Annotated in this window: 50 protein-coding genes and 1 pseudogene (1 of these 51 cut by a window edge); 17 read left to right on the top strand and 34 right to left on the bottom strand. The window is 61.2% G+C overall.

Going from position 1 to position 57,336, the window contains the following annotated elements; translation table 11 throughout:
• From IRZ77_RS13375 to IRZ77_RS13335, 9 genes are all read right to left on the bottom strand, one after another.
• Positions 1–334, bottom strand: the 5' end (the start) of a protein-coding gene (locus IRZ77_RS13375) for a site-specific integrase (protein ID WP_015270152.1). The gene continues 581 nt to the left of window position 1, outside the view; only the first 334 of its 915 coding nucleotides appear in the window; the start codon lies at positions 332–334; its stop codon lies beyond the left edge, outside the window.
• A gap of 260 nt (positions 335–594) precedes the next feature.
• A complete protein-coding gene (locus IRZ77_RS13370; protein WP_196173652.1) occupies positions 595–2,856 on the bottom strand; it encodes an ATP-dependent DNA helicase in 2,262 nt (753 codons plus the stop codon).
• Positions 2,853–4,502: a VRR-NUC domain-containing protein gene (locus tag IRZ77_RS13365; RefSeq protein WP_135001278.1), complete on the bottom strand. Its 1,650-nt coding sequence runs from the start codon at positions 4,500–4,502 to the stop codon at positions 2,853–2,855. Before IRZ77_RS13365 ends, IRZ77_RS13370 begins: the two co-directional genes overlap by 4 nt.
• Positions 4,503–4,729: 227 nt before the next feature.
• Entirely contained in the window at positions 4,730–6,037 is a 1,308-nt protein-coding gene (locus tag IRZ77_RS13360) for an MFS transporter (protein ID WP_052970538.1), read from the bottom strand.
• A gap of 98 nt (positions 6,038–6,135) precedes the next feature.
• Complete coding sequence (locus tag IRZ77_RS13355; RefSeq protein ID WP_046616893.1) at positions 6,136–7,350, bottom strand: fumarylacetoacetate hydrolase family protein; 1,215 nt, start codon at positions 7,348–7,350, stop codon at positions 6,136–6,138.
• Between the two features lie 20 nt (positions 7,351–7,370).
• On the bottom strand, positions 7,371–8,429 hold the full coding sequence (locus tag IRZ77_RS13350) for an Ldh family oxidoreductase (protein ID WP_108480010.1): 1,059 nt from the start codon (positions 8,427–8,429) through the stop codon (positions 7,371–7,373).
• Positions 8,430–8,463: 34 nt separating this feature from the next.
• A complete protein-coding gene (locus IRZ77_RS13345; RefSeq protein ID WP_108480009.1) occupies positions 8,464–10,005 on the bottom strand; it encodes a UxaA family hydrolase in 1,542 nt (513 codons plus the stop codon).
• Positions 10,006–10,188: 183 nt separating this feature from the next.
• Entirely contained in the window at positions 10,189–11,142 is a 954-nt protein-coding gene (locus IRZ77_RS13340) for a LysR family transcriptional regulator (protein ID WP_046616896.1), read from the bottom strand.
• Positions 11,143–11,175: 33 nt separating this feature from the next.
• Positions 11,176–12,123, bottom strand: coding sequence for a LysR family transcriptional regulator (locus IRZ77_RS13335; protein WP_108480008.1), 948 nt, complete (start codon positions 12,121–12,123; stop codon positions 11,176–11,178).
• 101 nt (positions 12,124–12,224) lie between these two features.
• Between IRZ77_RS13335 and IRZ77_RS13330 the strand changes: the two genes are divergently transcribed.
• Positions 12,225–13,538 (top strand): L-fuconate dehydratase, encoded by a 1,314-nt coding sequence (locus tag IRZ77_RS13330; protein ID WP_196173650.1) that lies wholly within the window; start codon positions 12,225–12,227, stop codon positions 13,536–13,538.
• Positions 13,539–13,603: 65 nt separating this feature from the next.
• Entirely contained in the window at positions 13,604–14,914 is a 1,311-nt protein-coding gene (locus IRZ77_RS13325; RefSeq protein WP_108480007.1) for an MFS transporter, read from the top strand.
• Between the two features lie 69 nt (positions 14,915–14,983).
• Here the strand turns inward: IRZ77_RS13325 and IRZ77_RS13320 are convergent, their stop codons facing one another.
• From IRZ77_RS13320 to IRZ77_RS13310, 3 genes are all read right to left on the bottom strand, one after another.
• A complete protein-coding gene (locus IRZ77_RS13320) occupies positions 14,984–16,339 on the bottom strand; it encodes a GntR family transcriptional regulator (RefSeq protein ID WP_196173648.1) in 1,356 nt (451 codons plus the stop codon).
• Positions 16,339–17,724 carry a hypothetical protein gene (locus tag IRZ77_RS13315; RefSeq protein WP_108480005.1) on the bottom strand — a complete coding sequence of 462 codons (1,386 nt, stop codon included), beginning with the start codon at positions 17,722–17,724 and terminating at the stop codon, positions 16,339–16,341. The genes IRZ77_RS13320 and IRZ77_RS13315 overlap by 1 nt, the downstream gene beginning before the upstream one ends.
• A gap of 513 nt (positions 17,725–18,237) precedes the next feature.
• Complete coding sequence (locus IRZ77_RS13310) at positions 18,238–19,260, bottom strand: zinc-dependent alcohol dehydrogenase family protein (protein WP_046613736.1); 1,023 nt, start codon at positions 19,258–19,260, stop codon at positions 18,238–18,240.
• 206 nt (positions 19,261–19,466) lie between these two features.
• On the opposite strand from IRZ77_RS13310, the gene IRZ77_RS13305 reads away from it, so the two are divergent.
• Positions 19,467–20,381, top strand: a complete 915-nt coding sequence (locus tag IRZ77_RS13305) for a LysR family transcriptional regulator (protein WP_153671073.1) — start codon at positions 19,467–19,469, stop codon at positions 20,379–20,381.
• Between the two features lie 172 nt (positions 20,382–20,553).
• Positions 20,554–20,876: pseudogene (locus IRZ77_RS13300) on the top strand (type II toxin-antitoxin system PrlF family antitoxin).
• Here the strand turns inward: IRZ77_RS13300 and IRZ77_RS13295 are convergent.
• Complete coding sequence (locus tag IRZ77_RS13295) at positions 20,844–21,803, bottom strand: LysR family transcriptional regulator (protein ID WP_085598516.1); 960 nt, start codon at positions 21,801–21,803, stop codon at positions 20,844–20,846. The pseudogene IRZ77_RS13300 and the gene IRZ77_RS13295 sit on opposite strands and share 33 nt — an antisense overlap.
• Positions 21,804–21,903: 100 nt before the next feature.
• Here IRZ77_RS13295 and IRZ77_RS13290 point away from each other — a divergent pair, with 100 nt between their 5' ends.
• Together IRZ77_RS13290 and IRZ77_RS13285 are read left to right on the top strand one after the other, a co-directional pair.
• Entirely contained in the window at positions 21,904–22,656 is a 753-nt protein-coding gene (locus IRZ77_RS13290; protein ID WP_085598514.1) for an SDR family NAD(P)-dependent oxidoreductase, read from the top strand.
• 196 nt (positions 22,657–22,852) lie between these two features.
• Positions 22,853–24,154: an Nramp family divalent metal transporter gene (locus IRZ77_RS13285; protein ID WP_108480002.1), complete on the top strand. Its 1,302-nt coding sequence runs from the start codon at positions 22,853–22,855 to the stop codon at positions 24,152–24,154.
• Positions 24,155–24,579: 425 nt separating this feature from the next.
• On the opposite strand, the gene IRZ77_RS13280 is transcribed toward IRZ77_RS13285, so the two are convergent.
• From IRZ77_RS13280 to IRZ77_RS13270, 3 genes are read right to left on the bottom strand one after another with little or no spacing between them, the layout of a single operon-like run.
• Positions 24,580–24,882, bottom strand: coding sequence for a universal stress protein (locus tag IRZ77_RS13280; protein ID WP_108480000.1), 303 nt, complete (start codon positions 24,880–24,882; stop codon positions 24,580–24,582).
• Entirely contained in the window at positions 24,879–26,087 is a 1,209-nt protein-coding gene (locus IRZ77_RS13275) for an MFS transporter (protein WP_230386527.1), read from the bottom strand. The genes IRZ77_RS13280 and IRZ77_RS13275 overlap by 4 nt, the downstream gene beginning before the upstream one ends.
• Positions 26,088–26,099: 12 nt before the next feature.
• Complete coding sequence (locus IRZ77_RS13270) at positions 26,100–26,726, bottom strand: isochorismatase family cysteine hydrolase (RefSeq protein ID WP_196173646.1); 627 nt, start codon at positions 26,724–26,726, stop codon at positions 26,100–26,102.
• 210 nt (positions 26,727–26,936) lie between these two features.
• On the opposite strand from IRZ77_RS13270, the gene IRZ77_RS13265 reads away from it, so the two are divergent.
• Positions 26,937–27,434 (top strand): winged helix-turn-helix transcriptional regulator, encoded by a 498-nt coding sequence (locus IRZ77_RS13265; RefSeq protein WP_108479998.1) that lies wholly within the window; start codon positions 26,937–26,939, stop codon positions 27,432–27,434.
• Between the two features lie 206 nt (positions 27,435–27,640).
• Here the strand turns inward: IRZ77_RS13265 and IRZ77_RS13260 are convergent, their stop codons facing one another.
• Both IRZ77_RS13260 and gcvA read right to left on the bottom strand, forming a co-directional pair.
• Positions 27,641–30,139: a CoA transferase gene (locus tag IRZ77_RS13260; protein WP_108479997.1), complete on the bottom strand. Its 2,499-nt coding sequence runs from the start codon at positions 30,137–30,139 to the stop codon at positions 27,641–27,643.
• Positions 30,140–30,352: 213 nt separating this feature from the next.
• A complete protein-coding gene (gcvA, locus tag IRZ77_RS13255) occupies positions 30,353–31,276 on the bottom strand; it encodes a transcriptional regulator GcvA (protein ID WP_108479996.1) in 924 nt (307 codons plus the stop codon).
• A gap of 81 nt (positions 31,277–31,357) precedes the next feature.
• Between gcvA and acuR the strand changes: the two genes are divergently transcribed.
• The 4 genes from acuR to IRZ77_RS13235 all read left to right on the top strand — a co-directional run bounded on the left by acuR (position 31,358) and on the right by IRZ77_RS13235 (position 35,224).
• Positions 31,358–31,990, top strand: a complete 633-nt coding sequence (gene acuR, locus IRZ77_RS13250) for an acrylate utilization transcriptional regulator AcuR (RefSeq protein ID WP_200899997.1) — start codon at positions 31,358–31,360, stop codon at positions 31,988–31,990.
• 47 nt (positions 31,991–32,037) lie between these two features.
• Entirely contained in the window at positions 32,038–33,021 is a 984-nt protein-coding gene (gene acuI / locus IRZ77_RS13245) for an acrylyl-CoA reductase (NADPH) (RefSeq protein ID WP_196173644.1), read from the top strand.
• A gap of 462 nt (positions 33,022–33,483) precedes the next feature.
• Entirely contained in the window at positions 33,484–34,809 is a 1,326-nt protein-coding gene (locus IRZ77_RS13240) for an SDR family oxidoreductase (RefSeq protein ID WP_108481422.1), read from the top strand.
• Positions 34,810–35,005: 196 nt separating this feature from the next.
• A complete protein-coding gene (locus tag IRZ77_RS13235) occupies positions 35,006–35,224 on the top strand; it encodes a con-10 family general stress protein (protein WP_003256807.1) in 219 nt (72 codons plus the stop codon).
• A 92-nt stretch (positions 35,225–35,316) separates the two neighbouring features.
• Here the strand turns inward: IRZ77_RS13235 and IRZ77_RS13230 are convergent, their stop codons facing one another.
• The 3 genes from IRZ77_RS13230 to IRZ77_RS13220 are packed head-to-tail and all read right to left on the bottom strand — an operon-like array spanning position 35,317 to position 37,112.
• On the bottom strand, positions 35,317–36,669 hold the full coding sequence (locus IRZ77_RS13230) for a cation:proton antiporter (RefSeq protein ID WP_108481421.1): 1,353 nt from the start codon (positions 36,667–36,669) through the stop codon (positions 35,317–35,319).
• Positions 36,670–36,712: 43 nt separating this feature from the next.
• Positions 36,713–36,937, bottom strand: coding sequence for a DUF2188 domain-containing protein (locus IRZ77_RS13225; RefSeq protein ID WP_108481420.1), 225 nt, complete (start codon positions 36,935–36,937; stop codon positions 36,713–36,715).
• Positions 36,938–36,947: 10 nt separating this feature from the next.
• The gene (locus tag IRZ77_RS13220) at positions 36,948–37,112 is read right to left on the bottom strand and encodes a hypothetical protein (protein ID WP_181381649.1); all 165 of its coding nucleotides are present in this window, start codon (positions 37,110–37,112) and stop codon (positions 36,948–36,950) included.
• Positions 37,113–37,262: 150 nt separating this feature from the next.
• Between IRZ77_RS13220 and IRZ77_RS13215 the strand changes: the two genes are divergently transcribed.
• Entirely contained in the window at positions 37,263–37,403 is a 141-nt protein-coding gene (locus tag IRZ77_RS13215) for a hypothetical protein (RefSeq protein WP_181381648.1), read from the top strand.
• A gap of 87 nt (positions 37,404–37,490) precedes the next feature.
• Here the strand turns inward: IRZ77_RS13215 and hutH are convergent, their stop codons facing one another.
• From hutH to IRZ77_RS13195, 4 genes are all read right to left on the bottom strand, one after another.
• A complete protein-coding gene (gene hutH / locus IRZ77_RS13210) occupies positions 37,491–39,014 on the bottom strand; it encodes a histidine ammonia-lyase (RefSeq protein ID WP_108481419.1) in 1,524 nt (507 codons plus the stop codon).
• Between the two features lie 12 nt (positions 39,015–39,026).
• Positions 39,027–39,860 carry a quaternary amine ABC transporter ATP-binding protein gene (locus tag IRZ77_RS13205; RefSeq protein WP_108481418.1) on the bottom strand — a complete coding sequence of 278 codons (834 nt, stop codon included), beginning with the start codon at positions 39,858–39,860 and terminating at the stop codon, positions 39,027–39,029.
• A complete protein-coding gene (locus IRZ77_RS13200) occupies positions 39,857–40,708 on the bottom strand; it encodes an ABC transporter permease (RefSeq protein WP_015270115.1) in 852 nt (283 codons plus the stop codon). Before IRZ77_RS13200 ends, IRZ77_RS13205 begins: the two co-directional genes overlap by 4 nt.
• Before the next feature lie 75 nt (positions 40,709–40,783).
• Positions 40,784–41,752 (bottom strand): ABC transporter substrate-binding protein, encoded by a 969-nt coding sequence (locus tag IRZ77_RS13195; protein WP_196173642.1) that lies wholly within the window; start codon positions 41,750–41,752, stop codon positions 40,784–40,786.
• Positions 41,753–41,951: 199 nt separating this feature from the next.
• On the opposite strand from IRZ77_RS13195, the gene IRZ77_RS13190 reads away from it, so the two are divergent.
• Complete coding sequence (locus IRZ77_RS13190) at positions 41,952–42,866, top strand: LysR family transcriptional regulator (RefSeq protein ID WP_046613770.1); 915 nt, start codon at positions 41,952–41,954, stop codon at positions 42,864–42,866.
• Between the two features lie 21 nt (positions 42,867–42,887).
• On the opposite strand, the gene IRZ77_RS13185 is transcribed toward IRZ77_RS13190, so the two are convergent.
• From IRZ77_RS13185 to IRZ77_RS13175, 3 genes are all read right to left on the bottom strand, one after another.
• The gene (locus IRZ77_RS13185; protein WP_196173640.1) at positions 42,888–45,440 is read right to left on the bottom strand and encodes a bifunctional diguanylate cyclase/phosphodiesterase; all 2,553 of its coding nucleotides are present in this window, start codon (positions 45,438–45,440) and stop codon (positions 42,888–42,890) included.
• Positions 45,441–45,860: 420 nt separating this feature from the next.
• Positions 45,861–46,241 (bottom strand): helix-turn-helix domain-containing protein, encoded by a 381-nt coding sequence (locus tag IRZ77_RS13180; protein WP_084296596.1) that lies wholly within the window; start codon positions 46,239–46,241, stop codon positions 45,861–45,863.
• A gap of 167 nt (positions 46,242–46,408) precedes the next feature.
• Entirely contained in the window at positions 46,409–47,095 is a 687-nt protein-coding gene (locus tag IRZ77_RS13175) for a hydrolase (RefSeq protein WP_084296595.1), read from the bottom strand.
• Between the two features lie 208 nt (positions 47,096–47,303).
• Between IRZ77_RS13175 and IRZ77_RS13170 the strand changes: the two genes are divergently transcribed.
• Positions 47,304–47,765: a RidA family protein gene (locus tag IRZ77_RS13170; RefSeq protein WP_084296594.1), complete on the top strand. Its 462-nt coding sequence runs from the start codon at positions 47,304–47,306 to the stop codon at positions 47,763–47,765.
• A 19-nt stretch (positions 47,766–47,784) separates the two neighbouring features.
• Here the strand turns inward: IRZ77_RS13170 and IRZ77_RS13165 are convergent, their stop codons facing one another.
• Positions 47,785–48,771 carry a LysR family transcriptional regulator gene (locus IRZ77_RS13165; RefSeq protein WP_230385682.1) on the bottom strand — a complete coding sequence of 329 codons (987 nt, stop codon included), beginning with the start codon at positions 48,769–48,771 and terminating at the stop codon, positions 47,785–47,787.
• Positions 48,772–49,074: 303 nt separating this feature from the next.
• Here IRZ77_RS13165 and IRZ77_RS13160 point away from each other — a divergent pair, with 303 nt between their 5' ends.
• Positions 49,075–49,548, top strand: a complete 474-nt coding sequence (locus IRZ77_RS13160; RefSeq protein ID WP_085598482.1) for an OsmC family protein — start codon at positions 49,075–49,077, stop codon at positions 49,546–49,548.
• Positions 49,549–50,016: 468 nt separating this feature from the next.
• Here IRZ77_RS13160 and IRZ77_RS13155 read toward each other — a convergent pair whose 3' ends face one another.
• The 3 genes from IRZ77_RS13155 to IRZ77_RS13145 all read right to left on the bottom strand — a co-directional run bounded on the left by IRZ77_RS13155 (position 50,017) and on the right by IRZ77_RS13145 (position 51,756).
• On the bottom strand, positions 50,017–50,466 hold the full coding sequence (locus IRZ77_RS13155) for a carboxymuconolactone decarboxylase family protein (RefSeq protein WP_012314951.1): 450 nt from the start codon (positions 50,464–50,466) through the stop codon (positions 50,017–50,019).
• 111 nt (positions 50,467–50,577) lie between these two features.
• On the bottom strand, positions 50,578–51,243 hold the full coding sequence (locus IRZ77_RS13150; protein WP_085598480.1) for an FMN-dependent NADH-azoreductase: 666 nt from the start codon (positions 51,241–51,243) through the stop codon (positions 50,578–50,580).
• A 30-nt stretch (positions 51,244–51,273) separates the two neighbouring features.
• Positions 51,274–51,756, bottom strand: coding sequence for a GNAT family N-acetyltransferase (locus IRZ77_RS13145; RefSeq protein WP_084296589.1), 483 nt, complete (start codon positions 51,754–51,756; stop codon positions 51,274–51,276).
• Positions 51,757–51,846: 90 nt separating this feature from the next.
• Between IRZ77_RS13145 and pdxR the strand changes: the two genes are divergently transcribed.
• A complete protein-coding gene (gene pdxR, locus IRZ77_RS13140; RefSeq protein WP_084296588.1) occupies positions 51,847–53,283 on the top strand; it encodes a MocR-like pyridoxine biosynthesis transcription factor PdxR in 1,437 nt (478 codons plus the stop codon).
• Here the strand turns inward: pdxR and IRZ77_RS13135 are convergent.
• Entirely contained in the window at positions 53,276–53,755 is a 480-nt protein-coding gene (locus IRZ77_RS13135) for a carboxymuconolactone decarboxylase family protein (protein WP_012314955.1), read from the bottom strand. The genes pdxR and IRZ77_RS13135 overlap by 8 nt on opposite strands.
• Before the next feature lie 406 nt (positions 53,756–54,161).
• Positions 54,162–55,562 carry an amino acid permease gene (locus IRZ77_RS13130; RefSeq protein ID WP_046613774.1) on the bottom strand — a complete coding sequence of 467 codons (1,401 nt, stop codon included), beginning with the start codon at positions 55,560–55,562 and terminating at the stop codon, positions 54,162–54,164.
• A gap of 345 nt (positions 55,563–55,907) precedes the next feature.
• On the opposite strand from IRZ77_RS13130, the gene IRZ77_RS13125 reads away from it, so the two are divergent.
• Positions 55,908–57,329 carry an aminotransferase-like domain-containing protein gene (locus IRZ77_RS13125; RefSeq protein WP_108481415.1) on the top strand — a complete coding sequence of 474 codons (1,422 nt, stop codon included), beginning with the start codon at positions 55,908–55,910 and terminating at the stop codon, positions 57,327–57,329.
• Positions 57,330–57,336: the final 7 nt, after the last annotated feature.

The following is a 57,336-nucleotide window of genomic DNA, read 5'->3' as shown; positions in this document are numbered from 1 at the left end:
GCAGGCGGCTGCCGGTGGCCGGCTTGACCTCGCGAATGCGCAGCAACTGCTCGTGATCGATCAGGCCCTGGCGCCATGCTTCGTTCATCACACCGCGGATGGCGTTGACGTACAGAGAGGAGCTGTTGGGTGCGTAACCGTCGGCACGCAGCGCCGCCACCAGAGCGATCACATGGCCGGGCTCGAGCCGATGCCAGGGCACATCGACGATATTGCAGTCGACAAAACCCAGCCGGTCGGCAGCGTCCTGAAGGATGTAGCGCATGGTTTGCTGGCTGGATGGGGCCAGGCGGGCCATGTACTGCAGCAGCGGGTTTTTCGAGAGATCGGACAAAACGTGAATCCTGTAGCGAAGCGTTGGCCAGCAGCGAACCGGGCCAACCATGAAGCAAGTCAATACGACATACCAGCAGGTCCAAATAACAGCAGAAAACGCATGTCATTCGGACCCGGAGAGGTGCCATCACCTTGATATACAAGGGGTTCGGAGCTGGCACGGATCGTGATCTTACCCCAATTGAGCCTACTGAACGAACGAAGGCTAGCCTTGATGCCTGGATTGGGGCCGCTTTGCGGCCCATCGCCGGGGCCGCGTTAACCTCCCGGCACCGGCCACCACCCCGGGAACATCTGCTGCACCCGGGGCTCGGCGAAGCGCTCGTCGATCAAGACCAGAACGCCACGGTCCTGGTCGCCCCGGATGACCCGCCCTGCTGCCTGAATGACCTTGCGCACGCCCGGGTAGAGATAGGCGTAATCGAACCCCGCACCAAACTGCCGCCCCAGACGCTGCTTGAACTGCTCATTGACCGGGTTGACCTGGGGTAGCCCGAGGGTGGCGACAAACGCGCCGATCAGCCGCGTGCCCGGCAAGTCCACCCCCTCCCCGAATGCACCACCCAGCACCGCAAAGCCCACCCCGCGGCCATCCGCCACAAAACGGTCGAGAAAGCCCTGGCGAGCTGCTTCGTCCATGGCCGGTTGCTGGGACCACATGGGAATCTGCGGATGCCGTTCGGCCAGCAGCCCGGCCACCTGTTGCAGGTACTCGAAACTGCTGAAGAACGCCAGGTAGTTGCCCGGCATACGCTCATACTGCCTGGCAATCAGCTCGACGATCGGCGCCAGCGAAGCCTGGCGTTGCTGGTAACGGGTGGATACCTGGCTGGCGATGCGCACTTCCAGCTGTTCGGCGCGAAACGGCGCGGCCACTTCCAGCCAGGCGGTATCGGCCGGCATGCCCAGCAGGTCGCTGTAGAAATGCCGTGGGCTCAGGGTGGCGGAAAACAGCGTCACGCTGCGCGCGGCCTGCATGCGTGGGCCCAACAGGCGCGCCGGGGTGATATTGCGCAGGCACAGGGTGGCCAGCCGCCGCTTGCGTGGCCCCTGGCGCTGGCTGATGTCGAACAGGAAGTGCTCGTCGAACAGCTCGGCAACCCGGCTGAACTGCAACGCCTGGTAGAAGAACTGCAGCACCTGCGGGTCCATTTGCGCAGGCGCCTGGTTCATCTGTTCCTGGATCAGCCCGATGCATTGCTGCAGGGCACGCAGCAAAGCCTCTGGGAGCGACTCGCTGGCCTGGTACGGCGCACGCTGCTCCTTGTAGAGAGCGTTCCACTGCCGGTTCAAACGGTCCAGCGCACTGACCAGCCCGTGCGGTTTGCTCTGGCGCAGGGCCAGCAACTGGCCCTGGTCCAGGCTGGCGCTGTACATGCCGCGCCCGCGTTCGACCAGGTTGTGTGCCTCGTCCACCAGCACCGCGACCCGCCACTGGTTGGCCTGGGTCAGGCCGTACAACAAGGCGTGGGCATCGAAGTAGTAGTTGTAGTCCGCCACCAGCACGTCTACCCAACGCGCCATCTCCTGGCCCAGGTAATACGGGCACACCTGGTGCGCCACGGCCACTTCGCGCAGCTGGGCGCGGTCGAGCATGGGCAACGCTGCCGCCGCCGCGCGTGCGGCCGGCAGGCGGTCGTAGAAGCCCGCAGCCAACGGGCAGGATTCACCATGGCAGGCCTTGTCGGGGTGCTCGCAGGCTTTGTCGCGGGCGATAAGCTCCAGCGTGCGCAAGGCCGGCTGCGGCGTGGCGTCGGTGATCTGGCGCATGGCATCCAGGGCCAGGGCCCGGCCCGGAGTCTTGGCGGTGAGAAAGAACAGCTTGTCCAGCTGCTGCGGCACCATGGCCTTGAGCAGGGGGAACAAGGTACCGAGGGTCTTGCCAATTCCGGTGCTGGCCTGGGCCATCAGGCAACGGCCGGTGCTCACCGCCTTGTACAGGGTTTCTGCCAGTTGTCGCTGGCCCTGGCGGAACACCGGATAGGGGAAGCCCAGTGCTTGCAGGCCCTGGTTACGCTCGGCCAGGCGCTGCTCCTGCGCTTGTGCCCAAGCCAGAAAGCGTTGGCACTGGGTTTCGAAGAACACCTGCAGTTCGGCAGCCGTGCAATGTTCACTGATCAGCGTCTGGCCATCGCTGTCCACGTCCAGGTAAACCAGCGCCACCTCGATGGCCGGCAGTTGCCGTGCCTGGCACATCAACCAGCCGTAGACCTTGGCCTGCGCCCAGTGCAACTGGCGGTGGTTGGCCGGCTGGCGCGACAGGTCGCCACGGTGGGTCTTGATTTCTTCCAGGCGGTTGCAGGCGGGGTCGTAACCGTCGGCGCGGCCACGCACTTTCAGCGTTTCGAACTGGCCTTCGAGGGCAATTTCCGACTCGTAGCCCGCAGCACGTCGCGCCACCACTCGCCGATGCCCCTCGATCCCCTCCTGGGCGGTAGGTGATGGCGTGAAGCGCAGGTCCAGGTCGCCGACCTTGGCGCTGAATTCGCACAAGGCGCGTACCGCCACGCTGTAGCTCAAGGCGTTTCGCTCCAGCGCACATGACACACTGCGACAGGCAGGCCGTGGACCCGGCAGAACTCCAGCCAGCGCAGCTGGTTGTCTTGCAGGCGGTCACCGGGCCCCTTGACCTCGACCATGCGGTAGCGACCCTGTTCGGGCCAGAACTGGATCAGGTCGGGCATGCCGGCGCGGTTGTTGCGGATGTCCTGCAGCAGGCGCAGGAAGCACTGTTTCAAATGGGCCGCCGGCAGGCAGGCCAGGGCTTGCTCAAGCAATGCTTCACTGAGCACAGACCAGAACACGAATGGCGACTGCAGGCCTTGCTTGGCGGTGTAGCAGTCGAGAATCGCCCGGTGATGGCTGCCATCGTCGAGCCGCCCCAGGCACCGTTCGAACAGAGCACTGCGGCGTTGCTGGAAGTCGCCGTCGTGCAGGTCCTGCGGGGCGGCCTGGAACGGGTTGAAGAACGCGCCAGGCACCGGGGCGAAGATCGCCTCCCAGCACAGCAGGCCGAACAGGCTGTTGAACAGGGTGTTCTCCACGTAATGCACCGGCCCGTCGGCTTCGGCCAAGTGCTGGCGTACCGCCTCCTCCACACCCAGCGCTGCCCGTTCCCGAGGCAGTTCCAGCTCGATCAGCTCCAGGGGAGCGACACGCTGACGCCGCTGTGGCGGGCCACCGAGCTTGCGTGCCAGGCGTGGCAACATGCGTTCCAGCGCCTGCACTTCCAGGGCGTTGGCCGGTGCCGCAGCCAGTTGCAGCGCCAGCGCATGGGCCTGGGGCCACTGCTCGCTGCGCTCCAGCACCCGCACCTGGCGGATGCGCGCCTGGGCATGACTGCATTGCGTGTACACAGCCATGGCCTGCGCCCAGTCGCCCAGGCGCTCGCATTGCTGGCCCAGGGCGAATTGCAGGCGCGCATGGCGCCGGGCCAACCATGGGTTGTCGCTGTGCAGGCCCTGCATGGCTGCCAGGATCGACAGCGGGTCGTCGCCCTGCTCCAGGCGCTCGGCGCACTGGTGCAAGGCCATGGCCAGGTCGACTTCGGCGCGTTGTTGCAGGGCACGCGAATCGGTGCTGAACGGCACCTGTTCGTAGCGCAACAAGCCGAGGTCGGCGAGGACGAAGTCCGACCAGTCCTGGTACAGGTTGCCGAAGAACAGCAGGCGCATGCGGTCGCACAAGGGTTGCAGGCACCACTGGAGGATGCGCACGCCGCTGTCCGGAAACCACTCGGCCAATGACCGGGCTTGCAGGCCCAAGGGTTGCAGCTGTGCAAGCAGGTCATGCTTGGCGGCGCGGGGGCGGCTCAGCTGTGGGGCAAAACAACGGGCGAATTCGTCCTTGCGCAGCAGGGCGAACAGCTGCTCCAGTTCCAGTTGCGCGGGCTCCCGTACCCAGCCGAGGGCCAGCAACGGTTGCAGGGCCTGCCCGGTATCGCCGATTTCGGCATAGTCGAGGCGGTCGCTGCGAAACAGCTCGCCTTTGCGCATGACCATGCGCACCATCAGGGCCTGCGCCGGGGCGTCCAGTTGGCCGAAGGTGCGGATGAAAGCCAGCTCCTGATCGTCGAGCAGGTCTTCGTAGCGCTGTTCGACCCACAGCAGCACCTGGCGGAAATTGTGCAGGTAGTAGAACGGGTCGTCGACGGAATGGGCGATCACGGGCTGGGGTCAGGCGGCTGAAATGGGTACTGGTTATACATACAGACCAGTATGCCTGGCAAGTGCCGTGGGTCGCTGAACAATCGGCTATCGGCTTGGGGGCTGCTTTGCAGCCCAATCGCGACGCAAGGCCGCTCCCACAGGTATTGCAGTGCTGTTGAAACCAGCGCGATACCTGTGGGAGCGGCCTTGCGTCGCGATTGGGGCGCAAAGCGCCCCCCCGGAATTCACACCTGTTCCGTCGCCCCGACCATCTCCGCCGCCTTGACCTTGGCACTGCCAATCGGCGCCTGCAGCAGGAGGAAGTAGGCCAACGCCGAACACAGCGCCACCACCGCACTGATCATGAACGCCGTGGTGAACGAGCCCGAGTACTGGATGCTGAAGCCGGTGACGATCGGCGCCACCGAGCCGGCAATGTAGCCGCCAAAGTTCTGGATCGAGCCAAACGAGGCCACGCGCTGGCTGTCGACGATGGTGTTGACGATCATCCAGGCAGTGGCACTGGCCATGTTGATGCTGAACAGCGCCAGGCACAGCAAAATGATGCAACCGGTCAGGCCGGTGACGAACGACAGCGGCAGAGTGAACAGCGCCGCCAGCACCAGCCCGGTGATCACGCTGAACTTGCGGCTGGCCAGCACGCTCATGCCCCGTTTCACCAGCAAGTCACAGAAACGGCCGGCAACGATCGTGCCCGCTGCGCCAAAGCCATAGGCCAGCGACACTACCCAGGCGGTCTTGTACAGGTCCAGGCCATGCTCGCGCTCGAAGTAGCCAGGCAGCCAGGTCAGGTGCAGCCAGAGCATGTAGATCACGCCCATGAAGCCCAGTACCGCACCCCAGGTACTACGGTGCTTGAACAGGTCCAGCCAGCCGGCGAAGTACGAGGCCTTCGGCGCTTGTGCAGTGGCTGCCGGCACCTGCTGCCCGCTTGGCAACGGCTTGCCCTCGGCAGCAAGCTCCGCCAGGTAGCGTGCCTTGCTTTTGTAGAAGGTCAGCCAGCACAGCGCCAGCACCACGCCGATCACACCGGTGATGATGAACATGCCGCGCCAGCCGAAGTTGACCATGAACAGCGTCAGCAAAGGTGGCGCCAGGCAAGGGCCGAGGCAGGTCGAGGACCAGACCACGCCGGTGGGAGTACCACGCTCGTTGGCATCGAACCACTCCGACAGGGCCTTGGCCGCGGATGGGAACATCGGCGCCTCGCCAATCCCCAGCAACACCCGCAAGCCCATGAAGCCGGCAAAACTGTTGACCATGCCGAACGCTGCCTGGGCCACCGACCAGCCCAGCAGCGAGGCACCGAGGGCGATCTTGCTGCCCAGGCGGTCGATGATCATGCCCATCGGCAGCTGGGCAAAGGCATAGGCAATGGAAAACGCCGACAACAGGATGCCCATCTGCGACGGGCTGATCATCATGTCTTTCTGGATCGAGGTGTTGGCGATCGACAGCGCACTACGGTCCAGGTAGTTGACTATGCCGATCAGCAGCAGGAACACGACGGTGATGCGTTGGTACTTCTTCATAGGGTTCATGTGATGACCTTTATTATTATTGTTGCCGCGCTGTCAGCGCCTTGGCGGTCCTTCGTTCAAGCTGCGCCCTCCCTGACGCAGCGCGCCGCTCAAGGCTGGCGCGCGGTGGTTGCTACGTCCAGCAGCCCGCGCCGGCCGAGGCTGTCGATCAGCGCACGCAGGCCAAAATGCCACTGCGGCGCCAGGTCGCTGGTAGTCACGCGGTTGCACAGGGTACCGAGTTGCGGGTTGCTGATGCTCACCACATCGCCCGGCTTGTGGGTGAAGCCGTTGCCCGGTTGGTCGCGGTCCTGCTTGGGGGCGAACAAGGTACCGAGGAACAGCACCAGGCCGTCGGGGTATTGATGGTTCTCGTTGAGGGTTTGCTGCACAAGGTCCTGCGGGTCGCGGCTTATCTGACGCATGGAGCTGCGGCCGGCGAGGATGAAACCGTCTTCGCCCACCACCTGCAAGTCCACTTCGGCGGCGCGCACGTCGTCCAGGCCGAAGCTTTCGTCGAACAAACGCAGCAGCGGGCCAAGCGCGGTGGAGGCATTGTTGTCCTTGGCTTTTGACAACAGCAAGGCGCTACGGCCTTCGAAGTCACGCAGGTTGACGTCGTTGCCGAGCGTCGCACCCTTGATGCGACCATCGCTCGACACCGCCAGCACCACCTCCGGCTCCGGATTGTTCCAGCTCGACTTCGGGTGGATGCCGATGTCGGCGCCATGGCCGACCGCCGACAGTGGCTGGGCCTTGGTGAACACCTCGGCGTCCGGGCCAATACCCACTTCCAGGTATTGCGACCACAGGCCCTGCTCCACCAGCACCTTGCGCAGCGCTTCGGCCTGGGCCGAGCCTGGTACGATCTGCGACAGGTCGGCGCCGATGCGGCTGGCCAGGGTGTCGCGGATGGCATCGGCCTTGGCCGGGTCGCCCTTGGCCTGCTCTTCGACCACGCGCTCCAGCAGGCTGGTGGCGAAGGTTACCCCAGCGGCCTTCACCGCCTGCAGGTCGACAGGTGCCAGCAGCCATGGCTGGCGCGGGTCGCGCAGGGCCGGGTCGCTGTTGCCGAGCAAGGCTGGCAGCCCGATCAGCGGCTCGGCCAGCGGCAGGCTGCGCAGGTAGGCCACGGGGTCGGCCACTTCCAGCAGGGCCGAGACGGTGGCTACATGGGCGCTGATGTCGTGCACGGCGCCGGCCTTTACCAGTACCACCGCAGGGCCCTGGTCCGGCAGCCAGACCCGCCCTACCCAACTGCCGCTGTCGAACGCGCTGGCATCGTGAGTCAGAGGTAGTCGCTTGCCGTTCGCTCGTTCAGTCATCTGTGTACCCTTACTGTCATTCATTGGGAAAGTGCCGGCAATTGCAGCTGCCCGGCCAGCCGGTCAAGGTCGGCCACCAGCTGTGAAGAAAGGCTTGCGCCCTGCTCCAGGGCCAGGCGGCGCAAGGCAAGGCCAGCCTGCCCAGGCAGGCGCACCGGGCGCTCGGGGTCGAGTGGCCGGCTGGCCAGGACCAGCCGGCCGAGGAAGCTGGTTTCGTCGGTGAACGCTTGCAGGCCGCCGAAGAAACTCGGATCGATGACCACGGCGGTGGCCGATGCACCCCACTGGTCTGGTGCATCCTTGCGGCCATGGCCGGCCAGCCCCGAGGTCAGGGCTTCGACCAGCAGCGCCAGGGCGAAACCTTTGTGGCCAAAGGCCTGGCCCCCCAAGGGCAGGATGCTGCCTTGCGGGCTGGCGAAGAAGTCGCGCGGGTCGTCGCTCAGTTGCCCGTCATTGCTCACCAGCACCGGGTGGGGCAGGCGGCTGCCGGCGTCGCGACACTGGCCGACCAGGCCGAGGGTGACGGTGGACATGCTGACGTCCAGCAGAATCGGCTCGCCCCGGGTCGGGATGCCCGCGGCAATCGGGTTGGGGGTGTAGATCGGGTCAACGCCACCATGGGCGCAGACCAGCCCTACCGACGGGTCCGAGGAATACAGCATCGCCACCAGGCCCTGATCGGTATAGGGCTTGAGGTAAGCTGCCAGGCAACCGATATGCGCAGCGCGGCGTACCACGGCGATGCCGATACCCTGCGAAGTGGCGCCCTTTGCCGCGCAGTCCAGGGCACGGCTGACGCAGTACGGCCCCAACAGGTAGTGGCCATCGAACAGGCTGGAGATGCCACTGTCCGACACCTGCTCCAGTACCTGGGCGCGGGCCTTGACCTGCCCGCCGAGCATGCCGTCGATGTAGCGGCTGACCAGGTTCAGGCCATGGGTGCGATGGCCCAGCAATTCGCCTTCGAGAAGTACCCGGGTCACTGCCTGGGCGACTTCGGCATCGGCGCCGGCCTTTTCGAACAGCCGCTCGACGAAGGTGGTGAGTGCTTGCACATTGTGAAGTGTGGCTCGAGTCATTGCAGTTGCCTTGGAAAAGGGATGGGGCTGGCGATCAGGTCACGGCACCGATCTGCCAGGGCACGAATTCGTTCTGACCGTAGCCGTGAAGTTCACTCTTGCTGCGTTCACCGGAAGCGATGCGCAGCATCTGCTCGAAGATGAACGCGCCGCACTCCTCGATGCTGGTGGAGCCGTCGGCGATGCCGCCGCAATTGACGTCCATGTCTTCTTCCTGGTGTTCGAACACCCGGTTGTTGGTCGCCAGCTTGATCGACGGCGCCGGGGCACAGCCGTAGGCCGAGCCACGGCCGGTGGTGAAGGCGATCAGGTTGGCCCCGCCAGCCACCTGGCCGGTGGCCGAAACCGGGTCGTAGCCGGGGGTATCCATGAACACCAGGCCTTGGGCCCGCACCGCTTCGGCGTACTGGTACACATCGACCAGGTTGCTGGAACCGGCCTTGGCCACCGCACCGAGGGACTTCTCGAGGATGGTGGTCAGGCCCCCGGCCTTGTTGCCAGCCGAAGGGTTGTTGTTCAGCTCGGCGTTCATGCGCTGGCAGTAGTCTTCCCACCAGCGGATGCGGGCCAGCAGCTTTTCGCCGACCTCGCGGCTGACCGCACGGCGGGTCAGCAGGTGCTCGGCACCGTAGATCTCCGGGGTCTCGGAGAGGATCGCGGTGCCACCGGCCGCCACCAGGCGGTCGACGGCATTGCCCAATGCCGGGTTGGCGGTAATGCCGGAATAGCCATCGGAACCGCCACATTGCAGGCCGACCACCAGGTGCCGCGCACTGACCGGCTGGCGTTGCACCTGGTTGGCCTCGGCCAACAGAGCCTTGACCTGCTCTATACCGGCGGCGATGGCTTTGGAGGTGCCGCCGATACCCTGGATGGTGAAGGCGCGCAGCTGGGCGCTGGCCTGCAGGCCCTGCGTTTCCAGCAGGCTCTCGATCTGGTTGGTCTCGCAGCCCAGGCCGATGATGAGCACGGCAGCGAAATTGGGATGTACGGCGTACCCGGCCAGGGTACGACGCAACAGGCCCAGGGCTTCACCGCCGGGGTCCACCGCACAGCCGGCGCCGTGGGTCAGTGCCACCACGCCGTCGATGTTCGGGTAATCGGCCAGCACTTCAGGGTGGATGTCGCGGCGGAAATGGTCGGCCACGGCCCGGGCCACGGTCGCCGAGCAGTTCACCGAGGTGAGTATGCCGATGTAGTTGCGGGTGGCGACCCGGCCATCGGCACGCACAATGCCCTGGAACTGCGCCTCGCGGCCGGGCTGGCTGCGGGTATCGACACCGAACGCGTAGTCACGGGCGAAATCGCCCATCTGCACATTGTGCACATGCACGTGTTCGCCGGCGTCGATGGCCTGCGAGGCAAAACCGATGATCTGCCCGTAACGGCGCAGGGGCTGGCCCTGCTCCACACGCTCGGTAGCGAGCTTGTGGCCCGAGGGGATGGGCTGGCGAACGGTAATCGCTTCGGCGTCCAGGCGCAGGCCTTGCGGCAGGGCCTGGCGGGCGATTAGCACGTTGTCCAGCGGGTTGAGGCGGATGACGGCAAGGTCGCCGGACTTGGCAATCAGTTGCATGGGACCTCTCAGGGTGCGGCTGGCTTCTTGTTATGGCTGCGACCACTGTAAGAAGCCTTGGGCAACATTCCCAATGAGATGATCCGATCGTGCGATAACCCTGGGTTATCAAAAACCGGTATCAGGGCGTGTTTATCAATCACATTTCAGGGCCATTGGAGCCGCTGCGCAGCCCCAGGGGCTTCATTCCTGTTCCTGCTGACGGCGCCGAGCCCCCTCCAGCAAAATCTCGACAAACGCCTGGGCCGAAGCGCTCAGCGGCTCGTCCTTTCGGGTAACCACGCCGTACTCCAGCGCCGCCAGGTGCAACGGGCTGCGCAATTCTTTCAGTTGGCCGCTGGCCAACTGCGCTGCAACCATCGAGCGCGGCAACATGGCGATCATCGGCGCCGCCTGCAGCAATTGCAGGAACATGGGCATGGAGATGGTTTCGACGCTGTCGGCAGGCGTGGCGATGCCGGCAACACGAAATGCCTGTTCCAGGCGGTTGCGGATCGGCGTGCCCACCGGGTACAGCACCCACGGCCAGTCGCCCAGCGCTGCCAGCGGCGTGCTTTCCAGCTGATTGAGCGGGTGCTCGCTGTTGACCACCAGGCTGAACGGTTCCGGCTCCAGGGGCTGGAAGTCGAACAGCTGGCCGAAGCGTTCTTCAGTGAAACGGCCAATCATGATGTCGAGCTTGTTCTGCTCCAGCATGGTCAACAAGTGATCGCTGGAATGCTCCACCACTTCGATCGACAGCAACGGGCTGCGCGCCTTTATCGCGGCGATGGCCTGCGGCAGCACCAGCGCGGTGGCGGCAAAGATCCCGCCGACGCGGATGAAGCCGTGCCCACCGTTGCGCAGGCGGTTGACCTGGTCGACGAACTGTTGCGACTCGGCCAGCGCGCCTTGGGCATAGCGCACCACATATTGGCCCAGTTCGGTGGGTGGCATGCTCCGCGGCAGGCGCTCGAACAGGGCGAAGCCGAACTGCTCCTCAAGGTCACGCAACATCTTGCTCAGTGCCGGCTGGCTCAGGTTCATGCGCGTGGCGGTGGCGTGCATGTTGCGGGTACGCGCCAAGGTGTCGATCAGCACCAGGTGCTTGTAGCGGATCCAGTTGCAAAAGCTGGAATGGGTCATGTCCGGCGGCATTGACGCAGGGCCTCAGGCAAGTGAAAGGCAGGGCTATTGCGCCCGCAGGTAGTGCAGCAAGGTGTCCAGGGCAACCGAGTTGGGCCGCGAGCGCAGGGTCAACACGCCCAGGTTGGCCATTGCCAGCGGCAGTTCTACAGGCAGGATAGCGACCATTCCATAGCGGGCATAATGCTTGGCTACGTCATCGGGCACCACCGCAATCATCTCGGAGGCTTCGAGCATGGCGGTGGTAGCCAGGATCGAGGCAGTTTCGACGATATCCAGCGACTGCACCATGCCGCCGGCCTGCAACGCGCTTTCGACGCGGCGGCGCATCGGGCTGCCGATGGGGTGCAGGATCCAGGTCAAGGCCACCAGGTCGGTCAGTTGCAGCCCGGCGGCATTGGCCAGCGGGTGGCCTGCGCGGGCGATAACACGCATCTGCTCACCGCCTTCGAACAGTTCGATGTTCAGGTCCTGGCTGTCGCTCTGGTCCGGCAGGCGCCCCACCACCATGTCGAAGTCGCCACGCAGCAAGGCCGGCAGCAAGGTGTCGCTGGTGCCGACCTCCAGAGAAATGCGCACCTTGGGGTGATCGCGCTTGTAGGCCAGTACTGCCCTGGTCAGCACACCCGGCACCGGGCCCATGACGCTGCCCACCCGCACCAGGCCCTGGGCCCCGCGCGCCAGCTCGGCAATCTGCGCCTGGGCGTGCTCGAACTCATGCAGCGCGTTCTGCGCATAGCGGATCATCACTTCGCCATACAGCGTCGCTTGCATGCCCCGTGGCAAACGCTCGAACAAGCGTACGCCAAGGCGCTCCTCAAGCTGTTGCAGCAACAGGCTCGCAGCCGGTTGCGTGGTGTGCATCGCCGCGGCAGCACGGCGCAGGTTGGCGAACTCGCCCAAGGCGTTGAGCAGCGTGATCTGCCGGCTGGAGATCTTCAATGCGCCGAGGCTGGCAGGCGCCTGGGCGCTGTCGGGTGGCAAGCGAGACATATCGAATCCGGTATCACTGATTAAGATTTGGCGATTATGCCTGTATCGCTCGACAACCTACAGTCAGGTCTCCCAGTGCTTGAACAGAACAAGAGCCGACCATGAGCATACGTATTACCCACCTGAGCGTTCGCGACATTCGTTTCCCCACTTCGCTGTCGCTGGACGGCTCCGACGCCATGAACAGCGCCCCCGATTATTCGGCGGCCTACGTGGTGCTGCACACCGACGCCGAGGCTCTGGAAGGCCACGGCCTCACCTTCACCATCGGCCGTGGCAACGAGATTTGCGCTGCTGCGGTGCAGTCGCTGGCGCCGCTGATCGTCGGCCTCACCCTGGAGGAAATCACGGCCGACATGGGCGGCTTCTGGCACCGCTTCACCGTCAGCGACAGCCAGTTGCGCTGGCTGGGCCCGGAAAAGGGCGTGATCCACCTGGCCACCGCCGCGATCATCAATGCCGTGTGGGACCTGTGGGCCAAGCACGAGGGCAAGCCGGTGTGGAAGCTGCTGGCCGACATGACGCCCGAGCAGCTGGTGCGCTGCCTGGACTTCAGCTACGTGACCGATGTGCTCACCCCCGAAGAAGCCATCGCCCTGCTGCGGCGCCAGGCGCCGGGCAAGGCTCAGCGCGAAGCGCAGATGCTGCGCGAAGGCTACCCTGGCTACACCACCGCGCCGGGCTGGCTGGGCTACAGCGAAGAAAAAATGCGCAAGCTGGCCCGCGAGGCGGTGGAAGATGGCTGGACCCACATCAAGCAGAAGATCGGTGCGGACCTGGAGGAAGACATTCGCCGCGCCAGCATCCTGCGCGACGAAATTGGCTGGGAGCGCACCCTGATGATGGATGCCAACCAGGTATGGGGCGTCGAGGAATCCGTCGCCAACATGCGCCGCCTGGCCGCGTTCGAGCCACTGTGGATCGAAGAGCCGACCAGCCCGGACGACATCCTTGGGCACGCCACCATCCGCCAGCGCATTGCGCCGATTGGCGTGGCCACCGGTGAACATTGCCACAACCGGGTAATGTTCAAGCAGATGTTCCAGGCCGGCGCGCTGGACTTCTGCCAACTGGACGCGGCCCGCCTGGGTGGCCTGAACGAAGTGCTGATCGTGCTGCTGATGGCGGCCAAGTACGACGTACCCGTGTGCCCGCACGGCGGCGGTGTCGGCCTGTGCGAATACGTGCAGAACATTGCCCTGTTCGACTACATCGCTGTGTCGGCCTCGCTGCACAACCGAGTGCTGGAGTACGTCGACCACCTGCACGAGCATTTCATCGACCCGGTGGTGATCCACCGCGGGCGCTACATGCCACCGCAACGCCCGGGCTACAGCATCGAAATGCATGCCGAGACCCTCGCGCGCTACCAGTACCCCAACGGCGCGGTGTGGCTCGACATCAACCGCTCCTGACCCACCTACCTGGGTGTGCCGCCTCTGCGCGGCACGCCACCAGCTCTTTTCACGGGGAAAAAACAATGACAATCCTCACCGGTACTGCGGCGGCGCCCGCCCCTGCCGCCACCACCGAACAGCGCCTGAACGGCCTGCTGCTGCGCAAACTGATGCCTCTGCTCATCGTTGTCTACGTGATGAGCTTCCTTGACCGGACCAACATTGCCCTGGCCAAGGCCAGCATGGGTATAGACCTCGGCCTGTCGGCAGCGGCCTACGGCCTGGGCGCCGGGCTGTTCTTCCTCACCTACGCCCTGGCCGAAGTACCCAGCAACCTGATCATGCATCGGGTCGGCGCACGCTTCTGGATCACCCGCATCATGATCACTTGGGGCCTGCTCTCGGCGGGCATGGCCTTCGTCCAGGGCGAAACCTCGTTCTACGTCATGCGCCTGTTGCTCGGGGTTGCCGAAGCGGGCCTGTTCCCCGGCGTGATGCTGTACCTGACCTACTGGTTCGATCGTGAACAGCGTGCCCGCGCCACGGGTTACTTCCTGTTGGGCGTGTGCCTGGCCAACATCCTCAGCGGCCCGCTGGGGGGTGCCCTGCTGGAAATGGACGGTGTGCTGGGCTGGCACGGCTGGCAATGGCTGTTCGTGCTCGAAGGCCTGCCGGCAGTGGCCCTGGCTTATGTGGTATGGAAGAAACTGCCCGATGGCCCGGCCTCGGCGCCCTGGCTGTCGGCCGTCGAAGCCGAGGACATCGAGCGCCGCCTGGCTGCGGAGCGCGCCACCGCACCGCAGCAGAGCAAGTTGGGGCAGATGTTCCGCGACCGGCAGATCTGGCTGGCGATCGTGGTGTACTTCGTGCACCAGATCACCATCTACACGGTGATTTTCTTCCTGCCGGGTATCATCGGCACCTACAGCGCACTGTCGCCCTTCCAGGTCGGCCTGCTGACCGCCGTACCGTGGATTGCTGCCGCCATCGGCGCCGCCACCCTCCCGCGCCTGGCCACCTCGCCGAGCCGTTGCCGCACCCTGCTGTTCTGCGGCCTGCTGACCATGGCGGCCGGGTTGCTGCTGGCGTCGCTGGCCAACTCGTTCATCGGCCTGATCGGGTTTTCGCTGACTGCCCTGATGCTGTTCGTGGTGCAGTCGATCATCTTCGTCTTCCCCTCCAGCCGCCTGAGTGGCAGTGCCCTGGCGGCAGGTCTGGCCTTTGTCACCACCTGCGGCCTGCTTGGCGGTTTCGTCGGCCCATCGGTGATGGGCCTGATCGAGCAGGCCACCGGCAGTACCCGCAATGGCTTGTGGATCATCGCCGCGTTGCTGGTGGTGGCAGCGCTGGTCAGTACCCGCTTGCGGCAAGGGCAGGAGCAAGCGAATCGCTGACTAGCGAGCGCTCCACGAATCACTGGTTCGGCGAGGTTCGGTAGGAGCAGCCCAAGCAACCCCGGCGGCTCAAGGTGTAACCCCGGCAGGCCGGCCACAGCGCAGTTCCAGCGCATGGGCCAGGCGCTCTACCGCCTGTTGCAGCTCCCCCGGGTGATCACCCAGCCACGCCATCGCCAGGCACTGCTGGTAGCGGCCCTGCAGGCTGAACTGCTCGCCCGGCAGTGCTTGCAGTGATGAACCAGCCAGCGCTGCGGCAATACCCTCCCACGGCAGCGGCTGGCGAAAGCGCACCCACAGTGTCCGGCCACCGTCCGGAGTTTCCAGCATCACCCGCTGGCCGAACTGCTGTTGCAACTCACGCGCCAGATATTGCATGCGCTTTTGCAGGTCGGTGCGCAACCGCACCAGTTGCGCCTCGATTTCGCCTTTGCCCAGCATGTGCGCAAGCGCTTGCAGGCGAAGCGGTGCAAGCCGAAATGCACGCTCAGAGAAAGCCCTGGCCAGCCCGGCATCAAGGCTCAGCAGGTAGGCATAGGGCGCCTCGTTCCCCACTGCGGCATCGAACGCCCCCATCACCAACAGCCAGCGGGAGTCGACCCAATCGCGCAGGCGTGTATTCGGCGGCCCGCTGTAACAGTGCTCGCTGTCCAGGTCGTTTTCCAGCAACCATACAGGGTGCTGGTCAAGCAACTGGCCAAGCTGCTGCTGATAGTGAGGTGAAACCAGCCGCCCCTGCGGCATGCCAAGGCACGACGGCATGACCAGCATGCACACCGGCTCGCTGGCCAGCAGCCGGGCCAAGGCGCGCAGGTCCGGGTTGCCACGGGTATCCAGTGGTACCTCCAACACTCGCATGTCGGCACGTGCCAACGCGCGCAGCACCTGCCAGCAACAGGGCGAGTGCACCACCACGGTGCCGCCTTTCAGGGCCAGCGCCGCCAGCATTGTCTCCAGCAACGCCTGCACATCCGGAGCCAGTTGAACGTCCTCGGCACGCCAGTACTGGTTTGAGGAGCGGGTATAGCGCTCGGCGAGGGCATTGCGCAGACGGGCGCTGCCGGGCGCTTCCCATGGGGCAACACTGTGCGTGCGCTGACGGGCCAGGCGCCGCTCGTGGGTGAACAGGGTGCGCTCGAGCATCGGCTGTGCTGGCAAGGGTGCCTGCCGGGGCATGGCTGCAGCCTCCCCCTTGGCAGCGCCCTGTACGTAATAGCCCGACCTGGGCAGGCACTGCACGCGGCCCTCTTCTTCCAACAGGCTGTAGGCGCTCTGCACGGTGGCCAATGACACCCGCAACCGCCGGGCCAGCACGCGCAACGACGGCAAACGGCACGGGCCGCTGCGTGGAGCCTGGTCGATCAGGGCTTCCAGATAACGATAGACCTTGCGATAGGCGAATTCGCCGGAGCCCGATTGCTCCATCAAGGTGGCCCCGCATGACCACGCCGCCGCCCCGCCAACCGCCGCGGCAGCAACCTCAGCTGTACATCGCGACGTGCCAGATGGCTCATCAGCCGCCAGCAGGCCAGCGGCAGGCCCCCGCCATAGATCAACCTGAGTTGCCCCAGCGGCAGGCCGCTGGTGTTCACCAGCCAGTTTTTCACCGCATCAGGGCAGGGTTTACCCTGCAAGGCTCGATGCAGGTATGGCAGCGCCACCAGCATGTCGGCATGCCAGCACTGCAGAAAACGCTCCAGATTCTTCCCCTGCCTGGCAAACGGGCTGAACAGCAGGCACACCTGTTGGATCTGATTGATGCCATATGCCTTGCCGAACTGCAGCTGATGCACATCGCGCCGCTTTTTGGCGCCCGGCTGGCCAGCCAGCCGCAATGCCGGGCGACTGGCTTGCGGCTCGAGACTGCGTGCATGCAGCTCCCGCAGCTGCACCGGGGCCAACGGCTCGACGAACGCGGCCAATTGCCAGGCGTCCTGCCCCCCTTCGACGCGACAACCGAGCATCAGGTCCAGCTGCTGCTCTTCGAGCAACGGCGGCATCAGGTCGTCAATGGCAATCAACCGCACCGGCGTGCTCTGCGGCACGCCCACCGAGGTCGGCTCCGACAAAGCGCCGGGTGGCAGCCCGATGCTGCCGTGCAGTCGACTCAGCCCCTGTGCCAGCGTCGCCAGGCACTGGTGTAACACATGCGGACCATGTTCCCCTGCCAGGCGCAGGCTGCGCCGTGCCCAGGCCAGGTACCGGCGGCGCTGGCACGCAGGAATGGCGGTGACGAATACATCCGCAGGTGAATGTGCCTGCAGCGCAAAGCCGACGCCGGCCGCCAGTTCCAGATGCAGGCGACTACCCAGTAGCGCTTCGGGCCCGGCCTCGACCAGATGACCGAACATCAGCATGGCGTCCCTCGGCAACAGCCAGTTGTCAGGCGCGGCAGGGGCATGCCGGCTGAACGGCACTACTTCACGCCCCTTGATCATCTGCAGTTGTACCCGCGGGTCATCCTGCAGGAACAGCGCATTGAAGCTGCGCTCATGGCATTCGAGCGTGGCACTGTCAGCCACAGGCAGGCTCACCACCAGGACCCGCAGCTGGAAAGTTAACGGCGCCCGCAGGGCGATACTCAGTTGTGCGGCACGCAGCATGGCCAGCAGCCGGGTGCTGCAGCGATCGTTGCCTTGCAGCACCAGCAAGCGGTAGGTGCCGATGTATTCGGGCCCGCCCGCAGCAACCAGCAGCCGTTGTATCAGCAATTGCAAGGAAGCACGCTGCGCTTGTGACATATGACTGAGCAAGCGCTCGAGTACTTGTTGGTAGATATAGTGCATTGCCTGGTCGTGAATAGCAGTCACGAGATCACCTCATCAACTTCATGCAGCCAGCGCACGTTGATCAGAGAATCTGAACATCAACATGCCCTGAACTTTTCCAGAAGAAATTTCCTACAACTAATTGGAATTAATGACGTAACCATCACTGTCGCCATGACATCGAGAAAAACGCATCGTCGCGACGCCCTGCCGCTGCCAAACACCGCCCTGGCTTGGGCATAGCCATGCTCATTCCACGCTCCTTGCGCAAACTATCATTGAGCCATTATCGAGGGATGCAAAGCGAATAGAAGATACAGATCAGGGTAAAAAAACCATTCAGCGGAAGTGAGAAAACACATTGACTGCCAGGCAAGAACAGTTCAAGCCCAAAAGCTTGGCGGAATATTTCCACGGGCCACCGAGCAATGGTTTTAAATATAAGACGTGACGTATTTCGTTGTAGGAACTTTCTTTTTTTAACGTCATACCAGTTTGTATTGGGCACAAAAAACCCGGGACTCTGCCCGGGCTTCCTGATAATCCAGACCGTTGTCAGTGTTGCGCCATGTCCAGCACCACACGCCCGCCGCACGGGCATTGGTCCATGTAGCGATGCGCCTCGACCACCTGCTCGAACGGGTACACCTTGATGATCTGCGGTGTCAGCAACTGGTCGGCAGTGAACTGGTTGATATCGCGCAGAGCGCGCTGCAGCGCCACCTGATCCTGGCTGATGCCAAGCTCCGGCTTGCCGGTGAAGTTGCCGATGCAGTGCACATAGAACTGGATGTTCTTCTGGAACGCCGCGCAAGCCGGGAACGGCGTCTGGTTGCCACCTTGCAGGCCATACAGCACCAGGCTGCCACGCGGTGCCAGTACATCGCCCAACAGCGACATCTGCGGCCCGCCCATGCCATCGAGGACCATGTCCACGCCACGGCCATCGGTATACTTGCCGACCTGCAGCAGCAGGTCCTGCTCTTCGGTGACAATCACCTTGTCGGCGCCCAGGCCCAGCAGGTACTCACGCTGCTCCGCCTCCTTGGTGGCGGCGAACACCTTCAGCCCCAGGGCCTTGCCCAGCTGCACGAAGGCAGGGCCCGCGCAGTGGCTGGCATCGGTAACCAGCGCGGTCTGCCCGGCTTTTGCCCGGGCCAGGTCGATGTAGGCGAAATAGGCGATCAGCAGCGGCGTGTAGTGCACGCTGGCCTCGATCGGGGTGAGCACATCCGGATAACGGGTAATGGCCGTACGCGGCAGCACAATGACGTCGCCGTACACCGGGTGGTCGTTGGCACTGGTGGCCGGGAAGCTGGCAACCCGGTCGCCCACCGCAATATCCTCGACCCCTTCGCCGACCGCGGTCACCACCCCGGCCATCTCGTGGCCGATCCCTGCTGGCAGGCGTGCCTGGGATGGTGCCAGGTTCTGGCGCCAGAGCACGTCATACCAGCTGACGCCAACCGCCTCGACGCGGATCTGTACCTCGTCGGCAGCAGGTGACGGTTCGGCCTGCTCCTCGCAACGGAGCACATCGGCAGCGCCGAACTTGTGGAAACGGATCATGCGGGACATCGCATACCTCGCCTTTGTGAACCTCTAATTACCACGGACTTTATCCGGGCTTTGCCGGTTAGACCATCAGTGGTCATTAATAGTCGACATGCCTGTCATCGATTGGGCACCTGACATTCCCTGCGATTGGTCCCCCTAAACCCGTGCAGGGTACCAGCCTTTGGCCTTAAGATTCACCTTTGCCCCACTTTAGGCGAAGCGCACCGATGAATCGAAACGACCTGCGTCGCGTAGACCTCAACCTGCTGATCGTGTTCGAAACGCTGATGCACGAGCGCAGCGTGACCCGTGCCGCGGAAAAACTGTTCCTCGGCCAGCCCGCCATCAGTGCGGCCCTGTCGCGCCTGCGCAACCTGTTCGACGACCCGCTGTTCGTGCGCACCGGCCGCAGCATGGAGCCCTCGGCCCGGGCCCACGAAATCTTCGCCCTGCTGTCTCCTGCACTGGACTCGATTTCCACCGCCGTCAGCCGCGCCGCCGAATTCGACCCGGCCACAAGCAATGCGGTGTTCCGCATCGGCCTGTCGGACGACGCTGAATTCGCCCTGCTGCCGCAGCTGCTCAAGCGTATCCGCGCCGAAGCACCGGGTATCGTGCTGGTGGTGCGCCGGGTCAATTACCTGCTGATGCCGACGCTGCTGGCCTCGGGCGAGATCTCGGTGGGGGTCAGCTACACCAGCGAACTGCCAGCCAACGCCAAACGCAAGGTGCTGCGCCGCAGCATGCCGAAACTGCTGCGCGCCGACAGCGTGCCCGGCGCCATCACCCTGGACGACTTCTGCGCGCGGCCGCATGCGCTGGTGTCGTTTGCCGGGGACTTGTCGGGGTTCATTGATGAAGCGCTGGACGAGATAGGCCGCAAGCGCCACGTGGTGTTGGCGGTGCCGCAGTTCAACGGGCTGGGGAGCTTGCTGGCGGGCACCGATATTGTCGCCACGGTGCCGGACTACACGGCGGATGCGCTGACCGCGGCGGGTGGGTTGCGGGCGGAGGATCTGCCGTTGGATGTGCGCAGTTTCGAGCTGCACATGGCCTGGCGCGGGGCGCAGGACAATGACCCGGCGGAGCGGTGGTTGCGGTCGCGGATACAGATGTTCTTCGGCGACCCTGAGAGTCTTTAGGGGCTTCGCGCCGATCGTGTCCCAGGAAGTGGTGTAACTCATCTTACGGCGCTATTGAGCGTCCTCCCCGTTTCTGCCTGATCAGCAGAAGAACAAGTTTGATCATGTAAGGATTATTCCTTACTGCTCACTCAGCATATCCGTGAGAACGTTCATGCCTGCCATCCACTAAATCGCCACGTTGACCTCGAAGGGGCAGGTCACACTGCCCAAATCCGTTCCCCAGCTACTGGGGCTTGATACCGGTGGCAAAATCGCATTCGACGTGCGGGGGGTGAAATCGTGGTCAGCCGCGTAGAAGCCATCCATGAAGACTCTGCTATGGGTGCGTTCCTGGGTTTGCTGGAGGCTGATATCCGAGGCGGCCGCAACCTCAACACTCTGCCGGAAGACTTGGCGCAAACCATGCTCGCCAACGCAAACCACGCCGTAAACCTCGACGAAGTTATCGACGAATCCACCTCACTCAAGCCCTGCTCGCTGAATATCACCTGATGACTCATACCCAGGCGCCCAACGCCAGGTCGGCGCGGAAAGGTGTTCAAAGAAGAAATCGGAAACAGCTCTGATCTTCACTGGCCGGGTTCGCGCAGACGGCGTCACGAAATACAAACCGCCCCGAGTCATACTCCACTCCGGCAAGATTCTTTCCAGGCGCCCATCCATCAGATACTCACTCGCGATGAACTCAGGCAGTTCAGAGATGGCCATCCCTTCTAGCAACAGTGGAAGCATCGCCTCCGAATTAGTGACACGCAAAGGCCCGGTAGGCACGACATCCTCTTCTATTCCAGATGCATGCGTGAATCTCCAGACCTGCGTCCGGGCACGGTAGGCGTAGCTGAGGCAAGGCATACTTGCCAGCTCTCGGGGATGCTTTGGCCTTCCGTGCTGATTGAGGTAGGCCGGTGAGGCGACAAGGAACTGAGTCACGGCACACAGTTTTCTCGCCACCAATGAGGAGTCGGGCAACGCAGCGATCCTCAAGGCCGCGTCAAAACCATCGGCGATCAGGTCGACCGAAGCGTCGGACAAATGGAGGTCTACCGAGAGTTCTGGATATTGCCGAAAGAGTTGCGGCATCAAGGGCGCGACCCATCTCAAGCCGAACGACATGGGGATCGCAAGGCGAACCAGGCCACGAGGTCGAACGGAGAGCTCCATCGCCTCGCCTTCCACCTCTTCGGCCTGTCGATAGATTTCCCCAGCCTTGCCAGCCATGCTCTGACCGAACTCGGTCAATGAAAGTTGCCGAGACGTGCGGTTGAACAGGCGCCCCCCCAGTCGCTCCTCCAGCCGTGCTACCGCCCTGGATACTGTAGGCACTGAAACGCCCATGACTCTGGCAGCAGCTGCGAACGAGCCCTCCTCAGCTACCTTGGCAAACATTGCCAACCCTTCAAAATCCGGAAGTTTGCTCATTTCATTTCTGCAACGATAAGTTTCCAACAATTCTATTTTGGTTTTTACAGCCCGTCGATACGCTTCTCCCAACGCAACATCACAAACACTGGAGTTGATCATGACTGGCAAGCTTGAAAACAAAATCGCAATCGTGACTGGCGGCACCTCGGGCATTGGCCTGGCGACCGCCAAGCTTTTCGCTCAACAAGGCGCACGAGTATTCATCACTGGGCGCCGCCAGGCGGAGCTGGACAACGCCGTCGCACAGATTGGCAGCGCGGTAGGGGTTCGAGTGGATTCTTCCAAGCCGGACGAACTCGATGCCCTTTACCAACAGGTGGCTGCAGAGCACGGACGTATTGACGTGTTGTTCGCAAACGCAGGGGGGGGCTCGATGTTGCCATTGGGAGACATTTCTGAAGCACACTACTACGACACTTTTGATCGTAACGTCAAAGGTACGCTGTTCACGGTTCAGAAAGCGTTGCCACTTCTGGCTCAAGGCGCTTCGGTAATTTTGACCGGCTCCACTGCTGCCAGCTCGGGCACACCTGCATTCAGCGTGTATGCGGCCTCCAAGGCTGCAGTGCGTGCCTTCGCCCGTAACTGGATCCTCGACCTGAAAGATCGCAACATCCGGGTAAACACCATCAGCCCGGGCGCGACTCGCACCCCGGGTCTGGTAGACCTCGCCGGCCCGGACGCAGCTCAGCAACAAGGCCTGCTGGACTACCTTGCATCGCAGATTCCCTTGGGGCGCGTCGGCGAGCCTGAGGAGATTGCCAAAGCCGCTCTGTTCCTGGCATCCAGCGACGCCAGCTTCGTCAACGGGGCCGAACTGTTCGTCGACGGTGGCCAAGCGCAGGTCTAACCGGTAAAGGCCGCGAGAAATGCGGCCTTCCCCAACTGCTTGATGAAGCCTGTCAGTGACGTCTCGACCGTTCTTTGGATATTGCACCTTACCTCGAAACATCAAGAAATATCTTTGTTGAAATTTAGGTTGTACGACATCCTATCTACTATGTTCGACTACGCTCCGCTCTCACAAAAAAAACAATGGAGTCACCATGTCGAGCATACCTTCTGTCGAGGGAAAAACTGCCGTACGCTCTCAAAATCGCCTGTCAAAGCTGATCAGATTGCTTGGCCCCGGCGTCATCGCGGTTCTGTCGTGGTTGGGGGCAGGAGATCTGATAACTTCATCTGTCGCCGGGGCGAACTACGGTTACGCCATGATGTGGGTGCTGGCCGTTTCGCTCCTGCTCCGGTACCTGATCGTAAACATCATCGCCCGCTTCCAGCTGTGCAATAACCAAGGGATGACCATTCTGCAGGGCTATGCGCAGCTGCACCCGGTGTTCGCCTGGTTCATGTTGGCCTATGCCCTGTTGATGGGGCACCTGATGAACGCCTACATGATCAAGGGTGCGGGGGAAGCGCTGGCGATGCTGCTGCGGATCGACCACCCACTGCTGTGCTCCATGGCCGTGGTGCTGGCCGTGTGGATGCTGGTGGGGCGCAACATCTACACCATGATCGAAGGGGTCATGAAATTACTGCTGGCGGTCATGACCCTGGCGTTCCTGGCGCTGGCGGTGATGTCCGGCCCCGACGTGGCGGGTATCGTCAAAGGCACCATCGGCTTCAGCATTCCAGCCGATGAAGGCGTTCACGGCGCATTGCTGGTAGCGGTATCGGTGATCGGTGCCGTGGCAGGTTCGGTAGCCAACTTCGTGCACCCTTATGTCATGCGTGAAAAAGGCTGGGTCGGCCCGCAACACAAACGCATCCAACGCAACGACCTGCTGTTCGCGGTATTCGTAGGTATCGTCATCAACCTGGCGATCTGGATCGTCGGCGCGGAAATCCTGCGGCCCAACGGCATCGAGGTAAAAACGCTTGGCGACCTGGGCAAGGCGCTGGAACTGTTCTTCGGCCCGATCGGCTGGTACATCTTCTTCGTCGGCGTGTTCGCTACCTTGTTTGCCAGCATTTCCGGCAAGACCACTGCGTTTCCCATGCTGATCACCGACGCTTTCCAGCATGTGAAACCCGGGCGGCGCGAACGCTATGGAAAGGAATTCCACAACGACCCAATGCACAAATGGTTCATGTTGTTCATCCTGGTGACCCCACTGGTCTGGTCGATCCCGGGCATGCCGGACTTCGTGACCCTCACCATCGGTGTCAGCGCGCTGAACATCATCGGCCTGCCCGTGATCTCACTGGGCCTGCTGATCATGTCCAACCAGAAATCGCTGCTGGGCAAGGCGTACCGCAACAACTGGTTCGAAAACATCGCGCTGGCATTCGCCACTGGCTTGGCGTTATGGGTAGCCTTCCAGCTGGCAGTGGACCTTATCGCCTGAAGGTAACGGACAGCCTTGGCTCGATGCTGGCCAGAGCTGTCTTGGCGCCTCTAGGCCCGCGCGCCAAAACCATCTTATGCAAACCAGCAACGGCACCGCTACGACAAACAGCAACGCCACAGCAATGAACGCAGCGTTGAAGGCAATGACCATTCCCTGCCCGTCGTCAGGGCAATGTGGCTCTGCACCACCGAGCAGATCGGCAGGCCCGCCAATGACACGCTGCAGCTGCTGGAGCGTCTGAACCAGGACATAGTTGGAAACACCAGCCACGCATCAGGCGGCGCCACTCCAGGGCCCACCACCTCGACCGCGGGCGGCGTCGTAAAACTGACCTGTGCTTGGCTTTTATCAAGTCAAACTGGGGATGGCGGCGTAAGTTGCCAAAGTGATTCGCCACGGCCGAGCCGGCGATACCGCCTGAATCAATCTGCTGATGTGAGCCTGACTCTCAGAATGCTGCACGAGGCATGATTGACGAACCGTTCGGTAGTATCGCCGATCAGCTTGGCCCAGCGCCTGGGCTGCACCACGCCGACCACCACCACATCGATCTTCAGCGTGGGAACGAGGGACTGAATAACGCGCAGCGGCGCACCTTCGATAAAGTAGCGCTGCGCATAGGGAACGCCATGGGTATCGGCCAGTTCATCGAATCGTTCAGGCCAGGACCCACGCTGGAGCAAACCAGCAAAGGTGCGCTGTCGCGTCGTTTCTGAATCGCTCATAGACTAGCCTCGTCCATCGTCGAGCTCGACTCACGGGGTGCAAGAGCATTGATCGCCATGGCCGCAAAAGACAGCAGGATGCCAACAGCGGCAAGGCCGATCCAGCCTGCCCGGTGCACGCCGTAATTCCCCAATGCGGCGCCGATCGCTCCCCCCAGAAAATACGACCCCATGAATACGGTATTAAGCCGGCTCCGGTCCTCGGCTCTGAGGGTGAATACCCGTGCCTGGTTGGCAACCAGCCCGGCACGATTGCCCATATCGAGCAGCAGCATACCGAGGATCAGCCAGCCAAGATGTTGCCCGCTTGCTGCAATGCATGCGAACCCCAGGACGAGGGCCATTGCGCCGGCGAGCACCATGGTGCGCGCGCCCAGACGATCGGTTAGCGCCCCAATATGCGGCGACACGACGATGCCCAACAGCGCGACCAGGCCAAACAGACCGATTGTGGCGGAATCGAGTCCGTAGGGGGGTTGTGCCAACAGCGCGGCAAGCGAGGCCCACAGCGCACTGAATGCGGCGAACATCAGCAGGCCGCTCGCCGCGCAGTAACGCAGCACGCCTTCCTGCCTGATCAGGCTTCCCAGCGAACCCAGGAGCCAGGTGTAGCTTATCGTCTGAAGGCTTGTGCTGGCGGGCAGGCGCTTGGCAACGATGACCAGCAGCAGGACATCGCTGAGCGAGGCCAGCACGAAGACGGCTCTCCACCCCGTATGCGCGCCGGCGAAGCCACCGAGCATGCGCGCCAGCAAAAGGCCTGCGGAGAGGCCGCTGAGCAGGCTGCCGACGATACGACCCCGCTCAGCCGGAGTGGCCAACCCCGACAGGCAAGGGATGATGAGCTGTGCAGTGATCGCCGTCACACCGACTAGAAGGCTGCTCACGCACAGCATTGAGAAGGTCGGTGCCACGGCGCAAAGAAGCAGGGCCAAGGCATTTCCCGCGATGGCCAGCAGCGCGAGTTGGCGTGGCTGTCGACAATCGGCGAGCGGCACGATGAACACCAGGCCTAGCGCATAACCAAACTGCGTCAGCGTGGCAATCAGGCCGGCCTGTGTCGGTGCCAGGCCAAACGATGCGGCCATCTGGGGCAAAAGCGGCTGGTGGTAGTAGATGGTCGAGACCGCCAGCGCGCAGCACAGGGCCATGAGCGTGACAAGGCGGCCGGAAACTCCCATCGGCGCTGCGCAAGAGGCTGACATGACGCAGCCCCTTCACTGCTGTTGCAAAGTCTGCACGAGCTCGCGGGTTTCGACGATGCTGTGCGCAAACGTCGGCCCGTTCAGTTCGTGCGCCGCGTGCATCATTTCCTTGCTGAAGGCGGCTGTTGCATCGCGTACCAGCGTGACGTGATAACCCAGTTCCATGGCGAAGCGTGCGGTCGATTCGATGCAGGTGTTCGCCAGCAGGCCGACGACGATCACATGTGTGATGCCTCGCTGCTTGAGCTGGAAGTCGAGGTCGGTATTGGCGAACCCGCTTTGTCCCCAGTGTTCCTGGATGATGATGTCGCTCTCTTGCGGTACGAAGTCGGGATGCCATTCGCCGCCCCAGGACCCCTTGGCAAAAGTATGTCGTTGCTGAATCAGGCGTTGGGTCGGATTGGGGTGATCCCAGTTGGCGTAGTCGCCGGGCTGCCAGCGCCGATGAGGCACGTAGTACACCTGAATACTTTGCCCTCGCGCGGCGGCAACGGTCATGCGCAGGTTGTCGAGTAGTTCAACCTCGTCCGCGACGCTTCTGAGCATGGGATACAGCTTGCCGCCATCGGACAGGAAGTCGTTGTAGGGGTCGACCAGCAACAAAGCGGTCCGCTCCGGGGCATACACAGGATGGGTCATGACGGTGCTCCAGGTGAAAGGAGAGGCGTTCCGGGACTTATGCTGAACGGGCAACTGCCCCGTTGCGATAGCGTAAGCGGCACAGGCCCAATATTAACTATGATTTTCATAGCGTCAATAGTAATGAGGCTTTGAGCAGTAATCCATGCGACATAGCCATCCTCGCTGCGTTACTATGAAAACAATAGTTTCCATGGAGAAAACAGCGTGATGCCGATGCAGGACGAGACAAGCAATACGGTGTGCCCGGTGGCACGCTCGATGGATTCGGTGGGCGACAAATGGACCATCCTGGTCCTGCGTGAGCTGTACATGGGGGCGACACGCTTCGAGGAAATGCAGATCCAGACCACCGCCACGCCCCAGATGCTGACTTCACGCCTGAAAGCGCTGGAGGCGAACGGACTGGTCAAACGCCGGCCCTACAGCGAAAAGCCGCTGCGCTACGAATACCATCTGACCGACAAGGGCTGGGACTTCTATCCCGTGATCTACGCGCTACGCGCATGGGGCGAGAAGTGGTGCAAGCACCCGGATGAGGGGGTGGCCGTGCATTACGTGCACCGCGCCTGCGGCCATGATGTTGGCGTGGCCAGCGTTTGTCCTCACTGCGGCGCCCCTGTAGAGCGCAAGGACTTGGAAGCGATGATCAGCAATCGTTTCCTCGCTGAGCGCGAGTCTCGCCGGGAAGCTTTCAAGCGGAAGTAGCTGAGACCAGGAAACCTTCCCGTACTGACATGTTTTGTATTGGAAGTGAACGCCATGAAGGGGTGGCGATTGGGTGGGGCCACCCCTGCCAAAACCAAACCAACTCTCGCACCTGGCTTATCAAAAGCCTTGAAAGCCTCATGGCCAACAACGCAAAGGACTGGATGCGGAAGTCAATGCCACAAAAGATGCGTGCCTGGCGGCAGTCAGCTCGGCAGATATTCCTCACTCCAGGATTCGCCAATTGCGCCGGCGTCCAAGAGTGACTGAATCTGGGCCTCGGTATAGCCGTAGCGGCCCAGCACCTTGCGGGTCGAAGTGCCAAACTTCTCAGCGGGAGGTAGCGCTCGAATACACGCTACCCGCGGACGAATGGCGTAGGGGTCCAGCTGCGTGACACGGTGTCCGCTCGGATGGTCGCTGTAGACGCTGAAGGAGTAGCTGCCATTCTCGGTACCTGGCAGGCCATCAGCGGCACGGCTGTACTGGCTGCGCAGGTGATCGATGTTGTCCGGCACCGCGGCAGCGATGTTGGCCGCCTGCAGACGCTCCTGAAGGAAAGAGCTGCTCATGCGGGCAATGACCGCTTGCAGACAGGCAGCGCGATCACTGGCGGACGCCAAGCCGCTGAACTCTGTGATGTCGGCGAATTTGTGCAGTTCTGGCTCGGACGCATCCAGGTAGATCCAGCCATCCGCCGTCTTGTAGAAGCGAGAAAGATCGCTGTAGCCAACCACGTCGCGCCCGGACGGTTCATTGAATGGCGCTCGACCTGCGTAGTCATAGCAGAACGGGATCTGCACCAGATTCCCCAGTGAAGCCAGAGAGGTGCGCGCCCGGTAGACTTCGCCGGAGTGGTGTTTGCGATAAAGCGCCGTTGCGACGCCCAGCGCGGCAGCAAATCCACACATTACGTCGATGGTACCGACGTGGGCATGTTCTTCCGGGGTTTCCATGCCACCACCAAAACGCAGCATGATCCCGGTCGTGGCCTGGATGAGATCGTCATACCCCAGATAATCGGTGCGAGGGCCACGGCGGGGCCCACCGAAACAATCGAGCTGGCAGAAGATCACCCCAGGATTCACCGCCTGAAGGCTGGCCTCATCCAGGCCCAGCGGTGCCAGTTGGCGATCGGGCGCGTTCATGACGATGACATCGACCTCCCGCACAAGACGATTGAACACCTCTCGCCATTCGGAAGAGTTCAAGTCAACCAGTACACTTTCCTTGCCCCGTGCCGAAGACATACCGAAGACCACGGTATTCCAGGGATCATAGTTAGGAACGACGGGGTCGAGCTTGATGACATCTGCCCCGAAGCGGCCCAGGAACGACGTCGAGTGGGGCCCCGCGATGACGTTGGTCAGGTCTAGAATCTTGACGCCTTCAAGCCAGCCGGCAGGTTTGTCGAGCTTGGCAGGCGGCAAGGCAGGAGCCGCACGCTCGGAAAGTGTTGCCAACGCTTGCTCATAGCTCACCTCGCGACGCGAAATTGGTTTCAGCGTTGGCTCTGAGCACCCCTCCAACCAGGCAATTGGGCCAGGCTGTTTCATGACGCCAAACTCGCGATCATTGACCTCAACGATCAGCCCGGCAGTATTCGAATGCTCGTCATGGAGCCACTCCTGGGTCGACCTGTGCGGAGCCCCAGGGAAACGCCCCTCACCGAAGATGACTTCCCACTCCGCCGCTGTCTTGGTCAGGAATACTTCTTTCATCCGCGCGGAAATGCGTGCGGCCCAATCAGCAGGCAACGGGTAGACACCCAACGATGCATTACCTTGCCACTGGTCAATGGGCAGGTAGGGGTCATCAACCTTGGGCAAACCGGCGGCAACCATTTCCTCGTAGATGCCCATAGCCTGCAGACAGCGCTTGGCATGCTCACGATGCGATGGGCAAACGGCGTAGAATTTACGACCATCCGCACATTCATAGGTACGGTAGAACGGGTCGAGGAACTCCTGCAGATCCTGATAGCTCAAGTTCATCGGCAGCTTCTCGGCGCGACGACGCTCACTCTCCTTCTCTCGCAGGGTCTTGTAGCGCAGCGGGTAACCATCGATCTTGATCGAGTTGTACGACAGACCTTCCATCACCGCTGATGCCAAGGGAACTTCGATCTGATCGCCAATGCCATTCTTTTCACGCGCCTGCAGAGCAAGCACTACAGAAGATACAGCAAGCATGGTGCCGTACGCAGACGCCAGGGGAAGCGGCGAGAAACTAGGGTTGATACCCATCAGTACGCGGTTCTGACCCATGTCGGTGAACACACCGGAGGCCGAAGCGATCACCGCCTCGGTAGCACGCCATTGCGCACGCAGTTCGTCATCACTGGCAAACCCTGGAATCGACAACGTGATCAACTCAGGACGAGCACGCCGCAGCTCTGCGAAATCGAGGCCCAACCTGGGCATGACACCAGGCCGGAAATTTTCGATCACGATATCGGCACGGGAGATGAGTTCGCGAGCCTGATGCAGCCCCTCTGGCGTTTTCAGATCCAGGCGCATGCACAGCTTGTTGCGATTGAGCGTGGCATTTGCCGGGCTATCCCAAAGAGGCCCTCCCTGCGGGTCGATGTGAACGACAGTCGCTCCCAGATCAGCGAGAATCATCGCTACTGCGGGGCCCGCGATGTATTGTCCGAAATCGATGACATTGACGCCTTGCAAAGGCAATTGGTTGGAGTGTTCCATGACGATAACCCTAGGTAGCCCCGTACCAACGAGATTCGTCGGCGCGGTTATTGTTGTTATTGAGACCTCGTACTAACCGGTCACCTGGACGACTGCACCATCCAAGGACTTGCGATGTGATTGCTACTTTCAGAAATTCGAAGGCATCGCGAAAGCAATAAAAAATGGCCCTAAGAGGCCATTTTTTTTATTGCTCGGGTGCTTTGCTTATCGCTAAGGGTGCTCGTCCTCGTCCGTGCCGGGCGCGACCTTGAAAGCCTGCGCCTCTTCGCACAGCCACTGGGCAAACGCCGCCGCATCGGGATTGACCATGCTGTGTGCTGAATAAACCAGGTAGAACGCCTCCTTGGTCGGTACATGGCGCCCAAGGGGGGCGACGAGCCGGCCATCGTCCAGAAGATGCCTGACCAATGAAGACCGCGCCAACGCAACGCCCTGGCCCAGTTCAGCCATCGCCAATGCCGAAATAAGGGTGTCGAACTGCATCCCCTGAGAAGAGTCGACGCTCTCTGCGTTGCTCCTCTTGAGCCAATAGCCCCAGCCTTCTTCATAGCCCAGCACGTGCAGCAACGGGTGCTTTGCAAGGTCCTGTGGACGCTCCAACGGACGTTGCGCAGTGATCAATGCCGGTGAACACACCGGCACCAGCGTGTCCCACGTCAGGCGTTCGGCCTTCATGCCAGGCCAGCGCCCTTGTCCATACCTGATTTCGAGATCGGCATCGAATTCTGTTTCATCTACCCAGATGTTACTCGCGACTCGGATGCTCACATCCGGCTGCAACGCTTTGAATCGGGGTATCCGCGGGGCGATCCAATGAGTGAAGAACACCAGACTGCTGCGAATGCTGAGCGCGCTTCGATGCCCCTGCCCAAAGATCTCATCCGTCGATGCAGCGAGGCGCTCAACCGACTCTCTCACTACTGGAAAGTAGGATTTTCCCGCCTCCGTAAGCTCAAGCCCGCGCGGGAGACGCTTGAAAAGCGCCTGGCCTAACTGCGATTCCAAAGCCTTGACCTGCTGGCTGATCGCTGCCTGAGTGAGATTGAGTTCTTCGGCGGCATGGGTGAAATTCAGAAGCCGAGCAGAAGCCTCAAAAGCTCGAAGCCAGTTCAGGGGAGGTAAACGCATTTTCATGACGCATCCAACGCTAAGGTTAATCGGGAATCATGTCGGTCGATGGTTGACATTAGAGACGAACAGTCTAAATTACAACGCATGAATAGCGCCAAACCTGTCCCTCGAAGAGGTCGACCACCCAAAGTTGCACGTGAGCATGGCGAGACGCTTGAGCTTTTGCTGCGTTGTGGCATGGAAATCCTCACAGAGCAGGGCTTTGCTGCCACCGGTATCGACACTGTGCTCAAACGCGTGCAGGTGCCCAAAGGCTCGTTCTATCACTACTTCGACAGCAAAGAGGCATTCGGCCAAGCGGTACTGCAGCGCTATGCCGACTACTTCGCTCGAAAGCTCGATCGTTGCTTCAGCGACCTGAGCGTGTCGCCACTGCTGAGGCTTTCCAACTTCGTTGAAGAGGCGAAGGTCGGGATGGCCAAGTATCAGTTCCGAAGAGGCTGCCTGGTGGGCAACCTTGGCCAGGAAGTATTGGTTCTCCCCGACAGCTTCCGTGAACAGTTGGAACTGACCCTGCAGGACTGGGAGCAGCGCTTGTCTGCCTGCCTGGAGGAAGCGGTCGAGCTGGGTGAAGTGTCTCGCGAGCATGACTGCAAAGCCCTCGCGGCCTACTTCTGGGTTGGCTGGGAGGGTGCCGTTCTTCGTGCACGGCTGACGCAGCAGGTCCGCCCTCTGGACATTTTTTTCCAAGGCTTTCTGACGGGAATCACCCGGTGATTCCTGTAGGACAATTTAAAGACAACCGGTCTAAATGAGGACAAGCAATGTTCAAGGCCATTCTGATCGAGAAGCTGGAAGAGAAGTACTCGGCCCGACTCACCGAGCTGATGAATGACCAACTGCCCACCGGGAACGTGACGGTTAAGGTGGCCTACAGCACCTTGAACTACAAGGATGCGCTGGCTATCACCGGCAAAGGGCCGGTTGTTCGTCAATTTCCGATGGTGCCGGGCATCGACCTCGCGGGAACCGTCGAAGCCAGTGACGATCCACGATACCAGCCAGGCGACCGCGTACTGCTCAATGGTTGGGGGGTGGGTGAAAGCCATTGGGGTGGGCTTGCACAAAAGGCGAGATTGAACGGCGATTGGCTGATCCCTCATCCTGAGCGCCTGAACGAACGCCAGACCATGGCCATCGGCACCGCTGGTTACACCGCCATGCTATGCCTGATGGCTTTGGAGCGCCATGGATTGAAACCCTCCGATGGGCCTGTGTTGGTCACAGGCGCAACAGGCGGCGTCGGTAGCCTAGCCATCAGCCTTCTGGCCGGAGCCGGCTATACCGTCACTGCCGCAACCGGAAAAGCTAGCGAAGCCGCCTACCTGAAAAGCCTCGGGGCAACGGCCATCATCGATCGGGCCGAGCTTTCAGCCCCGGGGCGTCCATTGGCAAAAGAAAAATGGGCGGCTGTTATCGACTCGGTCGGCAGCCATACGCTGGCCAATGCGTGCGCGAGCACAATGACCGAAGGCCTCGTGGCTGCGTGCGGGCTGGCTCAAGGCATGGATTTTCCGGCAACGGTTGCCCCTTTCATTCTTCGAGGGGTAAGCCTGCTCGGCATCAATAGCGTCACTCAACCATTCGAGCGACGAGTCGAAGCGTGGGAAAGGCTGTCCAAACAACTGAACATCGACGCACTATCGTTGATGACCAAAGAAATTTGCCTTCAGAGCGCAATTGCAGCCGCCTCTGAACTGATGGAAGGGAAGATCCGTGGCCGGTTGATTGTTGATGTGAACGGCTAGGATGGCCGCCTGATACGAGGCACATCTTTATGTAGAGAGCCGTCTCGTTGCCGCCGCGCCGTCCACAGGCATAACCACTCGTTCATAGCCCTTCGAGAAAGACATCTCTCCCCGCCTCTGGCATTCAGACGCCCACTGCGGCATTGACGACGGCATGTTCGCCAGCCGCGCACCGTCAAGGCATCAGCCCCGGCCGCGGCGGTTCAGGACATCATCCCGTGACACACGGATGCAGCAAAGCAGCATTTGGTACCACCGGACTTGTTGGTCTGAACTTTGCCGTCCGCCCTGGCTTCCCCTGCATATCCAACACGCAAAGATGCGCCTGCTGCCGCAGGTGCGAACGAGCGCTTTGGTATCCGGGGCGTTGCAGGCCCACTAGGCGACAAGCGCAACGGGCCTGCTTCTGACGAGCACAGCAAAGGCTGACCTTTTCGAGATCCACCTACAGAGGTTCGCAATATGATCGATCAAGCGACAGGTATGAAATCAGGTGAACGCTATCGCGTGGAAAACATCGAGCGGGCACATCAGTTCCCAGGTTTCTTCCAGGACGGGAAGTATTACCTCGGCCCTGAACTCTTGACCGCCGTTGGGTGGATCGAAGGCACGCGTTTCATCTACGACAGCGTGGATGCCGAAGGAGAACCCGTGTTTCCGAACAGAGAGGCTGGCACGGTTGAAGGGCTGACGTTGACCCTGGTCGACGGCACCGTTCTTGAAATCTCTCGGATCGAAGCCAGCGAAACGATCGCGCCACTTGATGACCAGGATACGTCCGGCACGGAACAGAACTCGCCCCGCGAGGGCTACCCAACCAAGGGGCCGCTGCGCGGCAAAGTCGTGGTGATCACTGGCGCTTCCAGCGGTATCGGCCGTGCCGCCGCGCACGCATTTGCCTGCAAGGGTGCTCGCCTGGTGCTTGCCGCGCGCGACGAAGAGGCGTTATTCGACGTATTGGATGAATGCACCGACTGCGGGACGGATGCCATAGCGATCACGACCGATGTCACGCGCAACGACCAGGTGCAAGCGCTGGCCGCGCAGGCAGCAGAATTTGGCCGCGGACGGATCGATATCTGGATCAACAACGCAGGCGTCGGCGCAGTCGGCAATTTCGAGGAAACACCACTGGAGGCCCATGAGCAGGTCATCCAGACTGACCTGATGGGGTACTTGCGCGGCGCTTTTGTAGCCCTTCCCCTGTTCAAGGCCCAAGGCAGCGGTATCCTGATCAACACGCTGTCACTGGGCAGTTGGGTGGCCCAACCCTATGCAGCAGCGTACTCTGCGAGCAAGTTCGGCTTGCGTGGGCTGACTGAGGCGCTGCGAGGGGAATTGACGGCGTTTGCCGACATCCACGTGTGCGATATCTATCCGGCAGTCATGGACACACCGGGCTTCCGAGATGGCGGCAACTACACAGGCCATGCGCTGACGCCTCCAGGCCCTGTATATGATCCCGAACTTGTGGCGAAGGCCATGGTGGCCTGCGCAATCTCACCACGCGCTCACACCACGGTTGGTGCCACGGCCCGCCTGGCGCATCTGGCCAGTTACCTGGTACCAGGTCTGCCTCTGTTATCGGGGTGGCTGACGCGTCGGGGGATAAGCCGTAGCCCCAGAGCCGAAACATCATCAGGCAACCTCTTTGAGCCGCCGAGTGGCATGAGGAGCGTCGACGGAGGCTGGAGGAAGCCAAAGGACAAGACACCTCTATTGGTCGGCGCAGCGGCGCTTGGAATGATCGTAGGTTTTGCAATCACCCATTCACGACGCAGGAGCTGAACGATTGGGCCGACAAACTCGACGCAAGTCATCCCCCAAAGGTTGGCGAACAAAGCTCTGCGGCGCCACAGTCGCCCGCACGGTATCTTTCGCGCAACCCGTCGGGCCGAGCAGAAAGCAGTGGAGCAAACGCCCCCCTGCCTGACGTCCGAGTTGAACACAGACTTTCCTGTGTGACGACATGAGGTGAAAGATCATGGCTGACAACCAATCCAATCGTGGCCACCAAGGTGGTACCGCACAGAACAACCCAGGCAACTTTGCCAATGACCGTGAGAAGGCGTCAGAGGCAGGTCGCAAAGGCGGCCAGAGCTCTGGGGGCAATTTCGCCAACGACCGTGAGCGCGCCTCCGAGGCTGGACGCAAAGGCGGACAGAACAGTCACGGTGGCGGTCGTGGTAGCGAAAATCGCTAACTTGACGTGAGTTCGGCCAGGGGGCTTTGCACCCTGGCCTTTTTTCTGGATTTGAACGCAGTGCCCAGCAAACGCCGTGCGTCGGCTTCAAGCTACAACGACGCAGTGAGGCGCCCCTTCCACGCTTCGTACCTGGCAAGCAGCGGTTGAACGCTCAAACCGTGCAGCAGAATGCTCAACGCCACCACCGATAGAACCAGGTTCATGCTCTGCGCGGCCGGCGTGCCAAGCAGCCCATGATTGAGGGCATAGAACAGATAGTAGAAGCTGCCGATGCCTCGAATGCCAAACCATCCCAATAGCCCACGCTGCCGGATATCCAGCATTCCTCGAGCCGGGAACAGGAGGATGCTCAAGGGACGAATCAGCAGGAAAAGCGCTGCGGCTACGATCAAGGCCCGCCAGTCCCAATGCTCGATGAGTACTACCCCGAGCATGGTCACCAGAAACACCTCCATTGCCCGTTCGATCAAGCTGCCGAAAGCCAGCATATCCCCCAACATGATGCCTGCTGCCACCTGCGAGTCGTCGAGGCCTTGCACATCACCTTTGACGGCCATCTCCGGCGCCACGTGCTGGTGACCTACCACGGGCTGTACCAGATGTTCAGCAGCGGGCTCTTCGGGGCCATTGGAGGTCTGAACCTCTGCCTGGCGTAAACCGAGGCCAGCAGCGAACACCGCTAAAAACCCATAGGCCTGAACCGACTCGGCGCTCACGTAAGCCAGCGCAATCAGGGCAAGGGCCAGGTAGTCATTGGGCGACACGGTACTGTCGTCGTTGCGCAGGCGCAAAAAGAGCGTGAGCTTGCCCAGGCCGCGCCCCATCCAGTAACCAAGCAACAGGCCTGCGGTCACTGCCCACAGCATGTCCTTGAACAACCAGTCACTGAACCATGCCTGGCCGGTATCCTGCTGAAGGAACAACCCGAGGATGACGAAGGGGAACGCCACGCCATCGTTGAGCCCTGCCTCGCCAGACAAGCTGAAACGCACCGGATCATCATCCTGGGCATCAACCACCTGCACCAGGGTGGCAAGCACGGGGTCGGTGGGTGCGAGTATCGCCCCGATCAGCACTGACATACCCCACCCCAGGTCCAGGCCGTAATGCAATACCAGCGTTACTCCGCCGATGCAGATCAACATCACCGGCCCAGCCAGGTAGAAGGCGCCCCACCACCTGCGGTCATGCAGGGGCAGGCGCAACTTCAAGCCACTGAAGAACAGCGAAAACAATACGGCGACTTCGGTGAGATGCTCCATCCAGCCGCTCGACCTGCTCACGTCCAGCTGTAGAAACCCCAACCCCGATGTGCCCAGGCCGATACCCAGGGCAAGGCACACCACGGACGAAGTCACAGGGATCCATCGCAGGTAGGAGGATGAGAGCGCGAGCAGCAGCAAGACCGCGCCCAGCATTGCGAACCAGACGGTGAAGGTCATCTGCGTACCAGCCTTGAAAGAGTTTTCGACTATTTTTGGGCTTTCAGCCTTTGCTATGGCGCGGGTCGGCAGAACGTGGGTAGGTGCGTTCCTCTTCGAGGGTGCCATCCGCCTTGTGGATCTTTACCGACGCCGTCTTGCCATCGAAGAAATCCGCAAGGGCACTGACCAACTCCTGCTTCGTCGCCGCTCGTCTGAAGGGCCGTTCAGCACCCACTTTCTTCAATTCCCAGCCATCCGATGTCGGGCTGAGGTGATAATTGTCCATCGTGTACTCCTCATGGCTGAATGGATTCGTCATCGTCCTCTATTTCTTGCTCCACCTCGGCAGCATCCGTGGCATCAGCGTCATTCAAGGGTGGCGAGGTGGGCTTTTCCGGGTCGTTGACAAAGGGTACGTCACTTGGCCCCTTCTCCTCGGAGCCTTCGGTTTCCGGCTGCATGTCAGTACCTCCGAACAAGTGGGTTGAATGCAGGGTGAAATCCCTTCGGCAGTACCCAAGAACCTCCCGACATCGATGGTTCATTCGCTATTGAGCAGTACAAGGTGGGAATAATTCCATCGGAAAGGCAGGTGGTAACGCGCTCGTTGAATGTTTGTTCTGACTACCGATACCGAACCCGACCAATGCCTGCTGTTGCCAGGGGACCTGGCGCAAAAGCAGCACTGCCAGGAGGGCAGTTACATCAGTGGCTCACGTTACGGAGTCACTGGCGGCAAACCGATCCTCTAGAGAAGTCGCTGGGAAAACATGCCGTACGGACACATCCCGTACGGCACCCGGCAGCCAAAACGCCTGCACAGCGCGCGCAAGCATCGGTCATAGCAGGTCGGGGAACGCAGCGCCAAGCACGCCTGGATCCTTCAGGATCGATGCGCTGCTGGCGATATCCGGGGCCAGCCAACGGTCCTGGGCATACGCCGGGACGCGTTCGCGCAACAACCGCCAGGCAACGCTGGTACCCGCGCCAAAGCGCTGCTCCTTGAGAAACTCGAAGGCCTGGGCCGCCAACAGGTATTCGATGGCAAGGATCTGCGTGCAGTTCTCCAGGGCGCGGTGCAGCTTCAACCCGGCATTGGTGCCCATGCTCAGATGGTCCTCCTGCAGGCCGGAGGTGACGTAATTATCGACGACTGCCGGTTGTGCCAGCTGACGGTTTTCCGCACACAGTGAAGCGGCCACGTACTGGACGATCATCATGCCCGAATTCACCCCCGGCTGGCTGACCAGGAAGGCCGGCAAGCCGCTGACCAACGGGTTGATCAAGCGATCGAGACGACGCTCGGCAATCGCCCCGATCTCGGCCACCGCGATGGCCAGCAAGTCGGCCGCCATGGCCACCGACTGGCCGTGCGGATTCGCCTGGGAAACCACCCGATACGACTCGGGCGTACCCAGCAGCATCGGGTTGTCGGTGGTGGAGTTGAGTTCGGTTTCGATCTGCCGCGCAGCGTGCTCCAACTGATCGCGAGCGGCGCCATGAACCTGCGGAATGGAGCGAATGCTCAAGGCGTCCTGGGTGCGAATGCCTTGGCTGCTGGCAATGATTTCGCTGCCATCGAGCAGGCGACGCAGGTTGCTGCCCACGCGCTGCATGCCGGGGTGCGGTTTCATAGCGATGATTTCAGGGTCGAAGGCATCGAGCTGGCCGCGCAGGGCCTCGAAGCTCATGGCGCTGATAACGTCCGCCCATTGGCTCAACCGAGTGGCGTCGTCCAGAGACAAGCAGCTCAGGCCGGTCATGCAAGGGGTACCGTTGACCAGGCACAGACCATCCTTGGCACCCAGTTTGACCGGCGCCAGGCCGACCTCGGCCAAAGCCTGCTGCGCCGGCATGATCTGGCCGCGATAGCTGACCTGGCCGACGCCCAGCAAGCTGATGCTGATATGTGCCATGTGGGTCAGGTACCCCACCGACCCCTGCTTCGGCACCTGCGGGGTGATGTGCTGGTTGAGCAAGGTCAGCAGTGCCTCGACCACCTTGCGCTGCAGGCCGGAACGGCCCTGGCAGAAATTGATGATCGCGGCGCACATGATCGCCCGGGTCTGTTCGTCCGACAGCGCCGTACCCACGCCACAGGCATGGCTGAGCAAGGTGTTGTGCGACAGCTGGCTGAGTTGTTCATCCTGCAACGAGACATTGCACAAGGCGCCAAGCCCGGTGTTCACGCCATAGGCGCGGTCACCGCTGGAAACGATGCGCTGGACAATCGCCTGGGCGTTCTCGATCCGCGCCCAGGCCGATGGGGCCAGCTCAAGCTTCGCGCCATGCCGGGCCACAGCCACCACGTCCTGCCAACGCACAGGCGCGTCGGCGATGATGATTCTTTCGGCAAACGACATACACGCGGTTCCTTAAAGCGAAGCTACGCGACGTTGCACGAAACGATCGACGTATTCGTCCGCAGGCTGATAGAGGATTTCTTTCGGCGTGCCGACCTGGACCAGGCGCCCGTCCTTGAGAATGGCGATCCGGTTGCCGATACGCACCGCCTCGTCCAGGTCATGAGTGATGAAGACGATGGTCTTGTGCAGGGTCTTTTGCAGCTCCAGCAACTGGTCCTGCATTTCGGCGCGAATCAGCGGGTCGAGCGCACTGAAGGCCTCGTCCATCAGGATGATGTCGGTGTCGGCAGCCAGGGCGCGGGCCAGGCCGACGCGCTGACGCATACCGCCCGACAATTGGTGCGGGTACGACTTTTCGTAACCCCTCAGGCCCACGGTGTTGACCCAGTGCAGGGCACGCTCTGTGCACCTGGCCTTGCTCTCGCCACGGACTTTCAGGCCGTAGGCGACGTTGTCCAGCACGGTGCGGTGCGGCAACAGGCCGAAGCTCTGGAACACCATGCTGATCTTGTGCCGGCGGAATTCGCGCAGGGCTTGCATGTCGTACTGCAAAATGTCTTCGCCATCGACCAGGATCTCGCCGCTGGTCGGGTCGATCAGGCGGTTGAAGTGGCGCACCAGGGTCGACTTGCCCGAGCCCGACAGCCCCATGATCACGAAGATCTCGCCGCTGCCGATGGACAACGAGAGATCGTTGACCCCGACCACGCAGCCGGTTTCGGCCAGGACCTGATCCTTGGCTTTTTGCTGGCGGATCAGTTTCAGGGCATCTTCGGCGCGTGCACCGAATATCTTGAAGACATTCTTGACTTCGATCTTGTTCATTGTCTGTTTGACGCTCATTTGCCCACCCCATGCCGTGGTCGGCCATAGGCCTGGGTAATGCGGTCGATCACGACCGCCAGAATCACGATGGCCAGGCCCGCTTCGAGGCCGCGGCCCACATTCAGGGTCTGGATGCCGACCAGGACGTCTTCACCCAGGCCACGGGCACCGATCATCGAGGCAATGACCACCATCGACAGGGCCATCATGGTGGTCTGGTTGATACCGGCCATGATGCTCGGCAACGCCAGTGGCAGCTGCACGCCGAACAGCTGTTGCATGCGATTGGCACCGAAAGCGTTGATCGCTTCCATGACTTCGCCATCCACCTGACGAATGCCCAGGTCGGTCAGGCGAATCAGCGGCGGCGCGGCATAGATGACGGTGGCGAAGATCGCCGGCACCTTGCCCAGGCCGAACAGCATCAGCACCGGTATCAGGTACACGAAGCTGGGCATGGTCTGCATGATGTCGAGCAGCGGCATCAACACCGCCCGCAAGCGATCGTTGCGTGCCGACAGCACCCCCAGCGGAATGCCGACCAGGACCGATATCAGCGTTGCGACCAGCATCAGCGCCAGGGTCTGCATAAGCTTGTCCCAGAGGCCGACCGCGCCGACCAGGAAGAGCAAGCCGACGATCACGGCAGTGGTCACGACTTTGCGGGTGGCGTGCCAGGCGATACCGGCGACGATGGCCAGCATCAGCCACCAGGGTACTGCGCGCAGCAGGCCTTCGAGGTTGACGATGGCCCACAGCAGGGTGTCGGAGATATGCCGGAACACGTCACCGTAGTTTGTTACAAGCGCATCGACCCAGCCATTGACCCAGTCGGCAATGGAAAACGTGAAGTTCTTGGGAAACATGGAATTCTCTCGAGCAAGTGCATGAAACGGACTGTCGCGTGGCTGGTCCGGCAGGAGCCGGACGAGCCCACACGCTCAGAGTGCCGCGTCCACCTTTTTGGCTGCGTCTTCGCTGACCCAGCTGTGCCAGACCTCGGGGTGCTCCTTGAGGAACAACCTGGCCAGTTCCGGCGACTCGATACGGTCCTTGCTCATGCGCGCCAGGTTCTGGTTCAGCAGGTCGATCGGCAGATTGACCTTTTCCAGCACCGCCACCAGTTCCGGCGCCTGCTCGTGGAAGGCCTTCGACAAGCCCACTTTGATGGTCAGGGTTTTATCCACGCCTGGCTTCTCATCCAGCTTCACCAGGTCGACCAGGCCCATCAGCGGCGTCGGTGACCAGTAGTAGAACAGGATCGGCTCGCCACGCTTGTAGCTCGACAACACCGCAGCATCCAGTGCCGGGCCGGTGCCCGGGCGGAAGTTGGTGTAGCTGTTTTCCAGGCCGTAGTGCTTGAGCATCTCGCTATTGTCCAGCTCGCATGTCCAGCCGGCCGGGCAATTGTAGAATCGCCCCTTGTCCGGCTCTTCCGGGTCTTTGAAGACCTGGGCGTATTGGCCAAGATCGGCGATGGTCTTGAGGTTTGGTGCCTTGGCTTCGAGTTTGCGTTTGGGGTCGCCTTCGATCACGTAACGCGGCACGTACCAGCCTTCGACCGCGCCAACCACCGGCGCGCCAACGCCAACGACCTTGCCGGCAGCAGCGGCCTTGTTCCAGACCTCGCTGCGCCCTACCCACTCTTCGGCAAACACCTGAATGTCGTTGCTGCTCAGGGCGTTTTCCATGGAGATGGAGTTACCCGGCAGGCTGTCGGTTTCGCAGCCGTATCCATTTTTCAGCACGAACTGCATCACGTCCGTGAGCAGCATCCCGCTTTCCCAGTTCAATCCGGCGAATTTCACCGGTTTGCCAGACTCGCACCAGCCGGCTGCCTGGCTGGCACCAGTGGCCGCCAGCAGCCCGAAAGACAGTGTCGTGGTCAGCAGAGCCTTTGTAATTCTCATTGTGACGCTCCCAAACAAGAACATGGATTGCAGTAGTTGAGGGCATCCGGCCCCAAGAGGGTCGCCAAACTGGCTGATCAGCCTTGCAATCGGCATCGGCGTGGCACCTGTGATCGGTGGCCACTGCACAGAGGAAATATTTCACAACCTCAAAAAAGGATAAAATAATATGTCCTGATGTATCACAACGGAAAAACCTATGAAGTTCACTCTGCGACAACTGCGCTACGCGCTCGCAGCGGCCAAGCACGGGAACCTGACGACTGCCGCCATGGAGCTTCATGTTTCGCAGCCCTCCATTTCGGCGGCCATCACCGAATTGGAAGAGGTGCTGGGCCAATCGATTTTCGTGCGCCAACGTGGCCTCGGCATATCGCTGACCCCGTTCGGGCGTACCGTCATGGTCCAGGCCCGCCGCGTGCTGAGCGAGGCTCGGACCTTTGCCGAGATCAATGCCAATGCCGGAGAGTGTGTCGGTGAGTTGGTGGTCGGGTGTTTTGAAGACCTGGCGCCCTATTGCCTGCCACAGATCGTGCGCCGGATGCAGGAGTCCTGCCCGAGGGTCACGGTCGATATGCGCGAAGGCAGCTTCGATTATGTTGGCAAGCGGCTGAGTGAGGGCGCGATAGAGCTGGCGATCACCTACGATCTGGGCCTGCCGCCGAACACTCAATGCACCCAGCTGTGCCAGCTGACCGCTCAGGTACTGCTGGCTGCCGATCACCCGTTGGCCAAGGAGTCGCGTGTCAGCCTCAAAGCGCTGTCCGAATACACCCTGGTAGTCACCGATCAGGTCCACAGCTGGCAGCATGTGCTGGATCTGTTCAGCTTCTACGATCTTTCGCCCGCCGCTGTGCACCGTGTGCGCACCTTCGAGATGCAGCGTAGCCTGGTCGCCAACGGGTTTGGCGTGGCGCTGATCTACACACGGCCATTTGGTGATCGCAGCTATGATGGCCAAGCGCTGGTATGCCGGCCGACCGAGGAGAAATTGCCAACGCACAGCATCGTGCTGGCGCATGATCAACGCTATCCGCTGACGCCTTCGGCTGAGGCGTTCAAGGAGCTGGCGGTGGCATGGTTCGCGGAACGTCCTTCGTTTGCATCCGAATGAACCTGCCTCCCCTGCAAGGCGTCATTGCGCTAACGATACCTGGTCTTTCATCATCCCCATCAGCGCCTCGTTTTCCAGCGGTTTGCTGAGCAGAAAGCCTTGTACTTCATGGCATTGGTCATCGCTGAGCAAGGCCAGTTGCTCGGCGGTCTCGACACCTTCGGCAGTCACCGTCATGCCCATTGCATTGCCAAGGTTGATGATGGCCTGGACCACGCTACGGTCGCTGCCGCTCTTGCCCAGGTGCTGCACGAAGCGCTTGTCGATCTTGATACTGTCGAACGGGTAGGTACGCAGGTAGCCCAGCGAGGAGTAACCGGTCCCGAAGTCGTCCATGTTCAGGCGCACGCCCAGCTCCTTCAGCGCAAGCATGGTGTGCAGTGCGCCTTCAACATCGTTGAGCATGACGTTCTCGGTAATTTCCAGCTCAAGGCGGTGGGCCGGCAACCCGGTGGCGCGCAATGCGTCGCCGACGTCGCGGACCACATCGCTGCGGCTGAACTGGGCCGGCGACATGTTGACCGAGACCATCACTGCCTGCGGCCAGCCCCGCGCCTTGATACAGGCTTCCTGCAGCACCCAGTTGCCAAGCAGCACGATCAGGTCGGACTCTTCGGCAAGCGGGATGAAATGGTCCGGGCGGAGCAGGCCCAGGCGCGGGTGTTGCCAACGCACCAGGGCCTCGGCCGATGCGATCGAGACCCCATCGACCTTGAAGCGCGGCTGAAAATGCAGCACCAGCTCGCCACGCGGTATGCCCTCGCGCAGCTCGCTTTCCAGCACACGCTTCTCCATCAATGCGGCGTTCATCTGTGCCGAAAAGAAGCGCCAGGTGTTCTTGCCCGCCTGCTTGGCGCTGTAAAGGGCCACGTCGGCGTGCCGGATCAGATCGCTTGGCGCACCGGGGTACTCGGCCGACAGCACGACACCCAGGCTTACTCCCACTTGCACGACATGCCCTTCGATTTGTATGGGGCGCCTGATCGCCTCGATCACGCGCATGCAGAATCGGTCCAGGTCCTGGTGATCGCCTGGCCGGGTCAGCACGACGATGAATTCATCGCCTCCCAGGCGGGCGACCAGATCACTGTCACGGGTAACTTGGCCGAGGCGGCTCGCTACCTCGAGCAGCACCGCGTCGCCGGCCGGATGCCCAAGGCTGTCGTTGATTGGCTTGAAGTTGTCCAGGTCGAGCATCAGCAGCGCCACCTGGGGCAGCTCAGCGCCAGGCGTCGATTGCTCGAGGAAACGGAATAGCTTGTTGCGATTCGGCAGGCCGGTCAGTGCGTCGTGCAAGGACAGGTGCTGAATCTGGGCATGGGCGGCCACTTCGTCGGTGATGTCGGTGCACGTGCCACGAAAGCCGGTACACACGCCCTCGGCCACGATCGCGCGCGAAGAAATCCTGCAGATACGCTGTTGACCCAGATGGTCCTGGTATTGGCAGCGCAGCGTGCCGGAAGAGCCTGTTGCGGCCAGGCTGTGCAGACTGGTTCGCAGGTTGCTGGTATCACACGACAGCAACTCGGTAATCGGGCGCTGTCGCCACGCTTCGACTGGGTGCCCGGTGAGCGCGGTGAACCGGTCCGAAAGGTAGGTCAGGCGAAGGAGCACATCCGTTTCCCAGATCCAGTCCGAGGCAGCTTCGGCCACCGCCTTGAAGCGCTCTTCACTCGACTGCAGGGCAGCCCTGGAAGTCATCAGCGCACGGTGGCTGCGATCGATCCTGGCGCTGGCGCGGATCGCATAGCGTGCAAACAGTGCCAGGCTCAGCGCGATAAGTAGCACTGCAATAGCCAAGGGCGCGATCACTGTCTGGATCAGTTCGGTGCCAGGCTGCGGTATATCCCATGTCAACGCGTGGCCGCTGCCTTCCAGTGGCAGAGCGCCGCGCCCTTGGCGCTGATCGGCCGAATCGCCCACGGCCAGGCCGGACAGCCCCGCGGACTGGCCCAGCGGCAAGAGCACCTGTGACGATAGAACCCGAATGAACACCAACACCGCAGTTGGTCCCGGTGGGCGGGCTGGCTGGGTCTGCGGGCGGATCAGTGCAGCGACGTACACTGCCGGCTGGCCACGAAACACCAGGTAACCTGAAGTCGCCTGTTCGTGCTGCGCTGCTTGACGAGCCTCCTGCAGGATCTTCCCGGCACTGACGGTATGCTGCTCCAGGCCCTGCGGGCTGAGCTTACCGTCCAGGATTGCGTACCGGGTACCGTCATCATCGAGCACATATACACCATCGTACCCATCGGAGGTATAGAGCGTGGCGCCGACGTTGTCCTCGTCGTATGCCCAATGTGTATCGACCTGCCCGCCCAAGTGATCGTAGGCGGCCTGCCAGTTGGCATGGGTCAGCAGGAATGTCTTGTCGTTCTTCTGCAGCTGGGCCATGGCGGATTCAGCATAGAAGCGGCTTTGCTCCACTTGTCGAGCGTCCAGCGCCCCGGCGAGGCGGTAGAGGGAGAACAGCCCCAGTAACAAGGCCAACAGCAGAATCAGGGAAAACGCCACGATCAGTTGCCCGACCACATCACTGCGGCTCGACATTTCATTGTCAGCAAAGACGTCCATTGGTTCACCATCGCGGCCTAGGGTCTCCCGGTTGACCGGGCGGCAGACCTGGAGGTCGATGGAGCTGACGATCGGTGGTTGGCGAAAGGCAACCTAGACGTAAGCCAGGTGCATATTCTGTGGGAGCGGGTTTACCCGCGAACACCGGCACAGCCGGTGCCATCCACGGCCGCGCCTGCTTCGCGGGTAAACCCGCTCCCACAGAGTACGTGCCGCGCTTATGACAACAGCTATCCTTGGCGTCCGCTTAGAGCCGTAGGCGATCGATCGCGAATGGCGGCTATCGACCCATAGCGGTCCTTCAGGAAATTGTCTCGGAGAGCCGTAGTACCTTAGTACCACATCTATGCCGGAAAGGAGAGCTAGCAAGCGAAATCTACGAAGGCAGTACACGCCGAATTTAGCGGCACACAGTTCCGGCTAAGCCACCTGTTGCCGCCATGCCTGAGGCGTTAGGCCTTCGGATTTCATAAACGCTCGGCAGAAATGTGGCTGATCGGAGAAGCCGCACTCTAGGGCGATCTCGGCGAGCATCATCGTCGATGTCTCTAGCAGTTCTTTACTCTTCCTCAGCCGCTGCTCACGCAACCACTGCTGAGGAGAGACCTGTGTGGATTCCTTGAACCTGCGCGAGAAATAGCTGCGCGACAGTCCGCATGCTTCCGCAAGTGCGGTGACCGAAATGCCGATATCCAGATGATCCAACATCAGCTGCTTGGCCGTTTTGACTTGCCATGGTTTAAGCCGCCCCGTCGACTTAATCGCGACGGAGGCTATAACGATGCCTTTAGCACTGTTCATGGAGATCAATTCGTCCTGAAAAAATCTGAAGATGAATTGATCCGGGCGGCACTATTCGGTGAAGCATCTTCTGAAGCTTCAAACACTCCGTCATGACTGATCGCCCGGATCGGTTCGTTCCGGCCCCGCTTGTTGAGCATAAAATCAACTTTGGGGCTGATCAGGTCTCAGATCGATGCGGCCTCGGGCGCCAAGGTAGGGCCGTGCTGAACACGCTCTGGCGCTTTGTGCACCATGGTGTAGGCGTAGTCGACGCCCATGCCGTAGGCACCCGAATGCTCTTTGACCAGTTCCATGACCGCATCGTAGGTGTCGCGGTTTTTCCAGTCGCGCTGCCACTCCAGCAGCACCTGTTGCCAGGTTACTGGCACTACGCCCGCCTGGATCATGCGCTGCATGGCGTAGTCGTGTGCTTCCTTGGTCGTGCCGCCGGAAGCGTCGGCAACCATGTAGATCTCGTAGCCCGCATCGTGCATGGCGGACAGTGCGAAGGTGGTGTTGCAGACCTCAGTCCACAGGCCCGAAACAATGATCTTGTTCCGACCGTTCTTTTTCAGCGCGTCGCGAACCTTCTGGTCGTCCCAGGAGTTCATGGAGGTGCGCTCCAGCAACGGCGCATCAGGGAATACCGCGAGCAGTTCGGGGTAGGTATGGCCGGAGAAACTCTCGGTTTCGACCGTGGTGAAGATGGTGGGGACATTGAAGATCTTGGCTGCTTTGGCCAGGCCCACGGTGTTGTTCTTCAACGTCTGCCGGTCAATGCTTTGTACGCCAAAAGCCATCTGCGGTTGCTGATCGATGAAGATCAGTTGGCTGTTGAGCGGGGTCAGGACTTCAGTGTGTGGATTGCTCATTGTTCTTCCCTTTTGTTGAACGGTGGCGAGAGTTTCCCCGGCGGGTTGTCGCCGAGTGCCAGCACAAGATAGCGAAACACTCAGCGAAACGGTGGCGCATTTTTGCGCTCTTGAGGGAGCAAAACTGCACCACAGGTAGCGTCCAATCCGGTGCTAGGATCTCGGCCAGTCGGATCACGTCGATCCATTTTTCGCCAAGGAGAATCCAATGGCCGCTTCACGACCTTTCAACGACGACACCGCCTACTGGGGCGTTCCATGGGAAGAGGGCTACGGCTATCCGCAGGCGCGGCGAGTCGGGAACGAGATTTTCATCTCGGGGCAGTTCAACCATGACGAAGAAGGCAACCTGGTAGCGCCGGCGCCACTGGATGCTGACGGTCGTCCGAGCGATTTTTCGTCAATGGGCGAACAGATGCGGGTTTCCTACGACAACATTGCCAAGTTGCTCGCCCTGTATGGCGCCACGATGCAGGATGTCGTTGAGGAAACGCTGTATGTGCTGGACATGGACGCTGCTTTTGCGGTCGTCGGCAAGGTGCGTAAGGCAGCTTACGGCAAGGAACGCCCGCAGGCGGCCAGCAATATCATCGGTGTATCGCGGCTCGCCCAGCGTCCCCAGCTGATTGAGATCGTGTGTCGAGCCGTCATCGGCGCCCACGCCAAATGAACGGTGCTCCCGGTTTCCGCTATGAAACCGGGATGGCCCGCTGACCTTCGACCAGCGGTTTGAGGTCGGCCACGGCAGCGGCGCAGAACGTCATGAATGCTTTCACCCGCCAGGATTTCCTGATGTCCTGGTGGGTAAGCAACCATAGCTCATCCTGAAGCTCCTGAACTACTTGGCCTGCCCGAACCAATCCTGGGGTAATGTCGCCCAGCATGCAGGGGAGGAAGCCAAAACCGAGACCTGCTGCAATAGCCGCGCTCGCAGCCGCCACGGAATCGGTGCGGTAGGAGATGAACTCAGAGGGCACCCGACATTCGACGTAGCTCGTTGCCTTCAATCCGCACAGGCCTCCCGAGTAGGATACCCACGACTGCCCCTCAGCGAAGGGGTCGGCAATCGCTGCCTGCTTGACGCTGCGATACGGCGCCCAGGCGATGTTGGCGAGCTTGCGACCCACTAGGGTATCTGCCGGTTTTTTGGTCGCACGTATCGCAATGTCCGACTCGTCCCTCGCCAAACTCAACGTCTGGTTTCCGACTAATACCTCAACGGTGATCCCCTCATTGAGGGCTTTGAAGTCCGCGATGATCGGCGTTAGAAAGTACAGCAGCAGCGAGTCGCTGGTGGTGATTCGCAGTTTCCCCAGCGGGCCTTGGCCGGCGCGAGAAACCCTGCGGGTGACACTGACGATGTCCAGTTCAACGCGCTCGGCCAGTGCACGCAGTTCGGCACCCTCGGCAGTCAGCAGATACCCCGCCTTACGATGATCGAACAGCGCGACCCCAAGCGTCTTCTCAACCTGCGCGACCCGGCGCGAGACGGTGGACACATTGATGCCGAGCTTCTTGGCCGTGGCCGCGCGGTTGCTACAGTCACTCAGCGTTTTGATGATACGCAAGTCGTCCCAGGAAAGCTGGCTTACAGCTTCTCCGGCATCCCATTTCGGTCCATTAGAATTCGATTGGGTCAGCGAGACACTTCCAGTTGAAGGCTTCACGAAAATCATTCCAGATGAGGAGGAGCAATGATACGAGAAGGGGATTAGTCTGCCCACCATTCTGGGAGTAAGTCACACTCATTCAATCCGAGACATATGCCAGCTTATTTTGAACGCAGTCAATCGCGAGCGTCCGCCTTCGACCCATAACAGACATTGATAGCTGTCCTCTTCCCGGTTCGTTGCTTGTGCACAACTTTCTCATGCACCGCTAAAAATGCAGGGCTAGTGGAAAACCATCCAGGGAGTGCACAATAACTGTGCCCAAGCGGCGCGGAGTTTTTCTGGCCATCTTTCGTCAAAGGAGTGAGCATGAAAGAACACAGTTACGCTGTCGCCGTAAATTGGATAGGCAACACGGGTGATGGTACTGCCAGCTACACGGCTTACCAAAGAGACTTCAATGTGGAAGCTCCAGGCAAAACACCTATCCTGGGCTCCGCCGACCCTGCCTTTCGCGGAAATCCCGAACGCTGGAACCCGGAAGACATGTTGCTGGCCTCTATCTCGGCCTGTCACAAGCTTTGGTATCTTCATCTGTGCGCAGTCAACAAGGTGAACGTACTGGAATACGTCGACCACCCGATGGGCCGGATGGTTGAAGCTGATGGCCAGCGCAAAGGCCATTTCAAGAGCGCAGAGTTAAGGCCTCAGGTCATGATCAGCAACGAATCGGATCTGGATCTGGCAAAACGTCTCCATGACGATGCTCACCATGAGTGTTTTATTGCCAATTCGGTCAACTTCCCCATCACATGCAGTGCTGCTGTCAAGCATCGAAACTAGATCCTTTGCGCGCACTGGCTGCGGCTCTGACCTGATCGTCCGGTACTCAATTCCCGGCCTCTGGGCGCGAATAGTATTAAGGCGAGTGTCCATTACGGGGTCGCGGTAGGGATGGCAGTTACCTGCCACCCCCGCACAGATCCGTACGCGCGGAACTACCGCATACGGCTCCTGCCTTGGGTGCGTGACGCGAAGCGATCCTCAGGATACGGGTGTGCATTCTTTGGGCTCGGTATTTAGTGATCTGTGTGCTTCTCGGGAATAGAGCGACTACGTTCGTAATCGATAGCGTTGACCCGTGGAGTGCATGTTGCCGCAGTGGGTCGAAAGCGGCCAGGCGCGAATGACCGCCTTCGACCCATAGCGGTCGTTCGGAAAGGGCAGCAATTGGCCTGAAGCAGACGGTACGCGATAGGAGCGAGGTGCCGTCTTCGAAGTATTACCTCTCCAGGCCGAGTCACTAGGTCATCAAGCCCTAGCCGCAGGTTTGAGTCGGAAGCTGACGCCCATACGGTTGAACGCATTCATTGCGGCAATCGCCGCTGTCAGGTCAACAAGATCCTTTTCTGCAAACATCGCCGATGCGGCTGCATAAGCTTCGTCGGATACCTGTGTCTCGCTTACCCTGGTGACTTCTTCCGCCCAAGCCAGTGCTGAGCGCTCCTGATCCGAGAACAAATATTGCGCTTCATGCCATACCGGCACTAACAGCACCTTGTCCACTGACATACCTGCTTTGATCAGATCGCGTGAGTGAAGATCAATGCAATGAGCGCAGCCGTTGATTTGAGACACTCTGAGAAACACGAGGTGGATCAACGAGGCTGGCAAATTTGTCGCGGTGGTCACGAAATGATGCAGGCCGCCGAGGGCCTTAGCTGCACCAGGCGAAGCTTCAAACCAATTGAGACGATTCATGATTTCTTTTCCTTTGTATGAGCGATGAAGAGCGTGGCCGCTTGTTGGCATACGGCCCAGTTGAGATGCAAACCTAAACGCTTGGAGTAGATGTCGGCCCTGAAGCGGACTTTAGACTTGATCCACTCGACGGCTATGCCTAACAAAGTACGCCTGCACATCACCGTACCCTGTTGCCCTTCCAGTATTCAGTGACTCCCCCCCCTTGGCGGTACCCTCAACGGTGAAGTAATGCACCTGAGTGAGACCGATGGTGGCAAGGACGGCGGACAGGTAGGGGCGCAGAAAGTCCGGTTGACGGGCCTGTGGGCCGCTGATATAGCCCCCGCTAGCGATTGCGACGTAAACCGGACGATCCGTCAGATTTCCGACTTTGCCTTCGGCGGTGCCCAAAAACGTTTTGCCCACGCGTACCACGTGGTCGATCCACATCTTGAGTGGGGCGGGCACGCTATAGTTGTGCATCGGCGTGGCAATCAGCAGTACGTCGCATGCCTGTAGTTGGTCGATCAACTCGTCGGAACGGCTCAACGTACCCTTCTGACCGCTTGCTATGACTACGCGCTGATTGGCCAACGCCTGGGCGTAAGGCGAATCAACTGGGGCCAAGGTGTTGAGGTCTAAATCGGTCAACTGGATACCCCTTCTACCGGCCTGACTGGCCAAGGCAAATAGGATCTGCTGGGACAGCTTCAGACTTTCCGAAGCCTCTGCATTGGGGCTGGTGACCAGGCGAAGAATGCGCAAAGGAGCAAGTGGCTGTTGGGACGATGTCATGAGGTTTGCCTCCTTGGATGTGCATGCGGGTTATGGAGTATCGAACTGTTTTTGAAAGCGCAGTGCACCCGTCAACAGGCCTTCACGGAAGTAGAAACGTTGCGCGCGGGCGTTGGACAAACCCGTGTCGAGCACCAGGCGTGCACAACCGCTGGCGCGGGCCAGTCGCTCCAAGGCTTGCAATAAGCGCGACCCCCACTGACCTCCCCGCTGAGCCTCGGCGGTTACAAGGTCATCGACATACAGGAATGCGCCGTAGACCAGGTTTTCCTGTAAGCGGTAACCAGCCAGTGCCACAAGAACGCCTGAGTCATAAGCGCCAATCAGGCGATAGCCTTCAACACGCATACGCTCGATCCGGCTGACGAAGTCGGCTTCGCTCGTCAGATGAGGGCGCAATTGCTGCATTACCGGGAATGCGCTGCACAGGTCATGGGTACTGTCCAGGGGACGCAGGGCCGTGTCGGCCAGGTCGAGCACGCTGGGTATGAAGTTGTGCAAAGGGAATGTCATGGGAGGCGCCCTCATGAGTAGGTGATGGCGCTATATTGGACTACCATTGACCCACTTGATTGAGCCAAGAAATGGGATATGAACTAGGCCATGATGACCTCCACCAAGCCGCCTTTTGCTCCCTTGGAAGAGCAGTCCGCCTTGCCCCTGTATCGTCAACTGTACGACCGCGTGCTGGCCGCCGTTGCCGCTGGCACGTTGTCCCCCGGTGACCGCTTGCCGTCGGCGCGCGCCATGGCTAAGGAGCTGGGGGTGGCCCGTGGCACCGTCGAACTGGCCTATTCGCTGCTGGCCAGCGAGGGGTACCTCCTGGCGCTCGGGCAGAAAGGCACCGTAATCAATCCTGAACTGCAGAAGCCCGTGTCGGCGGCCACCGCCTTACCAGTCAGCAGCCAAGTGATCGAAGACGCACCTGATTCGCTCTGGCGTCCACCGCAGCTGTTGCCGTTCCAGATGGGGGTACCGGCGCTGGATGCATTTCCGCGCAAGATATGGGCGCGTCTCGGTGCTCGGTACCTACGCGGGATGCGTCTGGGAGATCTGGACTATCCGGCACCCCACGGCCTGGCAGCGTTGCGCAGCGCCATTGCCTCGTATGTGCAGGTGTCCCGAGGTATCGATTGCGGTGCCCATCAAGTGTTTATCACCAGCGGTTGGCGCAATAGCCTGTCGTTAGTCGCACATACCTTGTTGCAGCCAGGCGAGTGCGCCTGGGTGGAAGACCCGGGCTATCCTACTACGCGCCAGGTGCTTCGCCAGTTCGGCCTGGAGCTGGAAGCGGTGCCGGTTGATGCCGAAGGCATGAACGTAGAACACGCCATCGCGGGTTCTCGGGCTGCTCAGGTCGTCATGGTGACACCAGGGCATCAGAGCCCGCTGTCGATGGCACTGTCGCTGCCACGCCGACAACTGCTACTCGATTGGGCTGCCCGCACCGGTGGCTGGATTGTCGAGGACGATTACGACGGCGAGTACCGCTACGTCAGCCGTCCACTTCCAGCGCTGGCCAGCTTGGATCGCCATGGGCGCGTGCTGTATGCCGGCACCTTCAGCAAGGTGCTGTTTCCCGGTATTCGTCTGGCTTATCTGGTGGTGCCACAGGCGCAGGTGGCAGCGTTCGAGCGCGTCGGCCGGGCCTTGTTTGCTGCCGGGTCACCGTCAATTACCCAGGCTTTGGTGGCGGAGTTCGTTGCCGAGGGACACTTCGCTCGGCATATCCAACGCATGCGCCGCCTCTACAACGAGCGACGGGCATTGACCATCGAAGCACTGGAGCGGAGTTTACCGAAGGGTATGCAGGTGGAACGCTCGCCAGGCGGCATGCACCTGGTACTGCGTTTGCCGGAGGACGTAAGTGACACCGCCCTGGCCGAGCAGGTGCTGGCAAGGGGCATGTCGATACAAGCATTGTCGCGCTGGGCTGCCTCATCGCAGCGTCAGTCAGGTCTGCTCCTGAGTTTTACCAACTGCGCCACGACTGCTCCAGGCGAGCAGCTTGGCGCGTTGATCAGCAAGTTACTCAGTTGAGGTTGGCCTTGTTCAGGCCGAACAGTTCATCGGACGAGCCCGGGATCGCCTGGAAAGCCACATTGAGGCGATTCCAGCCATTGATGGCGACGATCAGGAACGACAAATCCGACAGCTCCTGCTCGGAAAACTGCTCACGCGCACTCGCATACAGGCTGTTGGAGATACCATGAGGCGGCAGTTGGGTCAGGGCTTCAGTCCACTCCAGCGCCGCCCGCTCTGCTGGCGAAAACAGCTGTGACTCACGCCAGACGGCCACGTGGTGAAGACGCAGCTCGCGCTCGCCATGGATCTTGGCCTCTTTCACATGCATATCCACGCAGAACGAACAGCCGTTGAGCTGCGAAGCGCGCAACATGATCAGGTGGGCGAGATCGGCCAGTAGCGGCTTCTTGCTCAGTTGCAGGGTGAGCTCCACCAGTTTGTTGGACGCTTGGGGAGACAGTTTGAAGTAATCAAGGCGGTTGTTCATGGGTAGTTGCTCGTAGTGGGTGGATGGTTGATGGAGCCCACTGTAGCAACGCTTGGAATAGCCCCACAGGGCCAAGATAGTAGCTTCGAACTAGGCCATATCTGTATCGAAGTGCGCCATGATCACCTATCGAGCGATAGGGTCGAAGGGGCGCAATAGGCCGTTTATTGGCCTCCGCGAATGGCCGCAATGGGTCGTTAGCTGCCGGTCGGGGATGACCGCTGTCGACCAATGCGGACACTGATCCAAAGCTCTGTAGTCAGTGCAGGCCCATCGCCGGCAAGCCAGCTCCCACAGGAATATCAACAATCTCCAGGCATGCGATGTATTTGTGGAAACCGCGCTTGCCAATGACGCTTCATGACAAAACCCCGCCAGTTGGCGGGGTTTCGATCCGACGGTGCGATTATGCAACGCGCGTATCACGCGGCCCGGCGTGCAACCGGCGCTTGCGCACCAACAGATGCGCCGCCGAAACCACCGCCAGGCTGACCAGGCTGGCAAGCAATTGCGTGCGCAGCCCTTCCTGGAACGCCATGGCCACCAGCACCCCGACGATGGCGGCGATAACCGCGTAGGACAGACCGGGGAACAGCCACATGCGCAGCGTCAGGCGCTGTGGCGCTTCGCGCTCCAGTTGACGGCGCAGCCGCACTTGAGCGACCGCGATGGCCAGGTAGACAAACAACATGATGGCGCCCGAGGCGTTCACCAGGAAAAGGAAAACACCTTGCGGTGACGCGATCGCTGCGGCGATGGCAATGTAGCCAATCACACTGCTCAGCAATACCGCCAAGCGCGGTACCCGGTGCCCGGTCAGTTGCGACAATGCGGCCGGCGCATCGCCACGCTCGCTGAGGCCGAACAGAATGCGCGAAGACACATACAACCCGGAGTTCAGCGCCGACAGCACGGCAACCAGAACCACGGCCTCCATGATCAGCGTCGCACCTGGTACATGCATGACTTCCATGGCGGTGACGAAAGGTGAATGCCCTGCCTCGATACTGCCCCAGGGCACGATACAGACGATCAGCAGAATAGAGACGACGTAGAACGTGATCACCCGAAAGATCACCGAGCGGGTCATCGCTGCGACACTCTTGGAAGGGTCATCCGATTCGGCTGCAGCGATGGTAGCGATTTCTGCGCCGCCCACCGCGAAGATCACTGTTGGCACGCCGGCGAGCACGGCGCTGATGCCGTAAGGCATGAAGCCGCGGTCGTTGACCAGGTTGTCCAGCAAGGCGCCGGTGCTAGGCGCCCACCCGAACAGATAGGCACAACCCAGGCCAATAAACACGATGATGGCGAACACCTTGAGTGATGCGAACCAGTACTCGAACTCGCCATAGGACTTCACCGACAGACAATTGATGGCGGTCATGATTGCCAGCAGGCTCAGGCCGATGGCCCAGGCGGGCAGCGGAATCCATTGCTTCAATATGTCGGCTCCAACCACCGCCTCCACCGCCACGACAATGACCCAGAAGTACCAGTACAACCAGCCACTGGTGAAACCGACCCAATTGCCCAGCCCCAGTCGCGCGTACTCGGTAAACGATCCAACGCCCGGTATCGCCACCGCCATTTCACCGAGCATGCGCATGACCAGCATCACCACGATGCCGGCGGCAAGATAACTGAGAAACGCTGCGGGGCCGATCGCGCCAATGGTTGCACTGCTGCCAACGAACAGGCCGGCACCAATGATGCCGCCCAGCGAAATCATGGTGATGTGCCGCTGGCGCAAGGCCCCACTCAGCCGGCGTTCACGCGGTTCATCCAGCTTCAGCGAATTGCTCATGGGTGCACCTCCTGATCCTGCGTGTTGCCGTACAAGCTAGCCTCGCCGAACGAGACATCGGGTGATGAAATGTGATGCGACGCCGGATATTCTGGGCGCCTGCCGTGGCCCCCTGGAGCCGGAAGCAATGCAAGCGGGCTGCGCGCCAGGCTGTGGAACGGCTGATCTGTCATGGCGAATTCCTACCGTAGGGGTTCGTATTATTGTAATGCATGACAAGCAGTACAATTCGAAGCTATCAACCCATATATGTCTTGTCAATATCGTTTGTCATGGGTAAGAATACAGGACAAGCCCAGCTGTTATCCTGCTACGCGCAGGATAAGCACAAGGAAAAATCAGGCCATGAGCCCATTCAAAGAGCTACTTGCTGCCCTAAAGACGGATACCCTGCTGCAGCGCGACAGCGCCGAAACACTCTACGCGCAACTGGCCTCCTCCCTTGCCGAAGCCATTCGCAGTGGCGCCCTGCGTCCGGGCGAACGGCTTCCACCCCATCGCGAGCTGGCCGGCGAACTGGGCATCAACATCACCACCGTGACCCGCGCCATGGCCGTGCTGCAGGAGCAAGGCCTGGTCGAGAGTCGCCCAGGCCGGGGCACCCAGGTCGCGGTGCCGCGCCAGGTACAGGTGCAGTTCCAGTCGGCGCCAAGCGATGCCCCCGGCATGATCGACCTCAGCGTCAACCGCCCCGCTACCGATGCCTACACCCAGGCTCTGGCCACCCTCCTGCCGCGTCTGGCCAGCGACCCGCGCTTTACCGGGATGAAGGAGTATCACCCATCCGAAGGCATGCCCTGGGCGCGGGAAGCCGCGGCGACCTGGTTGCGTTCACTGGATGTACCCGCTCAAGCCAGCAATGTGGTGATCACCGAGGGGGCCCAGCACGGCATCGCCTGCATCCTGCGCGCCATGACAGTGGCAGGTGACACCGTGTTGGCCGACAGCATTACCTATCAGGGCATCAACGCCCTGTGCCGGTCATTGGGGCTGAACCTGGTTGGCGTAGAGGGGGATGAGCGGGGCATGAACCCTCAAGCCCTGGGCGAGGCTATCGCGACCTACGCGCCACGGGTGCTGTTCCTCGTGCCGTCGATCCACAACCCGACCGCCATCACCCTCGACGCGCAACGTCGCGCGGACCTTCTTGAAGTACTTGCACCACACGACGACCTCTGGCTGATCGAGGACGATGTCTATCGCCCGTTGCTCGAGCACAGGGACGAGACATTCATGTTGCGCCGCCCTGCGCGAACGTTCTATGTCACCGCCCTCTCCAAATGCATCGCACCGGGCCTGCGCATCGGCTTCGTCGTCGCGCCGCCCGAACAGCTGCAGAACATCGCCACCACCTTGCGCATCGACTGCTGGAGCATTTCGCCGCTTAACGCGCTGATCGCGACACGCTTGATCGAGGATCGCGTCAGCGAGGCACTGATTGCCCATCAGCGCGAGGAGTTGCGCGAACGCCAGGCCTTGCTCGCAGAGCACCTCAAGGGCCTGCATTACCAGGCCAGCGATGTTGGCACACATGCCTGGCTGCAGCTGCCTGAACCTTGGAGCGCGTCACGTTTCGCCCGCCTTTGCCGGGAGCATGGCGTCGGGCTACTGCCCGGCGGGGCGTTCAGCTTGCGCCATGACCAGTCGCCCAATGCGGTGCGCATCAACCTTTCCGCGGCCAAGTCTCGCGCGCAGCTCGTCCAGGCCCTGGATGTCATTGCCCGTTTCGCGCAGCAAGGCCATTTGCATATGTTCGACAGGGTCTGAAGCCTAG

The sequence above is a fragment of the Pseudomonas pudica genome, assembly GCF_015680405.1.
In the GTDB taxonomy this organism is placed as follows: domain Bacteria; phylum Pseudomonadota; class Gammaproteobacteria; order Pseudomonadales; family Pseudomonadaceae; genus Aquipseudomonas; species Aquipseudomonas pudica.
Note: the sequence above shows the minus strand (reverse complement) of the source record. Positions and strands in the feature narration are given on the sequence as shown.

Coding starts and splice junctions, on each gene's coding strand:
- IRZ77_RS13360 (WP_052970538.1), bottom strand. CDS start 6,037: ATGAAGAAGTACCAACGCATCACCGTCGTGTTCCTGCTGCTGATCGGC.
- IRZ77_RS13355 (WP_046616893.1), bottom strand. CDS start 7,350: ATGACTGAACGAGCGAACGGCAAGCGACTACCTCTGACTCACGATGCC.
- IRZ77_RS13350 (WP_108480010.1), bottom strand. CDS start 8,429: ATGACTCGAGCCACACTTCACAATGTGCAAGCACTCACCACCTTCGTC.
- IRZ77_RS13345 (WP_108480009.1), bottom strand. CDS start 10,005: ATGCAACTGATTGCCAAGTCCGGCGACCTTGCCGTCATCCGCCTCAAC.
- IRZ77_RS13340 (WP_046616896.1), bottom strand. CDS start 11,142: ATGCCGCCGGACATGACCCATTCCAGCTTTTGCAACTGGATCCGCTAC.
- IRZ77_RS13335 (WP_108480008.1), bottom strand. CDS start 12,123: ATGTCTCGCTTGCCACCCGACAGCGCCCAGGCGCCTGCCAGCCTCGGC.
- IRZ77_RS13330 (WP_196173650.1), top strand. CDS start 12,225: ATGAGCATACGTATTACCCACCTGAGCGTTCGCGACATTCGTTTCCCC.
- IRZ77_RS13325 (WP_108480007.1), top strand. CDS start 13,604: ATGACAATCCTCACCGGTACTGCGGCGGCGCCCGCCCCTGCCGCCACC.
- IRZ77_RS13320 (WP_196173648.1), bottom strand. CDS start 16,339: ATGGAGCAATCGGGCTCCGGCGAATTCGCCTATCGCAAGGTCTATCGT.
- IRZ77_RS13310 (WP_046613736.1), bottom strand. CDS start 19,260: ATGTCCCGCATGATCCGTTTCCACAAGTTCGGCGCTGCCGATGTGCTC.
- IRZ77_RS13305 (WP_153671073.1), top strand. CDS start 19,467: ATGAATCGAAACGACCTGCGTCGCGTAGACCTCAACCTGCTGATCGTG.
- IRZ77_RS13295 (WP_085598516.1), bottom strand. CDS start 21,803: ATGAGCAAACTTCCGGATTTTGAAGGGTTGGCAATGTTTGCCAAGGTA.
- IRZ77_RS13290 (WP_085598514.1), top strand. CDS start 21,904: ATGACTGGCAAGCTTGAAAACAAAATCGCAATCGTGACTGGCGGCACC.
- IRZ77_RS13285 (WP_108480002.1), top strand. CDS start 22,853: ATGTCGAGCATACCTTCTGTCGAGGGAAAAACTGCCGTACGCTCTCAA.
- IRZ77_RS13280 (WP_108480000.1), bottom strand. CDS start 24,882: ATGAGCGATTCAGAAACGACGCGACAGCGCACCTTTGCTGGTTTGCTC.
- IRZ77_RS13275 (WP_230386527.1), bottom strand. CDS start 26,087: ATGTCAGCCTCTTGCGCAGCGCCGATGGGAGTTTCCGGCCGCCTTGTC.
- IRZ77_RS13270 (WP_196173646.1), bottom strand. CDS start 26,726: ATGACCCATCCTGTGTATGCCCCGGAGCGGACCGCTTTGTTGCTGGTC.
- IRZ77_RS13265 (WP_108479998.1), top strand. CDS start 26,937: ATGCCGATGCAGGACGAGACAAGCAATACGGTGTGCCCGGTGGCACGC.
- IRZ77_RS13260 (WP_108479997.1), bottom strand. CDS start 30,139: ATGGAACACTCCAACCAATTGCCTTTGCAAGGCGTCAATGTCATCGAT.
- gcvA (WP_108479996.1), bottom strand. CDS start 31,276: ATGAAAATGCGTTTACCTCCCCTGAACTGGCTTCGAGCTTTTGAGGCT.
- acuR (WP_200899997.1), top strand. CDS start 31,358: ATGAATAGCGCCAAACCTGTCCCTCGAAGAGGTCGACCACCCAAAGTT.
- acuI (WP_196173644.1), top strand. CDS start 32,038: ATGTTCAAGGCCATTCTGATCGAGAAGCTGGAAGAGAAGTACTCGGCC.
- IRZ77_RS13240 (WP_108481422.1), top strand. CDS start 33,484: ATGATCGATCAAGCGACAGGTATGAAATCAGGTGAACGCTATCGCGTG.
- IRZ77_RS13235 (WP_003256807.1), top strand. CDS start 35,006: ATGGCTGACAACCAATCCAATCGTGGCCACCAAGGTGGTACCGCACAG.
- IRZ77_RS13230 (WP_108481421.1), bottom strand. CDS start 36,669: ATGACCTTCACCGTCTGGTTCGCAATGCTGGGCGCGGTCTTGCTGCTG.
- IRZ77_RS13225 (WP_108481420.1), bottom strand. CDS start 36,937: ATGGACAATTATCACCTCAGCCCGACATCGGATGGCTGGGAATTGAAG.
- IRZ77_RS13220 (WP_181381649.1), bottom strand. CDS start 37,112: ATGCAGCCGGAAACCGAAGGCTCCGAGGAGAAGGGGCCAAGTGACGTA.
- IRZ77_RS13215 (WP_181381648.1), top strand. CDS start 37,263: ATGTTTGTTCTGACTACCGATACCGAACCCGACCAATGCCTGCTGTTG.
- hutH (WP_108481419.1), bottom strand. CDS start 39,014: ATGTCGTTTGCCGAAAGAATCATCATCGCCGACGCGCCTGTGCGTTGG.
- IRZ77_RS13205 (WP_108481418.1), bottom strand. CDS start 39,860: ATGAGCGTCAAACAGACAATGAACAAGATCGAAGTCAAGAATGTCTTC.
- IRZ77_RS13200 (WP_015270115.1), bottom strand. CDS start 40,708: ATGTTTCCCAAGAACTTCACGTTTTCCATTGCCGACTGGGTCAATGGC.
- IRZ77_RS13195 (WP_196173642.1), bottom strand. CDS start 41,752: ATGAGAATTACAAAGGCTCTGCTGACCACGACACTGTCTTTCGGGCTG.
- IRZ77_RS13190 (WP_046613770.1), top strand. CDS start 41,952: ATGAAGTTCACTCTGCGACAACTGCGCTACGCGCTCGCAGCGGCCAAG.
- IRZ77_RS13185 (WP_196173640.1), bottom strand. CDS start 45,440: ATGGACGTCTTTGCTGACAATGAAATGTCGAGCCGCAGTGATGTGGTC.
- IRZ77_RS13180 (WP_084296596.1), bottom strand. CDS start 46,241: ATGAACAGTGCTAAAGGCATCGTTATAGCCTCCGTCGCGATTAAGTCG.
- IRZ77_RS13175 (WP_084296595.1), bottom strand. CDS start 47,095: ATGAGCAATCCACACACTGAAGTCCTGACCCCGCTCAACAGCCAACTG.
- IRZ77_RS13170 (WP_084296594.1), top strand. CDS start 47,304: ATGGCCGCTTCACGACCTTTCAACGACGACACCGCCTACTGGGGCGTT.
- IRZ77_RS13165 (WP_230385682.1), bottom strand. CDS start 48,771: ATGATTTTCGTGAAGCCTTCAACTGGAAGTGTCTCGCTGACCCAATCG.
- IRZ77_RS13160 (WP_085598482.1), top strand. CDS start 49,075: ATGAAAGAACACAGTTACGCTGTCGCCGTAAATTGGATAGGCAACACG.
- IRZ77_RS13155 (WP_012314951.1), bottom strand. CDS start 50,466: ATGAATCGTCTCAATTGGTTTGAAGCTTCGCCTGGTGCAGCTAAGGCC.
- IRZ77_RS13150 (WP_085598480.1), bottom strand. CDS start 51,243: ATGACATCGTCCCAACAGCCACTTGCTCCTTTGCGCATTCTTCGCCTG.
- IRZ77_RS13145 (WP_084296589.1), bottom strand. CDS start 51,756: ATGACATTCCCTTTGCACAACTTCATACCCAGCGTGCTCGACCTGGCC.
- pdxR (WP_084296588.1), top strand. CDS start 51,847: ATGATGACCTCCACCAAGCCGCCTTTTGCTCCCTTGGAAGAGCAGTCC.
- IRZ77_RS13135 (WP_012314955.1), bottom strand. CDS start 53,755: ATGAACAACCGCCTTGATTACTTCAAACTGTCTCCCCAAGCGTCCAAC.
- IRZ77_RS13130 (WP_046613774.1), bottom strand. CDS start 55,562: ATGAGCAATTCGCTGAAGCTGGATGAACCGCGTGAACGCCGGCTGAGT.
- IRZ77_RS13125 (WP_108481415.1), top strand. CDS start 55,908: ATGAGCCCATTCAAAGAGCTACTTGCTGCCCTAAAGACGGATACCCTG.